Annotated in this window: 40 protein-coding genes and 1 tRNA gene; 12 read left to right on the top strand and 29 right to left on the bottom strand. The window is 56.0% G+C overall.

The features are described 5' to 3' along the window. The 7 genes from RT340_RS05960 to RT340_RS05990 form a co-directional block, all read right to left on the bottom strand. Positions 1-428: MFS transporter (locus tag RT340_RS05960; RefSeq protein ID WP_313374758.1), on the bottom strand; the 428-nt coding region annotated here is incomplete at its 3' end. A gap of 140 nt (positions 429-568) precedes the next feature. Then, positions 569-1,510, bottom strand: a complete 942-nt coding sequence (locus RT340_RS05965; RefSeq protein WP_211728889.1) for a sugar kinase — start codon at positions 1,508-1,510, stop codon at positions 569-571. 7 nt (positions 1,511-1,517) lie between these two features. Beyond that, on the bottom strand, positions 1,518-2,267 hold the full coding sequence (locus tag RT340_RS05970) for a sugar phosphate isomerase/epimerase family protein (protein WP_211728888.1): 750 nt from the start codon (positions 2,265-2,267) through the stop codon (positions 1,518-1,520). Between the two features lie 155 nt (positions 2,268-2,422). Next, positions 2,423-3,448 carry a LacI family DNA-binding transcriptional regulator gene (locus RT340_RS05975; RefSeq protein ID WP_097118443.1) on the bottom strand — a complete coding sequence of 342 codons (1,026 nt, stop codon included), beginning with the start codon at positions 3,446-3,448 and terminating at the stop codon, positions 2,423-2,425. A 58-nt stretch (positions 3,449-3,506) separates the two neighbouring features. Then, entirely contained in the window at positions 3,507-4,511 is a 1,005-nt protein-coding gene (locus tag RT340_RS05980; protein WP_211728887.1) for a LacI family DNA-binding transcriptional regulator, read from the bottom strand. Between the two features lie 161 nt (positions 4,512-4,672). Continuing rightward, positions 4,673-5,335, bottom strand: coding sequence for an OmpA family lipoprotein (locus tag RT340_RS05985; RefSeq protein ID WP_211728886.1), 663 nt, complete (start codon positions 5,333-5,335; stop codon positions 4,673-4,675). A gap of 110 nt (positions 5,336-5,445) precedes the next feature. Then, positions 5,446-6,006, bottom strand: a complete 561-nt coding sequence (locus RT340_RS05990) for a DNA-3-methyladenine glycosylase I (protein ID WP_211728885.1) — start codon at positions 6,004-6,006, stop codon at positions 5,446-5,448. A 142-nt stretch (positions 6,007-6,148) separates the two neighbouring features. Here RT340_RS05990 and RT340_RS05995 point away from each other — a divergent pair, with 142 nt between their 5' ends. From RT340_RS05995 to RT340_RS06010, 4 genes are all read left to right on the top strand, one after another. Then, positions 6,149-6,841, top strand: coding sequence for an autotransporter domain-containing protein (locus RT340_RS05995; protein ID WP_211728884.1), 693 nt, complete (start codon positions 6,149-6,151; stop codon positions 6,839-6,841). Positions 6,842-6,933: 92 nt separating this feature from the next. Continuing rightward, positions 6,934-7,470: a primosomal protein DnaT gene (gene dnaT, locus RT340_RS06000; RefSeq protein ID WP_211728883.1), complete on the top strand. Its 537-nt coding sequence runs from the start codon at positions 6,934-6,936 to the stop codon at positions 7,468-7,470. Continuing rightward, a complete protein-coding gene (dnaC, locus tag RT340_RS06005; protein ID WP_034829969.1) occupies positions 7,470-8,210 on the top strand; it encodes a DNA replication protein DnaC in 741 nt (246 codons plus the stop codon). The genes dnaT and dnaC overlap by 1 nt, the downstream gene beginning before the upstream one ends. Positions 8,211-8,226: 16 nt before the next feature. After that, positions 8,227-9,360 (top strand): ROK family protein, encoded by a 1,134-nt coding sequence (locus RT340_RS06010; RefSeq protein WP_211728882.1) that lies wholly within the window; start codon positions 8,227-8,229, stop codon positions 9,358-9,360. A 15-nt stretch (positions 9,361-9,375) separates the two neighbouring features. On the opposite strand, the gene RT340_RS06015 is transcribed toward RT340_RS06010, so the two are convergent. Next, positions 9,376-10,839: a sugar porter family MFS transporter gene (locus RT340_RS06015; protein WP_211728881.1), complete on the bottom strand. Its 1,464-nt coding sequence runs from the start codon at positions 10,837-10,839 to the stop codon at positions 9,376-9,378. Positions 10,840-11,242: 403 nt separating this feature from the next. Here RT340_RS06015 and RT340_RS06020 point away from each other — a divergent pair, with 403 nt between their 5' ends. Next, complete coding sequence (locus RT340_RS06020; RefSeq protein WP_034829964.1) at positions 11,243-12,235, top strand: LacI family DNA-binding transcriptional regulator; 993 nt, start codon at positions 11,243-11,245, stop codon at positions 12,233-12,235. A 69-nt stretch (positions 12,236-12,304) separates the two neighbouring features. On the opposite strand, the gene RT340_RS06025 is transcribed toward RT340_RS06020, so the two are convergent. Then, the gene (locus RT340_RS06025; protein ID WP_211728880.1) at positions 12,305-13,345 is read right to left on the bottom strand and encodes an acyltransferase family protein; all 1,041 of its coding nucleotides are present in this window, start codon (positions 13,343-13,345) and stop codon (positions 12,305-12,307) included. Between the two features lie 238 nt (positions 13,346-13,583). Next, positions 13,584-14,717 carry an EpsG family protein gene (locus RT340_RS06030; RefSeq protein ID WP_160833324.1) on the bottom strand — a complete coding sequence of 378 codons (1,134 nt, stop codon included), beginning with the start codon at positions 14,715-14,717 and terminating at the stop codon, positions 13,584-13,586. A gap of 120 nt (positions 14,718-14,837) precedes the next feature. Between RT340_RS06030 and RT340_RS06035 the strand changes: the two genes are divergently transcribed. Both RT340_RS06035 and RT340_RS06040 read left to right on the top strand, forming a co-directional pair. Next, complete coding sequence (locus RT340_RS06035) at positions 14,838-15,884, top strand: alpha/beta hydrolase (protein ID WP_237448774.1); 1,047 nt, start codon at positions 14,838-14,840, stop codon at positions 15,882-15,884. Between the two features lie 71 nt (positions 15,885-15,955). Then, positions 15,956-16,420, top strand: coding sequence for an Rrf2 family transcriptional regulator (locus RT340_RS06040; RefSeq protein ID WP_034829963.1), 465 nt, complete (start codon positions 15,956-15,958; stop codon positions 16,418-16,420). A 2-nt stretch (positions 16,421-16,422) separates the two neighbouring features. Here RT340_RS06040 and RT340_RS06045 read toward each other — a convergent pair whose 3' ends face one another. Further along, positions 16,423-16,800: a DUF1360 domain-containing protein gene (locus tag RT340_RS06045; RefSeq protein ID WP_313374772.1), complete on the bottom strand. Its 378-nt coding sequence runs from the start codon at positions 16,798-16,800 to the stop codon at positions 16,423-16,425. Between the two features lie 192 nt (positions 16,801-16,992). Between RT340_RS06045 and RT340_RS06050 the strand changes: the two genes are divergently transcribed. Next, on the top strand, positions 16,993-17,391 hold the full coding sequence (locus RT340_RS06050; RefSeq protein ID WP_313374774.1) for a helix-turn-helix domain-containing protein: 399 nt from the start codon (positions 16,993-16,995) through the stop codon (positions 17,389-17,391). On the opposite strand, the gene RT340_RS06055 is transcribed toward RT340_RS06050, so the two are convergent. Both RT340_RS06055 and RT340_RS06060 read right to left on the bottom strand, forming a co-directional pair. After that, complete coding sequence (locus RT340_RS06055; protein ID WP_160833326.1) at positions 17,345-18,196, bottom strand: helix-turn-helix domain-containing protein; 852 nt, start codon at positions 18,194-18,196, stop codon at positions 17,345-17,347. The genes RT340_RS06050 and RT340_RS06055 overlap by 47 nt on opposite strands. A 263-nt stretch (positions 18,197-18,459) precedes the next feature. Next, a tRNA-Sec gene (locus RT340_RS06060) sits at positions 18,460-18,554 on the bottom strand. A 167-nt stretch (positions 18,555-18,721) separates the two neighbouring features. Between RT340_RS06060 and xylB the strand changes: the two genes are divergently transcribed. Together xylB and RT340_RS06070 are read left to right on the top strand one after the other, a co-directional pair. Continuing rightward, on the top strand, positions 18,722-20,164 hold the full coding sequence (xylB, locus tag RT340_RS06065) for a xylulokinase (protein WP_313374776.1): 1,443 nt from the start codon (positions 18,722-18,724) through the stop codon (positions 20,162-20,164). Positions 20,165-20,390: 226 nt separating this feature from the next. Continuing rightward, the gene (locus RT340_RS06070; RefSeq protein WP_313374778.1) at positions 20,391-21,323 is read left to right on the top strand and encodes a helix-turn-helix domain-containing protein; all 933 of its coding nucleotides are present in this window, start codon (positions 20,391-20,393) and stop codon (positions 21,321-21,323) included. Here the strand turns inward: RT340_RS06070 and RT340_RS06075 are convergent. The 10 genes from RT340_RS06075 to RT340_RS06120 form a co-directional block, all read right to left on the bottom strand. Next, entirely contained in the window at positions 21,308-22,303 is a 996-nt protein-coding gene (locus RT340_RS06075) for an acyltransferase (protein WP_313374780.1), read from the bottom strand. The genes RT340_RS06070 and RT340_RS06075 overlap by 16 nt on opposite strands. Positions 22,304-22,618: 315 nt before the next feature. After that, positions 22,619-23,734, bottom strand: a complete 1,116-nt coding sequence (locus RT340_RS06080; RefSeq protein WP_313374782.1) for a mandelate racemase/muconate lactonizing enzyme family protein — start codon at positions 23,732-23,734, stop codon at positions 22,619-22,621. A gap of 36 nt (positions 23,735-23,770) precedes the next feature. Further along, complete coding sequence (locus RT340_RS06085) at positions 23,771-24,532, bottom strand: GntR family transcriptional regulator (protein ID WP_313374784.1); 762 nt, start codon at positions 24,530-24,532, stop codon at positions 23,771-23,773. A gap of 14 nt (positions 24,533-24,546) precedes the next feature. Further along, the gene (locus RT340_RS06090) at positions 24,547-25,923 is read right to left on the bottom strand and encodes a dihydroorotase (RefSeq protein ID WP_160868652.1); all 1,377 of its coding nucleotides are present in this window, start codon (positions 25,921-25,923) and stop codon (positions 24,547-24,549) included. Next, positions 25,923-26,846, bottom strand: coding sequence for an ABC transporter substrate-binding protein (locus RT340_RS06095; protein ID WP_313374788.1), 924 nt, complete (start codon positions 26,844-26,846; stop codon positions 25,923-25,925). The genes RT340_RS06090 and RT340_RS06095 overlap by 1 nt, the downstream gene beginning before the upstream one ends. Continuing rightward, on the bottom strand, positions 26,846-27,886 hold the full coding sequence (locus tag RT340_RS06100; protein ID WP_097118456.1) for an alpha-hydroxy acid oxidase: 1,041 nt from the start codon (positions 27,884-27,886) through the stop codon (positions 26,846-26,848). Before RT340_RS06100 ends, RT340_RS06095 begins: the two co-directional genes overlap by 1 nt. Beyond that, positions 27,873-29,399 (bottom strand): amino acid ABC transporter permease/ATP-binding protein, encoded by a 1,527-nt coding sequence (locus RT340_RS06105; RefSeq protein ID WP_211728872.1) that lies wholly within the window; start codon positions 29,397-29,399, stop codon positions 27,873-27,875. The genes RT340_RS06100 and RT340_RS06105 overlap by 14 nt, the downstream gene beginning before the upstream one ends. A 76-nt stretch (positions 29,400-29,475) precedes the next feature. Further along, on the bottom strand, positions 29,476-30,372 hold the full coding sequence (locus tag RT340_RS06110) for a transporter substrate-binding domain-containing protein (RefSeq protein WP_034827693.1): 897 nt from the start codon (positions 30,370-30,372) through the stop codon (positions 29,476-29,478). Positions 30,373-30,458: 86 nt separating this feature from the next. Beyond that, positions 30,459-31,430: a D-2-hydroxyacid dehydrogenase gene (locus RT340_RS06115; protein ID WP_313374792.1), complete on the bottom strand. Its 972-nt coding sequence runs from the start codon at positions 31,428-31,430 to the stop codon at positions 30,459-30,461. Next, on the bottom strand, positions 31,430-31,822 hold the full coding sequence (locus tag RT340_RS06120) for a RidA family protein (protein ID WP_038643895.1): 393 nt from the start codon (positions 31,820-31,822) through the stop codon (positions 31,430-31,432). The genes RT340_RS06115 and RT340_RS06120 overlap by 1 nt, the downstream gene beginning before the upstream one ends. 342 nt (positions 31,823-32,164) lie before the next feature. Between RT340_RS06120 and glyQ the strand changes: the two genes are divergently transcribed. Then, complete coding sequence (gene glyQ, locus RT340_RS06125) at positions 32,165-33,076, top strand: glycine--tRNA ligase subunit alpha (RefSeq protein ID WP_034827699.1); 912 nt, start codon at positions 32,165-32,167, stop codon at positions 33,074-33,076. Positions 33,077-33,085: 9 nt separating this feature from the next. Continuing rightward, positions 33,086-35,155 (top strand): glycine--tRNA ligase subunit beta, encoded by a 2,070-nt coding sequence (gene glyS / locus RT340_RS06130; RefSeq protein WP_211728869.1) that lies wholly within the window; start codon positions 33,086-33,088, stop codon positions 35,153-35,155. Positions 35,156-35,203: 48 nt separating this feature from the next. Here glyS and RT340_RS06135 read toward each other — a convergent pair whose 3' ends face one another. From RT340_RS06135 to fdhE, 6 genes are all read right to left on the bottom strand, one after another. Then, complete coding sequence (locus RT340_RS06135; protein ID WP_211728868.1) at positions 35,204-35,494, bottom strand: type II toxin-antitoxin system RelE/ParE family toxin; 291 nt, start codon at positions 35,492-35,494, stop codon at positions 35,204-35,206. Further along, positions 35,460-35,744, bottom strand: coding sequence for a type II toxin-antitoxin system ParD family antitoxin (locus RT340_RS06140; protein ID WP_097118542.1), 285 nt, complete (start codon positions 35,742-35,744; stop codon positions 35,460-35,462). Before RT340_RS06140 ends, RT340_RS06135 begins: the two co-directional genes overlap by 35 nt. A 109-nt stretch (positions 35,745-35,853) precedes the next feature. Continuing rightward, complete coding sequence (gene selB, locus RT340_RS06145; protein ID WP_160868658.1) at positions 35,854-37,704, bottom strand: selenocysteine-specific translation elongation factor; 1,851 nt, start codon at positions 37,702-37,704, stop codon at positions 35,854-35,856. Further along, positions 37,701-39,080, bottom strand: a complete 1,380-nt coding sequence (selA, locus tag RT340_RS06150) for an L-seryl-tRNA(Sec) selenium transferase (protein ID WP_097118463.1) — start codon at positions 39,078-39,080, stop codon at positions 37,701-37,703. The genes selB and selA overlap by 4 nt, the downstream gene beginning before the upstream one ends. A gap of 13 nt (positions 39,081-39,093) precedes the next feature. Next, the gene (locus RT340_RS06155) at positions 39,094-39,705 is read right to left on the bottom strand and encodes a glutathione S-transferase (protein ID WP_034827706.1); all 612 of its coding nucleotides are present in this window, start codon (positions 39,703-39,705) and stop codon (positions 39,094-39,096) included. A 129-nt stretch (positions 39,706-39,834) separates the two neighbouring features. After that, positions 39,835-40,761 (bottom strand): formate dehydrogenase accessory protein FdhE, encoded by a 927-nt coding sequence (gene fdhE / locus RT340_RS06160; RefSeq protein WP_034827709.1) that lies wholly within the window; start codon positions 40,759-40,761, stop codon positions 39,835-39,837. Between the last annotated feature and the right edge of the window lie 31 nt (positions 40,762-40,792).

Below are 40,792 nucleotides of genomic sequence, written 5' to 3' on the forward strand. Positions count from 1 at the left end.
AGGAAAGGATTGGCGCGCGAACGGGCCGAGTTAGGGAACCAGTGACTGGGGTAAAGCAGCATCGCCGGCATCACCGCCGCTTCCAGCACGCCAAGCACGAAACGAATCGCTGCCAGCATCGGAAGGTTGCTTACCACGCCGGTTAATGAGGCACAGCCGCCCCACAGAATCAGGCACCAGAAAATCAGCTTCTTCACGCTGCGGCGTTCGGCATACACCGCGCCGGGGATCTGGAAGAAGAAATAGCCAAGGAAGAACAGGGCACCCAACAGCGATGACATGCCTTTGGTGATGCCGAGATCGTCATTAATCCCTGCGGCAGAGGCGAAGCTAAAGTTCGCCCGGTCCAGATATGCCAGACTGTAGGTGATAAACACGATGGGCATGATAAACCACCAGCGTTTTGGCGCGATTGTCTGCGATTTCATGGGTGACTCCTCTGTTTTGAGGCGGGCACATTCAATGGATGCGCCTCGAAATAATCGGGTTTTGTAGAGACAGACGGATTAACCAGGTACACCTGAATGCGTACCCTCCTGCAGGGTCACCGATTAAGGCAACCGCTTAATTAAAAATCGCCCAGCGCCGCGCGCGTCGGCAGGCCTTCACTGTCGCCGGCGACCTGAATCGCCAGCGAACCAATCTTGTTACCGCGCAGAATCGCCTGTGGCAGCGATTTGCCTTCCAGCAATGCGCTGATCAGGCCCACGGCAAAACCATCGCCCGCGCCTACGGTATCCACCACGTTATCGACGAGAATCGGTGCGACATTGCCCTTTTCACCGTCGGCAGTTTTGTACCAGGCGCCGTCGCAGCCGGTTTTGATCACCACAGCCCGTACACCTTTATCCAGATAGAAATCGGCGATGGCTTCTGGCTGACGATAGCCGGTCAGAATGAACCCTTCTTTCTCACCCGGCAGCACCCAGTCTGCGTACTCTGCCAGCAGATTCAGCTGCTTACGCATTTCCTCCTCGCTGCGCCATAACACCGGGCGCAAATTCGGATCGAAGGAGATGGTTTTGCCGCGCGAACGCATCTCTTTGGCCGCATGTTTGGTCAACTCAAGCGAGCTGTCGGAGAGGGCGGCGGCCACGCCGCTCAGGTGCAGGTGGCGCGCGCCACCAAAATAATCCGCATTAAAATCGTCTGGTGACAGATGGCTGGCGGCGGAGCCTGCACGGAAATATTCCACTTCAGGATCGGAACCGTCATCGACGCGCGACTTGAGCTGAAAACCGGTGCGATAGCGGGTATCGGTGGTCACACTGTGATGATCGACCTTCTCTTTCGCCAGCTGTTGCAGCGTAAAACGGCCGAAACTGTCATCGCCGACGCGGCTGACCCAGCCGACCTGTAAACCAAGGCGCGCCAGGCCGATGGCTACATTCAGTTCGGCACCGGCAATACGTTTGACGAAGCCCTCTGCGGCGGCGAGATCCCCGCTTTGCTGAGCGATAAACATCGCCATCGCTTCGCCAATCGTGACCACATCCAGTTGCTTCATCATCGACTCCTTACAGCGCACGCAGCAATTCAACGTAATGGCGTGTCACGGCCAGCAGATCTTCGCCTTCGAGTGGGAACTCGATGCCGCGCGGCGCATCAGCAGGCAGTGCGTTAAGCAATGTGCGCCAGCTGCCGTCGGTTTCGTCCAGCGCCACCGCACGGAAGCTCTCGCCATGTGGCACCGCGGCTTTCACGTGAATGTAGCTGACGTAACGGCTGAGCTGCGCTGCGGCCTGCAAAGCGTCTTCGCCGGTCCACTGCCAGTTGCCCATGTCGAAGGTCATATCCAGCGGCAGGGCGGCATCGCAGGCACGATGGAAGAAGGTCTGCATCGGGGCCAGTTTGCTGTCTGGCGTTTGATCGTTTTCCACCACCACGGTTACTGGCGATGCGGCGAGTACCTCAACCAGCGCAGCGTCGGAGAGATCGACAAAATGGCCGAGGGCGATTTTCAAACGCTTAGCGCCAATCTGTTCGGCTTCCAGCAGGAACTGCCCCAGACGAGGGTTGAGCGAGCCATCTTCCAGCCACAACGCTTCCGGCACCGAGTAGCTGGCACTCAGCTGCTGTTGAGCAATTGCCTCGTTGAGCGAGTGCAGTCTCAGCAGATCATCTTCGCTGAATAGCTCACGACGGATTTCTACGCCATCCGCGCCAGCGGATTTGATCAGCGGCAGCAGGGCGGTTTGACCACCCAATTCAGCGACTTTGTGCGTGCCGTAGGCGGCGGTGACCACGATGATTTCCGGATGTGCCATGTTGTCTCTCCATTGAACTCGGAAGGATGCGGTCTGAGCCGCCCGTTGTTTTAAATCGATGTCTTAAAAAAAACCTAAATGGAACCGGTTCCAAATGAAAGAAAGAGAGTGTGGAATTATGATCCTGCTCACGAAGTGAGCCGGAGAAAGGGGGATTAACGCAGCGGCTGGCTGGAGCCGCGCACAATGAGCTCACCGGGGAAAACCTGCTCATTGATCGGCTGCTCATTACCGTCAATGCGTGAGATCACCTGTTCCAGCGCCGCATAGCCAATTTGCCAGGTGGGCTGTTTCAGGGTGGTGATGCCCACGCCCGCCAGTGCGGCCCACTCCAGCTCATCAAAACCAAGCAGGCCAATGGTTTCACCCCAGCGCTGTTCGAGCCGCTGCAAGGCGCGCGCCACCTGCAAGGTCAGGGCTCCGTTGGCGGCCATCACCGCGCAGCGTTTGTCACTGTGGCGTTGCTGGAATGTCCGCAGCACCTGCTCCAACTGTTCTGGCTGATGCAGGGGGACTTCGGCGTTTTCCGCCATCACGCCGGCGTGGGCTTTACAGGTGTCATAGAACGCGCCGAGTCGTTCACGGCGGGTGTTAACGCTACCCAAGGGTTCGCTGAGGAACAGCAGGGCATCGTAACCGTTGTCCAGCAGATGCTGGGTGGCAATTTGCGCGGCTTCGGGGTTATTCAGGCCAACCACATCACAGGCGAAGTCAGGAATTTTACGGTCAATCAGCACCATCGGCAGCATCGACTGCTGCAGGCGCTTCAGCACCTCTTCGTGCATCCCGACCGCGTTCACCACGATGCCCTCAACCTGATAGCTGCTCAGCAGTTGCAGATAATACTGCTCGCGATCGACTTCGTTGTTGGTGTTACACATCAGCAGCGTAAAGCCCTGCGCACGGCAGGCCGCTTCGATACCGCTCAGCACATCCACGGAATAGGGATTGGTAATATCCGCGATAATCAGGCCAATCAGCCGCGTGCGGCCACGCTTCAGGCCGCGTGCCATCTGGCTGGGACGATAATCGAGGTCGGCAATCGCCTGTTCAATACGGGCTTTGAGATCGGGCGAGAGCAGATTCACTTCGCCATTAAGATAGCGGGAAACGCTGGTTTTACCGGTTTTTGCCGTGCGGGCAACGTCACTGATTGTGGCTCGTGGCGGCCTGGTCTTCATCGCGTACACCTGAATAATAAAATCAGGCGAAGACTATCACAGCGCGGCGCGCACGCAATCATTGTGCATCAGAAGTGAGGCGCAACATCGGTTGCCACAGCGTCTGGAGCTCCTCAAGCGGTGCACCTTCCAGCAGTTGCAGCACCATTTCGGCCACGCGTTCGCCAATGCGCTGCTGCGATAGCTGCAAAATCGCGTTCACCGGATGATCGATAATGGAGTCATGCGGCAAGCCATCGTAGACATAGAGGGGGATCGCCCGCGCGCCGCTTAAACGGTCGGCCTGCTGCAACGCGATGGCCGCGCCTTCACCCAGCGGCGCACAATCCGTGATGATGGCTTGAGGCGCGATATCCTGCGCCAGCCAGCGCTGTGTTTGCTGGTAACCGGCACGACGTGTTACCGGCAGCGCGGCCAGCATCGTTGGCGCGATAGGTGGTTGATGCTGTGTGAGGGCATCGATAAAGCCGTGGCGACGATCGAGGATATACGTGCAGGGCTCGTTGCCGCCAAGATAGGCAAGCCTTGTCAGCCCTTGTTGCAGGCAGTGTTCAGCGGCCAGCAAGGTGCCTGCATGATTATCGTAATCAAACCAGGCATAAGGTTGCGGCAGCTGGCTGCGGCCCAGCGTGAGAAAGCGATAGCCTTTCTGCTGCAAACGCTGCAGACGGATATCATGCGGTTGGGTATGGGTGAGAATCAACGCATCCAGCGCGCCACTGCGCAGCAAGCGCATCAGCGTGCGGTGCTTATCCTGCGGTTTATCCGGCAGGATCATCAGATCAATGTCATGCTGAGCAAGGCGTTGATCCAGCGTCAACAGCATTTCACTGTAATAGCTGTCATTCAAAGAGGCAGTGCTGACCGGGAAAACCAGCCCGACGGCATTGGCGCGCCCGGTCTTCAGACGGCGCGCGGCATCATTCGGACGATAGCCGCGTGAAGTGGCTTCTTCTTCAATACGTTTACGCGTGGCGGCCGCAACATCGTCATAGCCATTTAGCGCACGACTCACGGTGGTAACAGAGAGGCCGAGGGTAGCGGCAATGGCTTTGAGCGACATGATGACGTTTTCCACCGATCAAATTTTGATCACGCTAGCATAAAGTATTTCACGGCTCTATTGGTTGACGATTATAGAGCGTTATCTGATACAAAAAGCGTCAATTGCGGTGTAAAAACGTGCGGAAAAGCCGATCTGCAGAAACAGATCGGCGAGCGGGATTAACCCAGTGGACTCAGCGTGATCTCGACGCGGCGGTTTTGTGCTTTACCCGCTTCGGTGCTGTTGCTGGCCACCGGATTATCCGGGCCCATGCCCTGCGTGCGCAGACGGTTCTGGGCTACGCCTTGCAGAATCAGGCCGCTGGCCACGCTATCCGCACGCTGTTGCGACAGGCGCATATTCAGCGCGCGCGTACCGGTGCTGTCGGTGAAGCCCACCACATTGACGGCGGTTTTAGGATACTCTTTCAGCACCATCGCGACACCTGTTAAGGTGTTAGCACCTGCGGGTTTCAGGTTGCTGCTGTTAGAGTCAAAGGTGACGTTATTCGGCATATTCAGCACGATGTTATCGCCCTGACGCGTCACGCTGACGCCAGTACCGCGCATTTTATCGCGCAGCTTCGCTTCCTGCACATCCATGTAATAGCCGACGCCACCGCCCAGCGCCGCACCGGATGCGGCACCAATCAGCGCGCCTTTGCCGCGATCTTTCTTCGACGATGACAACACGCCAACGCCTGCACCCAGCACGGCACCTAAGCCCGCGCCGATGCCGGATTTCCCGGCCTGCGATTCGCCGGTATAAGGATTGGTGGTACAACCGGACAGCATAACGCTGCCGCTGAGTAACAAGGCCAGCGTCAAACTACGCTTTTTCATTGAAAATCCCTCACAAAGTCACACGGGGAAAATGCCCCAAAACGGCACTATTATGCCGTTCAATAATGGGGAAATGCGTGAGGGTCAGTCTTAAAGTGTAAAGTTTTGCGTTAAAGATTATCAGGATGGCAGAAACAGCTGGTTTGATGATCGTTAATCAGCCCACACGCCTGTATAAATGAATGGCAGGTTGTGGGACCGACGAATTTAAAACCACGCTTCTTTAACGCCTTAGAGAGCGCAATGGCAGGCTCGGAGGTGGTGGGCGCCAGCTTGTAATCGGCGAAACGGTGCAAAATCGGCTGATTATCGACGAATGACCAGATAAAGCGTGAAAAGTCTTCGCCTTCCGCTTCCAGCGCCAGCATGGCTTTGGCGTTATTGATGATCGCCTCCAGCTTGCCGCGATGACGAATTAATCCGCTGTCTTGCAGCAAGCGCAGCATGTCTGCCTCATCCATCAACGCCACGGCCTGAGGATCAAATTCGTGGAACGCGCGACGATAGTTCTCACGTTTCTTGAGCACGGTGATCCACGACAAACCCGCCTGTTGTCCCTCAAGGCAGATCATTTCAAATAAGGCCCGCTTATCAGTTTGCGGCACACCCCACTCATTATCGTGGTACGCCAGATAGAGTGGATCCTGTGTTACCCAGCCACAACGTTGCATATTACTCTCCCTAAGCATGAGGAAAATACAGTTAATCCCTTGACGTATTACAGAATCGATTAATAGTTAATCAATGGGTGCCGATAATCAATAAACCTGAATCTTAACGCCCGTATCCTTTCTGGCTCGTCAGGAGTCTTTCATGTTGCAGAAAAGTGAGTGGACAGGCCAGCACAATCTCATGCTGGCTTTTGGCAGTGTGTGGCTGTTATTTGCGGCGCTGCCGGCTTACGCATGGGATGAATCGGGCGCGGATTATGTGCCGGATTACAATGCGATACTTGCTGAAAAGATTTCCAGTCATCACCTGATGTTGACAGAAGATCGTGACACCAGCCTGATGGATGCCGCGCTTAATTCACCGGATGAGAGCGCGATGGTGCTGCACAGTGAAAAAGCCAGCGTGGGGAATGCCCCCTTTGCTAACCGCTATTCGGCAGGCTGGCAGATGCCGATGAGTGCGACGCTGCGCACCGGTCCGGTGGCGCAATTCGCGGTGGATGATTCGCGAGTGAGTTGCCCGAAGTGTGAATTTGTCGATGGCAATCACGCCGGATATATTGCCTCACTGGGCTGGCGAGCTGATTCCACCCTTGACTGGATTTCACCCTGGGCACAGGTTAGCTACAGCCATCAATTGAGTGATGAAAATGCGTCATCGCTGCGCGATCGCCCCGAGGAGATCGGCCATGAAAGCAACTGGGTGGATGTCAGCGTGGGGGCCAATGTGCCGTTTGGGCAAAATATGGCGGCTTTCGCCTCCTTCTCGCAAACCGGGGCGGTGGTCAGCGGTGAGCAGTTTATTTACAGCCTTGGCGTCAGCGCCAGCTTCTAAATCCTGCGCGATCCATCGCGTTAAAACAGGTACACTGACCACTTAGCGCTAAACCTATCGGCGCTCCGGGTTGGTCAACGTCAGGTTTCTTCATGTCAGTTAAAATCTTATCTTCAACGCTGGTGGGGCTGGATGGCTTTTGCCAGGATCCGCTTGCCGTGTTGCAGCAGGCCGATAACGGCGTGCTGGCGGTGCTGCACAACAATGCGCCCGCTTTTTATGCGCTGACACCGCAGCGTCTGGCACAGTTGCTGGCGCTGGAAGCCGCAGTGCAGCAGCCAAATGATGTCACGCTGGATGACAGCCTGTTCCATACCGATGCGGCACCGATTGCCACACCGGTAGGCAAGTTTGCCATGTACGCGGGCTGGCAGCCGGATCACGATTTTCAGCGGCAGGCCGCCATCTGGGGTGTGGCGCTGAATGAACCGGTCACCGCAGCCGAACTGGCTACCTTTGTGGCTTACTGGCAGGCCGAAGGCCGACTGTTCCATCATGTGCAGTGGCAGCAGAAACTGGCGCGCAGCGTACAAATGAACCGCGCTGCTAATGGCGGTCAGCCCAAGCGCGATGTCACCCAGATCAGCAATACTCAATATGATATTCCCGATGGATTCCGAGGTGAGTGATGAAAACGCCGAACGATCTTTTCAGTCGCCTGAAAAAATTTATGCCTGCGGATGTGCAGCCGAAATTTAAAAACGGTGAAGAGCTGCTGGCGTGGAATCAGGAGCAGGGCCGTCTGCGCTCCGAAGCCATCGTGCGCGAAAACCGCGCCATGAAAATGCAGCGTATCATGGGGCGTTCCGGTATCCGTGAGCTGCACATGAACTGCTCGTTTGATAACTATCGTGTCGAGAATGATGGTCAGCGCAAAGCACTCGCGCTGGCGCGGGAGTATGCCGCCGGGTTCGACAACAGCATCGCCAGCTTCGTGTTTTCTGGCCGCCCTGGCACCGGAAAAAACCATCTGGCCGCCGCCATCGGTAACGACCTCATTCTGCGTGGCAAAAGCGTATTGATTGTCACCGTGGCCGATTTGATGTCGAGCATGAAAGGCACCTTCAGCGGTGGCAGCGACATCACCGAAGAGCGCTTGCTGCAGGATCTTAGCCATGTGGATCTGCTGGTGATCGATGAGATCGGCATGCAGAGCGAATCCCGCTACGAAAAAGTGATCATCAATCAGATTGTCGATCGTCGCTCATCGTCAAAACGCCCAACCGGCATGTTGTCGAATCTGGACCCGGCGGGAATGAACGGCTTATTAGGTGAGCGCGTGATGGATCGTATGCGTCTCGGCACCAGTTTGTGGGTGCGCTTCGATTGGGAAAGCTATCGCAGCCGTGTACGCGGTGATGAGTATTGAGTCAGGTGGGCGCGCGATGAAAGTAGCCGGTAAAGGCCCCGCATTACTTCGATTAAACAACCTTAAGCGCGTGATGACGCAACTGCGTAGCACACGTATTACTTCCCGCCAGGATATCGCGCTGGCGCTGCAGCTGAGTAAAAACACCGTATCCCTGATTGTGGATGATTTGCTGGCGCAGGGCCTGATTCACGAACTCGGCCCGGTGAGCGTGGCAGCGGCTGGACGCCCAAAAATCGAAATTTCGCTACGCGCGGAAAAGCTAAAAAGCGCCGGCATCATGGTGGAGCGCAACGCCATTCACTGGCGCGTCTGTGATTATTTCTCGCAGGTGATTGCGGAACAGACCTGGCAAACGGCGACCGCCGATCCTGAGCAGCTGCTGCGTGAGCTGGAGGAAGTGTGCCAGACCTTGCACGCCGCGCATCCTGAACTGCTGGGCATCGCCGTAGGCTTTCCCGGCATTATCGATCCACAGCGCGGCAGGGTGCATTTTTCCGCCCATCTTGGCTGGCAGGATGTCGATGTTTTGACGCCGCTGGTCAGCGCCTGCCGTTTGCCGCTGCGCATTATGCATAACGTCAAAGCCGCTGCGCTGCTCTCGGTGGAGCAACTCGATCTGGATAGAGCACAAAGCCATTTTTATCTGCGTATCGGTGAAGGGGTTGGCGGTGCGCTGGTGGAACAGGGCGAAGTGTTTGTCGGCAGCAGCTGGACCGCCGGGGAGATTGGTCATTTGCAGGTGCAACCGAAAGGGCTGCGTTGTAGCTGTGGACGTTCAGGCTGCCTGGAAACGCTGATCAGTCAGCCCGCAATTCAACAGCAGTTGGGGCAGCGTAAAACAGGACTGCGCTGGCAGAATGCCGCCAGTGAACCGCAGATCGTGAGTGAAGTGATGGCGTTCACCGGTCAACATTTGGGCCACGCCCTGAGCCATGTGATGCAGCTGGTGAACCCGGCGAGCATCATTATTGATGGGCCGTGGAATACGCATCCTGCCTTTATCCAGGCGGTTGAAGAAACGGCGCAGGCCAGCACGCTGGCCTTTACCTTCTCCCACACGCAGCTGCATTTCCTGCCGCAGCGTATTGATCCTGCCAACGGTTTGGCGCTGGCGGTGATTGAGCAATATGAGCGCGCCATCTCTTAGGCGCGCTTCATCACATTAATGCCGTGGAATATCAAATGACTCGCTGGATTTGGTCGTTGAGGTGCTCTGTGGCAAATCAGCCTCAACGTTAAACTTCTCCAGCACCAGCCCATGAATTTTCTCCAGCGACACGCCCGCGGTCTCTGGCAGGTAGCGGAAGGTAAAGAAGTACATTCCCAGAGAGAAAATCGCGAACAGCAGCAGAGGGAAACCACCGTGGAACAGATCCAGCAGCATCGGGCTGCTGTTCATGATCGGGAAAGTACTGCTGATCACAAAGTTCGCCAGCGACATGGCACAGATGGAAATCCCGACGCAGATCGAACGAATTTCGGTAGGGAAGATTTCGCCCAGCACGGTCCAGACAATCTGGCCCCAGGTCATGCCAAAGAAAATCATATAGGCAAACAGACCCACCACCGCCAGCATACCCGGCAGGTGATAATAGAACGCGATGAACGAGTAAGCGAGGCAGATGCAGGAGGTGATAGCCCCCAGCAGCAGCAGCTTACGGCGGCCAATTTTATCAATCACCATCATGCCCGCCAGCACGCCAATAAACTGACAAATCGACAGCCAGAAGGTCTGCAGCAACGCCGAATCGGTGCTGCCCGCCACGTTCTTCAGCAATGTCGGACCGAAGTACTGAATGACGTTAATGCCGCTGATCTGGTTACCGACCGCCAGACCGATACCGATGATCAACAGCGGAATGGTGGTTTTATCCAGGCGCAGGCGCGATTTATGTTGGTGTGCGGTTTTGTCTGAGAACGAGTGTTTGATTTCATTGAACACGCTCTCGGCATGCTCGCGGTTGGAAATTTTGGTCAGCGTATCCAGCGCTTCATCGTATTTGCCCTTGAGCACATTCCAGCGCGGAGATTCCGGGATAAAGGCGATGAAAAAGATGAACAGTGCACAAGGCACCAGTGCAGTAGCCAGAATATAACGCCAGCCCATGTTGATCATCACCTCGGGCAGCGTCGATTTGGTGATGAAGTAGTTGGTCAGTAACACCACCGATTGTCCACCGACACAGCATACCGCATAGAGTGCAGTGGTACGGCCGCGAAACTTCGAGGGCGACAGTTCCGCGAGGTAAATCGGCGAAATCACCGAGGCGAGGCCAATCGCCAGCCCACCAATGATGCGGAACAGCACAAACACCGTGAAGTTGTGGGCGATGGCGGTGCCGATCACCGAAACGGTGAACAGCAACGCGGTAATGGCGAGCGATTTTTTGCGTCCGAGTTTGTCGCTCAGTCGCGGGGCAATAAAGCAGCCTACTAAGCTACCCAGCAGAATGTTGGAAACGGCCCAGCCGATTTCTGCGGGGGTTAACTGGAAATATTCACTTAAAGGTTCGATTGCACCGGAGATAATTGAAGAGTCATAGCCCATTAGCAGTCCGCCAAATGCCGCGACGGTACAGCAGAGTATGACGTACTTCATGTTGTAGCGTTTTTGCCTGGTATCCATTGTTATAGCCCCTTGTCTCTACGGCCTGAACGTTACGTGTTCAGAAAGAGGAGTGGTGTAGGTTATCGATGTTCAGCGTTTTTCACTCAAGGTCATCGCGTTGGAATATATGTTCTAAATGATGGTTTTTAGATCATTTTTTCCAGAAAGTGTGAACGACGTTGCGAAAATTGCTGATGGCAATATTCACGGTAGGGCCATATTTGGCTGAAATGATAGGTTTTTTATCAGAGGCGAGAGGCGTGATATGACTATTCTTGTTTTTTCTTGCAACGGTGTGAAATTTTTATTCTGTAATGTGACGCTGATTTCTCTCTCTGAGGGAGGTTAAGCGTAGGTTTCATTTTTTGCCGGGCAACGGGCATAATACGTTGATTGACAGGCCATCTTTGCGGACGTCGCAATGAAAACGCAGCGCATCACTCTGGACGATATTGCTACCCTGGCGGGCGTCACCAAAATGACGGTAAGCCGTTATTTACGTACCCCGGAAAAGGTTAAAACGGAAACGGCGGAGAAAATCGCCAGCGTCATGGCTGAAATCGGCTACGTCCCCGATAGCGACAACACCACCGCAACCAAACAGAGTCAGCCGCGTATTGGCGTGCTGGTTCCTTCGTTTAACAACCAAATCTTTGCCGATCTGCTGGCGGGCATTGAGTCGGTCACCAGTGCGCACGGCTATCAGACGCTGGTGGTCAATTACGACTACAACGCCCAGCGTGAAGAGGAGCAGATCGCCACCGTGCTGGCGTTCAATATCAAAGGGCTGATCCTCACCGAATCCGTGCACACGGTGCGCGCCGAGAAATACCTCAATGCCGCCAATATTCCGGTGGCGGAAGTGATGGGGCTGACGGAAGCCAGCGGGCGGATCAACGTCGGTTTTGATAACTATCGCGCCGGTTACGATATGACATCGATGCTGCTGGCCAGCGGCAAACAGCGCGTCATCTATTTTGGTTCGATGTCCGATCGCCGCGATGAGCAGCGCTATGCGGGTTATCGTGATGCGGTAGAAGCGGCGGGCTTCCCGGCGGGAAGAATTGTGCCGAACAAGGTCTCTTCAGTATCGATTGGTACGGGCATGATGACGCTGGCACGCCAGCTCTATCCGGAAATGGACGCGATTCTCTGCACCAATGATGATTTAGCTGTCGGCGTATTGCAGGAGTGTCAGGCAGCCGGAATTGCCGTGCCACAGACGATGGCGATTGCCGGTTTTCACGGGCTGGAGATTGGCCAGGCCACCACGCCGCGTTTAGCCAGCGTGATCACGCCACGTTTTGAGATGGGTAAAGTCGCCACCGAGATTGTGCTGAAGAAGATTAACCAGCAGCCGACTATTGAACAGGTCAATCTGCATTATCGACTCTCGATGGGAGCGACTATCTAAATACGACAAACCCCCTTCAGGTTACCCGGATGGGGGTTTTTTAATGGCCTGACTATTCAGTCAAACGGGTCAATCACGCGCGGTGGTGGTTGGTGGCGTAATCGATGGCTGAGCGTGATGCGCTCGTTTCAGGAAACGACTCTCCAGCAAATTCCACGAGGTGTAAGCCAGCGCGAGCGTAATCACGATGGTCAATCCCAGCCCCAGGAAGGCATTGATATCGAACACGCCGAAATGTTGCAGGACCTGAATGATCGGCCAGTGGTAAAGATACATGCCATAGGAAAGATCGCCGTACTGACTGATTTTGATCTCTTTGCACAGATTGGTGCAGAACAGAATCACCACGGAAGAGAACGCTACTGGCTCGACAATAAAGGCATAATCGGTCGACTTAAACAGCAGGAACACCACCAGAGAAATAATCGTAATCTCTTTCAGGCGATCAAAGGTCGGTTGGTGCACCGCCAACAGGCTACCAAAGAAGAAGTAAGATGAGAGTGCGACAAACTGCTTCGCTAAAGTATCGGCTTTCGGACCGGTGTACACCGAAGTGAAGTAGAAGAACCAGGCGCATGAGATAACGAAGATCGCGCCCCACACTTTAAGAGGGTTTTTCTTCATCATCGGAACAATCAATGGCAGCAGGACATACAGCGTCAACTCAGCTTTGATGGTCCACAGCGATCCATCCATCGGCTGATTCGGGTTGTTGGTGAACACGCCGGGCAACGACGCCTGAATGAAGTTTAGGAAAGAGAAGTTAGCGACGAGATACTTGATAGTTTCTTTATTTTTCAGGAAATCCATCAGCGGTAGCGTCGTAAGGCACATCCCAATCACAAAGCACAGAATGATGACAAATATATAAGCCGGCAAGATACGTTGCGCACGCTTAATAAAATAGGACGTGAGTGATTTGCTTCTTAAGTAACTTTTTGCAATAAGAAAACCACTTATTGCGAAAAAACCTTTTACTGCAAAGTCACTATTTAGGAAGTGATCGAGAAAACGAATGTCGACGTTTCTGGTTACTTCTGCGCTATGCACCAGCATCACGATAAAAGCGAGAGAGAATCGGACGATGTCAAAATTGTTTTTTTCGTTCATATTTGCGTTCTTTCATTGAGTGACGTCGCGCCAGAAAAATCAGGGGAAAACAGGTATCGCTCTAATAAGAAAACTCCGAACTCTGCTGGCGCAGTTATGAGCCTATTAGAGGTTTAAAAAAATCAAAAAGCAAGCAATGACCAGGGCCATAAAAACATTCAGACTTTCCTTATGCGTCCATCAGTTTTATCTGAGATTAAAAGAAAAAACGCTAACCAGAGGTTAGCGTTTTGGCGGCTTAGCGGAATATCTTAAAGGTATGTGAAACTTCATAACCGGTAATCGACTGTTTGCTTGAAATGGTATTGTAGTATAGATAATAGAGCACCATTAACACCGTCACGCCAACAGCGAGCAGTTTTTTCAATTTTTTGGTTTCCCAGATACACAGGGAAATAAGCACCGGTTCAACTTGCAGCAGGAAGTTCGCTAAACGACCGCCTGATGCATAATCCTGCAGCGCCATCCTCAGTCCCGCACCAAGCGCGAAGGTAATGACCAGGATGTAATAAGTATTAAACTTTACCGGATCGAAGTTTTTGATTCGGTCACTCAGCAGCATAAAGCTGAAGATAAACACAAAGCCAATATTCTTCAGGTTTGATAGGGTAAAAATCCCCTGATCCTGCGTTGATTCCTGATTAGCATAGCCCATGGCCCTGTCACCTAATCCGCCCAGATGACTGGATAGCAGTGCGATCAGCGCTGAACTCCCCATAAAGGCGAGAGGTAAACTGGCGACGACAATGATAATAGGAATGTATTTGTTTTTCCTGACAATCATCGCCATCGGAATCAGGAGAGCAACAATCCCTGTGGCGTGACTGATGAAGGAAAGAATAAAGGTGGTTATTATCCCGGATTTACTACGACGGGACATGTGATAAACAAAGCCCATTAAGAAGGCGGAACATAAGCCAAATCGAATCTGGTTCATGTCTTTGTTGATAAATAAGTGCGCGGAGTAGACTGCTAAGGCGACAATTGGCAACGGTGTCAGTTTACGGAAATACCATGCGTTAACGCACACGGCAATCACAGTAAAGACATACATAAAGATATCGGGGTTAGCAGTAAATATACGCGTTAATCCCGCAATCGCATATATCGCCGGTTCGTAACGGAATTCATCCGCGGTGCGCCAGAATCCTTCAATAGTAATTTTATCGACGAAATGAACAAAGAAATCACGATACTGGAAATCATCGAGTCCCGTACCCAGACCACGAATGCCGCCGAAAGTAAAAAGCACTACAACGGCAACAAAATAAACGTATGATCTGATTTGTGCTGTGTTTTCATTTTTACTTAACATGACTTCGACGAGAGCGACAAAAGTCAGGCTAAGACTTATGATCCAGTAAATTCCCATGGTCACAGATTCTTATAGTTTAAAATTTACTTATAACATATGGCCTTGTTGCCGTAAACATGAGAAAAGTCTAATTTTTTCTGGCCCGGTATTATACTGAATGCAGGCAGGGGATATTATTTGTTACTTTACTCAGGCTATTCATTTAATTTGGTTCTCTCTGGGGTAAGTGTTGCGCTGCAAAGCTTGAGGTTTTCAATCGGCTTTGCCATTTGTCACTGTTTTTATTCAGGATTTGGAGCCATCGAGATGAAGTTACCTCAATCAACTGCTCTTCTTTTTCTTCTGTATCTTCCAGCTGCGTTTGCCAATAAGGAAATTCCTATCTGGCCAAATGAAGTGTCAGTAAATAATAAATTTATTAATTTCAGTAAAAACCCGGACATCAATAATCGTGCTGTCACAAATGTCGATTCTCCAGAAATGATTTATGTTCCTCCAGCGGGAAAGAATAATCACTCTGCTGTGCTAATCATTCCTGGTGGGGGTTTTTCTTATATAATGCAGGACGCTGAAGGGCTGGATGTCGCAAAAGTGTTGAGCCAGAAAGGTTATTCCTCATTTGTTTTAATTTATCGAATGCCGCACGGTGGTTCAGAGGTTAACCGTAATAATGCATTTTCTGATGCACAACGAGCCATGCGCATGATTCGCGGCAATGCGGCGAATTATCATATCGCTGGCGACCAGATTGGCGTGATGGGCTTTTCAGCTGGTGCCTTCCTTGCTGCCAACCTAAGCAACAATGCGGATGCCACCAATTATTCCGCAGTAGATAAGCTGGATCAGATTCCGGCACGACCAGATTTTAGCGCCCTGATCTATCCGGTGCTGTCGTTAAAAGATGGCGTGACGCATGTCGGTACCCGCACGGCGATGTACGGCAAGGATATCAGCGAGGCGGTGATCGATCAGAATTCACAGGAAAACCGCGTCAGCGACAAAACTCCCCCGACCTTCCTGGCACAGGCGCTGGATGATGGCACCGCCTCCCCCAGAAACTCCTTACTGATGTTCGACGCGCTACGTAAAAACAAGGTGAAGGTCGAGATGCATCTTTTCCAGCAGGGCGGCCATGGTTTTGGTACCGGCGAGAAAAAGAATATCCCCGCCAAAAACTGGCTGACCCTGTTTAGTGACTGGCAGGCGACTCTGGTGAAGCCATAGCGAAAAGGCGGGATAAATTGTTGCTGCCGGGCGGCTTTGGTAAAGTGTCGTGAACTTTAGAGGAATGATCCATGCCCCGCGACAACCGAATGTCCCGCTCACTGCACGCCTTAATTCATCTTGATCGGCACGTTAAACGCGCCACTTCGGAAGCGATGGCGAAGATGTTGGGCACCAATCCGGTGGTGGTACGCCGCATGATGTCTGGCCTGCGCGAAAAAGGCTATGTGGTCTCGGAGAAGGGGCACGGCGGCGGTTGGGAGCTGCGGGTGGAACTCAGCGCGATTACGCTACTGGATGTGTATCAGGCGATTGGGTCGCCAGCGCTGTTCAGTATCGGGCCTGCTGCCGATCCTTCGCCGTGTTTAGTTGAACATGCGGTCGATGAGCGTCTGGATCAGGCGCTCCATGAAGCGGAAGTGCTGCTGCTTCAACGCTTTAGCCACATCACCGTGGCTGATATTGCCGATGATTACCTCAAGAAAATGGCAAAACTGGGGCTGGAATCTGAGCCCCATCCGCTGTGCAGTGAATAACCTCAATCCTGCTTCTGCAAAGTGATCTGCGCATTGTGCTTCATCACATGCGTGGTGACCGCTGCCTGGAACACTTTGAACATCAAACCGTTGATAAAGGTGGTCAGGGTTATGGTAATGAACGCTGTCATCACCCAATCAATGAGTGCCATATCGCTGTGCAATAGCGCAGGGCGATAAATCACCATGCCCGCGAGCACCGTCCAATGGCTCATGCAGTAAAAGCAGTGGAACAGATGGCCGAGCTGCGCGTGCTTTTTGGCGGTCCACGCGCGTAAGCCAGCAAACAACTCGGTTTGCGTGAGGGTCATCGCGATACTGCCCGCTGCCAGAGCTATCGCGACACAAGTTCCCACGTCTGAAGTCATCCAACTATTCATACATCCTCCTGGCAGGCATTTTTCATGTAACTTACAATATTACATGATGATGTAAGCTGCAAGCGTCGGGTCAGAACGACAGCCATTAAAGTTTGGCGAGATATCGTTATTTATTGGCTTTAACGCTAAACATAGCCAGCTGAGGCTTTTTTATAATGTTGCTGACTTTTTAATCCGCCATCAGGAGGAAAGATGGATATTCACGCAGCTTGTATGCATCAACTGATGCTCTGGATCGAAGACAATATTGAACAGCGACTGACGCTGGAGACGGTGGCGCGGCGTGCGGGCTATTCGCAGTGGCATCTGCAACGCATGTTCCGCCACCATACTGGTATCGCGCTGGGCAGCTATATTCGCGAGCGTAAACTCACGGCATCGGCGATTGCGCTGATGAACGGTCATATGCCGTTGATGGATATTGCGATTAAGTATGGCTTTGAGTCGCAGCAGACATGGTGCCGCACCTTCCGCCGCATGTACGATCTGCCGCCCGGCGCGTTTCGTCGCAAATATCATCACAGCCTGCCAGCGATCGATGGGCCTACGAGTCTTCTGATACTGCAACCGCAGACGCGTCAGGCGGCGTAAAGTATTTGCCGGGCGTGGAACCAAAGGCGCTGCGGAAGGCGCTGATGTAACTGCTCACGCTATCAAAACCGACCTGCCACGCTACCTGCTGCACACTTTTGCCGTCGGCCAACCCTTCCAGTGATTTCAATAGCCGCGACACCTGGCGATAGCGCGAGAGGCTCATGCCCACTGCGCTGGCCCAATGACGGCTAAGGCTACGTGGACTCAACCCCGCCCACTGTGCCAGCTCGGGGCCAGTGCGGGTATCCGCCGGATTATCCATCAACAAGCGCGCAATCTGCCGCAGACGCGGCTCTTCGGGGAGTGGCAGCGTCAGCGCATGCTCGGTGGACTCATACAGCTCATCAAGAAACACATCGCATAACCGATTGTAACGATCGCTGCCCCAGCTATCCGGCGACAAATTTGCCAGCCGCTCAGCCAGCGGTTCCAGCACCGAAGGGCAGGAGAGTAGCACCGGATGTTTTGGCAGCGGTGCCGTCAGCGCTTCATCCACCAACACCGTCCAGCCGAGCACGCGACCTGGCCCGATAATCGCGTGTTCGAAGTGTGGCGGAATCCACCCCACCAGGCGCGGCGGATTGGCGAAGATGCCCGAGGGCGTGTTGACCGTCATCATCCCTTGCTTCAGACAGTAAAGTTGTCCGGCGGCATGTCTATGGGTGCGGCTTTCGCGATCAAGCTGTTTCGATAATGACGCCGCAATCACTTTGGGTGCATTGGGTTGCAGCAGTTTTTTGCGCAGCTCATCCGCACGCGGATCGCCGGAGAAGGTCAGGTTGTCGGTGGGATGGATGAGCATGGGTGATTCCGCAATAGCCAGCGTGAAAGACAGTATAGAATCATGAACAAGCTGATTTTTAAACAGAGCTCAGTTGTTCGGTTTTACCGAATAAATGCATTGTGCAGGTGAGGTAAAGAGATTGGAACAAGTGGCGGAGAAGAGTGCAGAAGTAAAGTGCCAACCTTGCTCTACATCCTCAGGCTGAAATTTTCCAACTTGTAATGATGACTTACAGGTTGCCTAAGCCAATCATTTAGAAATGAGTAACAGTAAGAGGAAGGTGGCGGAAGATCACAGGAGTCGAACCTGCCCGGGACCGCTGGCGGCCCCAACCGGATTTGAAATCCGGCCGCCTCACCGGAGACGACGATCTTCCTTTGAAGATGCCGCGCAATTATAGCGACAACCCAGCGCAAAATCTTGATCTTAGCCGTGCGCTACAGCACGTTCTCACGCTCTGATATGAAGCGTCGCCGCGCAGAGGTGATTAAATTCTCCACCTAAGGCTACAGTTATGATTTCTCACTGCATCAGGAGCTGAACATGGTTATCGGGATCGATTTAGGCACCTCTGGCGTCAAAGTGGTGTTGCTGGATGCGCAAGGGCAGGTTGTCGCGGTGGAGAGCGCGCCATTGCAGGTATCGCGTCCGCAGCCGTTGTGGAGTGAGCAGGATCCCGAAAGCTGGTGGAGTGCCACGGACAAGGCGATGCAGGCGCTGGCGCAGCAGCACGATCTCAGCGGCGTGAAGGCCATTGGTCTGAGCGGTCAGATGCACGGCGCCACGCTATTGGACGCTGAGCACCAGATACTGCGTCCGGCGATTCTGTGGAACGACGGGCGCAGCAGTGAGCAGTGTCGGGAACTGGAGCAGCGCGTACCGGATTCGCGCCAGATTACCGGCAACCTGATGATGCCCGGTTTCACTGCACCCAAATTGTTATGGGTGCAGCAGCACGAACCCGGTGTGTTTAAACGAGTGGCGAAAGTTCTGCTGCCCAAAGATTACCTGCGCTGGCGGATGAGCGGTGACTTCGCCAGCGACATGTCCGATGCAGCCGGCACGATGTGGCTGGATGTGGCACAGCGTGACTGGAGTGATGCCCTGCTCAGCGCCTGCGATCTCAACCGCAGCCAGATGCCTGCGCTTTATGAAGGCGATCAGATCACTGGCACTTTGTCGCCTGACGTTGCCGCACGCTGGAAGATGAACGCGGTGCCGATCGTGGCGGGCGGTGGTGATAACGCGGCTGGCGCAGTGGGTGTCGGCATGGTGGCGCCGGGTCAGGGCATGTTGTCGCTCGGCACCTCTGGCGTTTACTTCCTGGTCAGCGACGGCTATCTCAGCAATCCGCGGCGAGCGGTGCACAGTTTTTGCCATGCGCTGCCCAATCGCTGGCATTTGATGTCGGTGATGCTGAGTGCCGCATCCTGCCTTGACTGGGCAGCCACCTTAACTGGCTGTAAAGACGTGCCTGAGCTGCTGGCGGAAGCGGAAAAAGCCAACGGTGAAGCCGCACCGATTTTATTTTTGCCATATCTGTCCGGTGAGCGCACCCCGCACAACAATCCGCAGGCGCAGGGCGCATTTTTTGGTTTGACCCATCAGCATGGCCGTCCTGAACTGGCGCGCGCGGTGCTGGAAGGCGTGGGCTTTGCGCTGGCAGAAGGCATGGACGCGGTGCATGAGTGCGGGGTGCAGCCGCAAACCGTGATGCTGATCGGCGGCGGCGCGCGCAGTGCGTACTGGCGGCAAATGCTGGCGGATATCAGTGGATTAACGCTGGAGTATTGCCACGGCGGTGAGGTAGGGCCAGCTCTTGGTGCTGCACGTCTGGCGCAATGGGCGATTGATCCGCAGAGCGAGTGGCCCGCGCCAGAGTTGGTGCAGCGGCATCAGCCCGATGCGGCTCATCATCAGGCTTATCAGCCGCAGCGTGAGAAGTTTGCGCAGTTGTATCAGCATCTCAAACCGCTGATGTCCTGATTCGGTTAAGTGATGGCCGGATTGGGGCGTGGTTTTTATATTTATTCCGCTATGATAGGCAAATCAGGTTAGTTCCTTATGGCCTGAATTGTCCTTAGCACGCTCCCTTCACCGGAGGGAAAGACATCCAGAGAGGCTGAGGCAGCAGCAATGTTACGTTAACCCTCGAACAGTTCTCTGCCACGCAGAGGCTGAGGGAAACACATCACCTACCCTGGAGCCTTTAATGCCGCAGCCCGTCTATTTTCTGGTTCTTCCTGGCGTGATGGCGCTCGATCTCACTGGTCCGGCGGAAACGCTGCAACTGGCGGATGGCTTTTTTGCTCTGCACTACATTGGCCCGCAAGCCAGCGTGCGCTGCTCCACCAGCATGACGATCGCGGATATTGCGCCACTTCCCGAGCAGCTACCCGATAACAGCCTGCTGGTGGTGCCCGGCGTGTATGACTCCAAAGTCTGGTTCGATACGGCACCTGCCGCCGCCGCGCGCGACTGGCTCCGCTCGCAGCAGTCCGCCATCCAGTCTAAACGCATCACATTAGTCTGCATCTGTTCCGGTGCACTGCTCTCGGCGCAGGCCGGATTGCTAAATGGTGTGCAATGCACCACTCACCACGATGTGTTACCGCGCCTGAAAGCCGCCGCACCGGCCGCATTAGTGAAAGATAACCGCGTGTTCGTGGAAGATCATGGCATCTGGACCAGCGCAGGCATCACGGCGGGTATCGATCTGGCGCTGCATCTGATCAACCGGCTTTGCGGCGCACCGCAGGCGCTGAAGGTGGCGCGGGAAATGGTGGTGTGGTTCCGGCGTTCGGGTGACGATCCCCAGCTCTCGCCGTGGCTGCGCTATCGCAATCACCTGCATCCGGCGATTCACCGGGCGCAGGACGTGATGATCGCCCATCCCGAGCATGACTGGTCACTGACCGCGCTGGCCGAGCGCGCGCATGTCAGCGAGCGTCATCTCACGCGCCTGTTCCGCCAGCATCTCGGCATCAGCGTGCGGGAATACCATGAACAGCTGCGTTTGGTAATTGCGCGTCAGCGCCAGCAACAGGGCGAAGCGGCGGAGAAAGCTGCTCTGGCGGCCGGGTTCTCCTCGGCACGCCAGTTGCGTCGCGCGCATCAGCGCTGGGACGATCAGCTCACCAGATGATGTTTATCTACGCGTTTGAGCAGCATCGCTAGCAGCAAACTGCCGATCAGCGTGATGCCAAATACCCACGGCAGATCGAGCCACGGACGTGACATATCGTCGTAATGGTTGGTGCGCAGATAGTGGATAAACAGCGCGTGAAAGCCATATATCGGCAGTGAATAGCGCGAAATCGTCGCCAGCATCGGCAGTGTGCGGCTGCTCAGCACATTCTTGAACAGCACCAGCAAGCTGATGGCGGCGATAAACACCAGCGGACCGCAGTAAAGATACCAGGTGTCGTTGAATGCGCCGTTGATTTTTAGCATCTGTTTGGTGCCGAGCGTAATGCCAATCCAGCAGGCGATAAAGCCCAATCCCGCCAGCCAGCTGATGCCGCGCTTATCGGTGTCCATGCAACCAATCGCCCGCCCCAGCAGCGCGTACAGCAGGTAGTAAATGCTGTCGCCGCTGACGTAAAGATTCACCGGCAACCAATGAAACGGCCCCAGCGACTGGCTCACGGTGTTGGGATTGGCCAGCACCGCCAGCACCACGACCAGCAATGCGACGTAGCGCGGCTGCACGCTTTTCACCTGAATCAATGGCGACAGCAGGTAGATGCCGATAATGGCGAAGAAAAACCACAGGTGATAGAACACCGGTTTTTGCAGCAGTTTTAGCAGCGAACGACCTTCGCTAATCGGCGTCAGCCAGGTGATGTAGGCCAGCGCCACCGCGCTGTAGAACAATAAACACAGTACGATGCGCAGCAGATGTCGCCCTTGCGCGCTGCGTTCGCCAAAGAACAGATAGCCTGAAATCATAAAGAACAGCGGCACACAGACGCGCGACGCGGAGTTGAGCAGGTTCGCCACATCCCAGCTAATACCCGTGACGGCCATCGGGCCGGTGATATACCAGGTGGTGGTGTGAATGACGATCACCATCAAGCAGGCAACCGCACGTAAGTTGTCGATCCAGTGTATTTTTTGCGACATGGCTTCCTCGTCGGCAATACGTCCGTGCGAAGAAGGGTAGTCACAGCGTGATGCGTCAACAACCTTTGGGACTGAAATTCGGATCACTCTGTTACGGGTGACACTGCCTGGTCGCAGCGTGAGGACAGCCCGGCAATAGCCGTGGTGCTCTGGTCTGCACGCCGGCATTCTCACCCAAACGAATAAAGCGACCACGTTTCACCGTGGCCGCTTTGGTGAATAAAACGGATGAGCCTCAGGCGATAAATCGCGCCGCAACCGAGTGTGTGCTGAACAATGGATTAATCACGCATCCGGTGTTTGCCTGGCGGTGACTTAATCGCGGACGAGGAACTTCTCGATTACCGCTTCGTTCGGCTCTACGCCCAGACCTGGCTCACTCGGTAACCAGGCGTAACCGTCGGCGATGCGCACCGGTTTTTTCGCCAGCGAGCGACTGATCTCACCTGGCTCCACGCAATACTCCATCACCAGCGCGTTCTCAATCGCACACAGGAAATGCAGCGAGGCGGCGGTGTTGATGTCGGTGGTGAAGTTGTGGTTACACACTTTTCGACCACGGCTGTGCGCGTAGCTGGCGATCTCCATCGCCTGGGTAAAGCCGGTGCGTGTCAGATCGATCTGCACGATGTCGATACCGCCTTCATCAATCAGGCGCTGGAAGCCAACCAAAGAACACTCTTGCTCACCTGCGGCGATGTGCTGCTGGCAGGCGGCAGACACCTGGCCGTAACCGGCGTAGTTATCCGGGTGCAGCGGCTCTTCGATCCAGAACAGGTTGAGATGTTCATAACGCTGGCTGCGGCGCACGGTGGTCTTCGCATCCCAGACGTGGCCGACATCCAGCATCAGATCCACGCTGTCGCCCATCGCGGTGCGCAGCGCTTCCAGATAGCGCAGATCCAGCGCTTCATCGGTGCCAAACGGCTCCCAGCCAAACTTCACGCCAGTGTGGCCAGTATCGATGGCGTGCTGCGCGCGCGCCACCGTCTCTTCGACGCTGTACTGGAACATGTTGGAGGAGTAAACGCGCATCTTGTCGCGCATCGCACCGCCCAGCAGTTCAACAATCGGTTTGCCCAGCGCTTTGCCTTTGATGTCCCACAGGGCGATATCAATGCCCGCCATCGCCTGCAGCACGGCACCGTTGCGTCCGTAATAGATGGTGGCTTTGTGCATCTTCTTCCACAAACGGCCGGTCTCCAGCGGGTTCTCGCCGATCAGCAGCGATTTCAGTCCTGTGACCATGGTGTGCGAATAGGGTGCTTCGATAATGGCTTTGGTGACATACGGGCTGCCATCCACTTCACCCCAACCGGTGATGCCCGCATCGGTGGTGATTTTGATAAGCAGTGCATCCTGCGAGCTATCGGTGCGCTGCTCAATAACCGGCAGACGCAGATAAAACGCTTCAACGTTGGTGATCTTCATCGTGGTTTTCCTGGTGTAAAGGCAATCAATAAAGCATCAGCCCACAGCGGAACGCTGCTGTCGGCGTTGCGTAATCAAGGTCTCGTAATCCACATCCAGTGCCTGAATGCGGATGTGGTTTTCAATTTCATCGGTCATCTGCGCGATATCGCCCTCGGCGAACACGTTGATCAGTCGCTGGTGCTCTTCAATGATGTCGCTCATCGATTTGCCCATGGTGGAGAGGCCAAAAATCACCGTCAGCTGGCGCGCAATTGACTCCCACAAATTGCTCAATACCGGGTTGTGGGCGAAGCTGCACAGCGTGCGATGGAAATCGGTGTCCGCCGAGGCAAAGCCATACACATCATCGTTTTGCATCATGGTTTGCATCTGTGCCACGCCCTGATACAGCTGATTAAGTTGCTCGGCGCCATTGCGTCCGGCTTCAATCGCGCGGCGGCAGGCCAATGTTTCCAGTGGGATGCGCACATCAATGATCTGCTCCAGCCGCTGATGGGAAATCTCCATCAAACGGATGCCTTTATACGGCTCGCTGGTGACGATGCCCTGACTTTCAAGAATGCGCAGCGCTTCACGGATCGGCACGCGGCTCATGCCAAGTTTTGCCACCAGATCCGGTTCGGCAACACGGTCGCCGGGTAAAATCAATCCGCGCGAGGCGGCGCTGAGAATCGCATCGACGGCGTGATCGACCAGCGTGCGCGGACGCGCAGCTTGCCAGTGGCCGTCTGAAGCGGCTTCCTGCGCCAGCGGTGCGCTGCTTTTACGGCTTGGGGTGGATGATTTTCCTGCCATGGTGATTGTCCTGTTTATACCTGCCGGGTCACGAACTGACCAAAGCCGGGTTCAACCTGCATCTGGTCATCCTGGAATACCGTGACACCACGAATAAGTGTGCGCACCACTTTACCCTGACAGCGCATCCCTTCAAATGCGCTCCACTTGCCGAGTCCCTGGAATTTTTCCCCCTCCACGATCCAGCTCTGCTGCGCATCGATAAACACCAAGTCGGCATCGAAGCCGGGTGCAATAGCGCCTTTTTTGCCCCACAGCTGGAAGGCTTTAGCCGGGCCGCTGGCGGTCATGCGGGCAAATTCCGTAAGGGCCAGACCACGATCGATATGCGCCGCGCTGAAGAACATCGGGCTTAATGTCTCAACACCGGTTAGCCCCATACCGGCGTCCCAGATGCTGGCTTCACCGGCTTGTTTCTGTGCCGGGGTGTAGGGGCAGTGGTCAGAGGCAATCATGTCGACGTCGCCGCGCAGCAGCACCTGCCACAGCGCATCCACCACCGGACGTGGGCGGATCGGCGGGCCACAGCGCGCATTCGGTCCAATGCGCACCAGATCGTCTTCATCCAGAATCAGATAGTGCGGACAGGTTTCGAAACTGGCGCGCACCTTACTTTTGGCGGCGACGATGGTTTCGGCGGCACGCGCGGAGCTGACGTGCACGATGTGGCAGCGCGCGCCGGTCTCTTCCGCCACCGCCAAAACGCGACCCACGGCTTCGATTTCGGCGATTTCTGGCCCGGCCAGCGCATGCGCGCGGGTATCTTTGCGTCCAGCGCGGCGCAGTTCGCTGCCGGCACCGATCAGAATGTCGTGGTTCTCAGCGTGGACGCCAATCAAACCGTCAAAGGTGGCCAGTTCACGCATCGCACGCAGCAAGCCATCATCGTCGAGGCGCGGTAAGCCTTTCTCGTCAGTGGCTTCACCATTGGGCGCGCCGCTACACAGGAACGCTTTGAACGCCAGTGCGCCCGCCTGATCCAGCGCCGCTAACTCGTGCACATTGCGGCCATCCAGTCCGGCCCACATGGCGTAATCCACCGAGCAGTTGTCCGCCAGCCAGCGCTGCTTGGCGGTGAAGTTAGCGAGGCTGGTGGCGGGCGGCAGTGAGTGCGGCATCTCAACGATGGTGGTGACGCCGTGCGCAGCCGCACCACGCGTGCCTTCGCGCAGCTCCTGTTCAGGGAAATCGTGCGAGCCGGTGAAATGGGTATGCACATCAATCGCGCCGGGTACGATGATTAGCCCCTGCGCATCAATGATCTCATCGACGCCGTCAGCGAGGGCACCCGGCATCAGCAGGCCGCTGATTTTGCCATTCTCAATCAGCACATCGGCGGGCGCGGCGCGGGTTTCTGTCACTACCAGGCCGTTGATAATTAATTGTTTCATCACTCTGCTCCTGCTTGCGTCACCAGTGCGCCATAGGGCACGGGTTGAGAAGGATCCAGCCAGCCGATGTCGCTCAGCAGTTGGCTGAAGTGGTTAAATTCATCGGCTGGAATCAGGCCGCTGGGTGCGAAGACGTGGGATTGCTGATACGCGGCTAAACCGGTGATCAGCGCATCAAGCGGATAATCGGGGTAATAGCGTTGCACGCTCGCCGCCAGTGTTTCGGCGTCATGGGTGGCGATCCACGCCAGTGCCTGTTTGATGGCGCGTGAGAAGGCAGCAAACGCAGCGGCTTTCTCCGTGAGGACATCGGCGCGTGCAATATAGGCGCTCCACGGCACCTTGCCACACAGTGAGGCGAGGCTGCTGATGCTGCTTAATTGCCCGGCGGCAATCGCTGGTGCCAGCATATGCATGGCGTGCAGCGCGTAATCAGCTTCACCGTTAGCCACAGCCGCGAAGTCGCGGGCCTGATCGCCGCTACCGGCAATCAGCTCCACCTGATCCAGCAAACCGTGCTCTGCCAGCAGCCAGCGGAAGGTCAGCGTGGCGGTGCCGACATTACCGACATCCAGCACGCGTTTACCGCGCAAATCATTCAGCTGAAAATCGGGCTGAGTCTTTGCTGCCGCCAGAAACCACGGATTAGCGGCGACCGAGGCGCAAAAGCACTGCAACTCAGCGCCGTGCTGCTGGTAATGCTTCATCACCACCATCGGTCCGCCCAGCGTGAGATCCGCTTCGCGGCTCAACACAGCCGGCACTTGTCCGCCCTGCACGGTGTGCCCGCCCGATGCGCTGGTGGTGAAGGTGACCTGCAACTGCTCGGCGGCGAACAAGCCGAGGCTGTCGGCCAAATAGTGGGCGCAGTAATAGATGCGGGATTCGCTGGCATCGCCCTGATTGAAGATTAACGTCTGCATCAGCCACGCACCTCCGTAACAAAACTGCCGTTGAGCGCAGCCATGTCGCTGACGCCGCACCAGTGGCTAATGGCGGTGATTTCATTGATCCAGCCGGAGAGCAGATCGAACACCGCGCTTTCGCCACCTGCTACCAGGGCGCTGATGATCGGTCGCACGCTGAGTGACAGCGAGGCGCCGAGGCAACGTGCCACCACAGCATCGCTGCCGCAGCGCACGCCGCCATCCAGCAGCAGCGGCAGACGAGTGACCGCCTGTAAATCGGCGAGCTGATCGACCGGTGTGGCCCAGCGCGCGCTTTGGCGCAGGCCAATATTCGAGGCGATGATGCCGCTCACACCGTGCTGTGCCGCCGGTGCCGCATCGTCATGATGCAAAATGCCTTTTAGCCACAGCGGCAGTTGACGCGCAGCGCAGTGTGCGGCCACCTCGTCAATTTCCTGCCAGCGCCACACCGGAAAGGCCGGCAAGGGTTCAACGCCTGGTTGCGTGCCGCCGACGGTGTGCCAGCCGCGCTGTTTGAGCGCTTCACCAATTGAGAAGCCGCCTGGCTGTAATCCCGGCACCGGATGCACCGGTGCCAGCACGGTGAGAACGATATTTTTGAATCCGGCTTGTGCAGCCTGATCGATCAAATCTTTGATACGCCCAACATCACCTGCCGCGCGTAGCTGAAGCCAGCAGCGGTCGTACTCCGCGCCAATCTGTTCCAGCGGCGTGACCGTCTCTTCGGAGATCACCAGCGGCAGTTGCAGACGTTTACAGGCGCGGGCAATCGGCAGCAATCCCTCTTCATGGAAGATGCGATCACCCGCAAAGGCACCGACGCCGAGCGGAGCAGACCAGCTTTGATTGAGGATGGTGGTCTGGGTGCTGATCGCCTCATTGCCCTGCAGTACACGCGGCAGCAAGCGAAAACGGCGCAGCGCCTGCTGGTTAGCATCCGGTTCGTCAGCGATCGCATCGGCGGGCTGCCCCTGCATATAGCGGAACAGCGCATCGCCAAGACGTTCACGCGCCGCAAGATCATGCATTGGCATGCTGGGCCTCCGTGGCATTTTCATGTTCGAGGAAGGTGGCAAAAGCCGGCGTTTTGGGATTCTGCAAAATCGCCGGTGGCCCTTCTTCAATCAGCGCCCCGTTCTGCAGGAACACCACGCGATCGGCCACGCCCGCCGCGAAGGCAATGTCATGGGTACTGATAATCATGGTAATGCCGGTTTGCGCCAGGCTGCGCATGGTCTGGTTCACTTCACGCACCAGCTCAGGGTCGAGCGCTGAGGTCGGCTCATCGAACAGCAGGATTTGCGGTTCTGCTGCCAGCGCACGGGCGATGCCGACACGCTGTTTCTGCCCGCCTGATAGCTCATGCGGCAGCGAGGCGGCGAAATCCTGTAATCCCACCATCTTCAGGGCACGCATTGCTTTAGCGCGGGCGATTTCGGGTTGGGCACCCTGCACCCGTAGCAGAATACTCATCACGTTTTCCAGCGCGGTGAGGTGATCGAACAGCGCGAAGTGCTGGAACACGATACCGATGCCGGATTTGGCGCGGTTAGCCGGCAGATGGCGGGCAGCCAGTGGGCGGCCGTTTTCATCGCTGCCCATAAAGTGGCCTTCGGTCTGAATGGTGCCGCTACTGCGTGGCGTCAGCGCCAGAATCGATTTCAACAGGGTACTTTTACCGGAGCCGGAACGACCGAGCAGCACCACGACTTCGCCACGGCGTACAGTCAGCGACAGGGATTTCAGTACCGCTTTACCGGCGTATTCGACGCACAGGTTGTCGACTTCCAGCACCGGTGCGGCGGTTTGCGTATCCCAGCGACGTTTCGGCAACTGCATCGCCATCACGTCCGCTTCCGGTGGCAGTTTTGCCAACCGCGCACGGGCACGGCGGGCACGCTCATCAAGGTTATAAAACTTCTCCAGCCACCACTGACCGCCTGCCAGCAGCGTAGAGAGAATCAGGTAAATGCCGCCCGAAGCGACCAGCACCGGAATAAACAGGAAGTTCTGCGATACGATGGCCTGGCCACGCATCGTCAACTCATTCACACCCACTACAGAAGCCAGCGAAGTGGATTTCAGCAGGCCGACGGTTTCATTGCCCATGGTCGGCAGAATGGCGCGCAGTGCTTGCGGAATCACCACGTGGATCATCTCTTTGGTGCGCGAATAGCCAAAGGCCTGCGCTGCCATGCTCTGATCGCGATCGGTGGCCATAATGCCGCCGCGAATAATCTCGGCACAGAAGGCGGTTTCATTAATCATCAACGCCAACAGGGCGCTGGTGAACGGGCTGAAACGCAGGCCGAACTCTGGCAGTACGTTGTAGAGCAGAATCAGTTGCAGCAGCACCGGCGTGCCGCGCAGCAGATAGATGTACGTTTTCACCGGCACACGGATAAACCAGTGCTTTGAGGTGCTGGCCAACGCCAGGAAAAAGCCAATCAGGATGCCGCCCGCTAATGCGCCTACCAGCAGCTGAACAGCGATGACGGCCCCTTCCCACAGGTAAGGGAAGGTCAGGTACTTAAGAAAATCATCCAAGGCGTTATCTCCCTCAATGCGATCGCTTGGGTTGCCCGTGAAGCAGCAACCCAATTGATCCGACTGAGTTTATGCATTAACCACGTGCAACAACCGGGCGTTCAGCCGCGCTGCCCTGACCCCAGTAATCCAGCAATTTCTTCTGCGCACCGCTCTCCTGAATCACCTTCATCGCATCCATCACTGCACTGCGCAGCGTGGTGTTGTCTTTGGCGATGGGGAAGCCAACCATGATCGGCAGGTCAACGGTAAAGCCGCTTTCCAGCGTTTTGTCAGCTTTGGCGATGGCGATGGCGGATCCGGCTTCAGTCAGATAGATGTCGGCGCGACCGCTTTTCACCGCCTGAATACTGTTGTCAGTGTTCTGCACCATCAGCATGCTGACTTCTGGCTTACCCGCGGCGGTGCATTTGGCGCTCTGCTCGGGCACTAACTTGTTGGCTTCGTAAGAACCGGCAGCGGCGGCCACGGTTTTGCCGCACAGGTCATCCACGGTGGTGATTTTCTTTGGATTGCCCTTCGCCAGAATCGAGCCATCCTGCACCTGCATGGAGGCGACAAAAGCGATCTGCTTCAGACGTTCATCGGTGACATACAGCATCGGACCGATATCGGCACGACCGCTGGAGATGGAGGTCAGCAGCACGTTGAACGAACCGGTCTGATAACTGTGTTTTGCCCCAAGGCAGCTGCTGATACGTTCGAACAGCGAAGGATCGAGACCTTCAATAATGCTTGGGTCTTTTTCGGAAGGGGCTTCGAAGCCTTTGGTGTAGCCACCCAGGCCTACCACCAGATCTTTGCCTTTGAGTGACGGGTATTTGGTCTGCAGCGCCTTGCACTGCGCCATCGCCGCAAAATCGCTGGCGGTTGGCGTAATCGGGTCGGTGCTGGCGGCATGGGCGCTGGAAAGGCCTGCTAACAGCGTGCCGGTGATGCCAGAGATCAGTAATGCGATGCGTGCAAATTTCATAATAAGGTTCCCCTGGTGCTGGTGAATGTGTAAGCGATGACCTTGTGTTTTATGAACGTCTTACGGCTTTTATCGGTACTGCGACTTCAATAACCTCTTGCAACATCAACCTGGTTGCGCAGCGGATGGCCACTGCGGAAACGCACCAGGTTATCGATAAACACCTCAAGGCAGCCCTCAAGGTAGGCACTGTGATCGTCCAGACTGCAGTGCGGTGTCATCACCACGCCCGGCGTGCTCCACAGCGCATCGTCTACTGGCAGCGGCTCTTGCGGATAAACATCCAGAACCGCACCGGCCAGTTCACCGGCGCACAGTTTTTCGCGCATCGCGGTGTAGTCGAACACGGCGGCACGGCCGACAATCACGATGCCGGCGCGGGCAGGCAGCAGATCGAGACGGCGACGGTCAAACAACTTGTCTGTCTGGGGCGTGAGCGGCAGTGTTGAGACCAGGACATCCACCTGCGGCAGAACATCGTCCATCGCATCAATGCGAATACATCGCGCTACGTCGGCATCACACTGGCCGCTGCGCGTCACACCAATCACACGGTAGCCCTGCGCGGTCAGCCGTTTCGCCGCTGCGGCACCGATACCGCCGACGCCGAGCAGCAAGACCGTTTTGCCATGCACGCAGCCGCCGAAGGTGGGGCGCCACAGGCGCTGAGCTTGATCCTGCAGAAAACCCGGAATGCCAAAGTTGAACATCAACGCCGCCATCATAATGAACTCGGCGCCTTTATCGCCGTGCACGCCGGACGCATTGGTCAGCGTCACGCCCTCCGGCAGATGTGCCAGCCACTGCTCAACGCCGGCGGACATCACCTGCACCCAGCCGAGACGTGGTGCGCTGAAGGTATCGAGCGCCAGCTTGCGTCCGCTCCACAAAATGTCGCTGGTGGCGAGGAAATCTGCGGTATGCGCGGCCTGGCTGTTTTCGCTCAGGGTAAAGTGACCGCGCAGTTGCGGATGGGCATCCAACAGCTGTTGCAGGTGCTGCGGGGTCAGATGTAATGCCTGCGGGGCGCTGGCGTCGTTTTCGATATGAATATGCATCAGCGCATCGCCGTGACTTCCATCTCGACCAGCAGGTCAGGATGGTTGAGTTGAATACCGACGGTGGCGCGTGCCGGGAAGGGGAACTGGAAGAACTCGCTATACGCCGCGTTCATCTCACTGAAGGTGCTGAGGTCGGTGAGATAGATCGTCACGCGCACCACGTTATCGAAGGTCATCTGCGCTTCGCTCAATAGATCGCCGACGTTTTTCAATACCTGGCGCGTCTGGCTGGCGATGTCATTGCCCTTGATCTCACCGCTGTAGGGGTCAATCGCCACCTGGCCGGAGATAAACAGCATCGGTTCGTGCAGTACGGCGGCGGAAAGCGGAGCCGGGCCCATTGGGCGGTCACTGGCATTCATTCCTGGATAAGCAATCGCGGTCTTCATGGTGAAATTCCAAGCAAAACTGTTTCACCGCAATTTCGTATACGATTATACAAGTGTCAATGCGCGATTTTTGACCATCGGGTCGAAAAGGTGATGCCTGTCACGTAATAGGATTTGATTATAGCGTGGTTAATTTTATGAAAAATAAGGGTTAAGTGAGGGTGTGACGCGCTCGCGGAGATGTTGGATTGAATCGTATACGATTTTCTTATCGCAAGGTTACAGCCGGTTAAACCGTGGCAAAACCCCTCCCCGGCGCGCCAGGATTTCCGGCTGCACAATCCGCGGTCAAAGGGTATACTGTCGCACTCTTTTTTAATCGACCCTTATCGCGTACTCAACATGCAAAAGTTTGATACCAAGACCTTTCAGGGCCTGATCCTGACCTTGCAGGATTACTGGGCGCGTCAGGGCTGCACCATCGTCCAGCCGCTGGACATGGAAGTGGGCGCTGGCACTTCACACCCAATGACCTGCCTGCGCGCCATTGGCCCAGAGCCGATGGCTACCGCCTATGTGCAGCCTTCACGCCGTCCTACCGATGGTCGCTACGGTGAAAACCCGAACCGTTTACAGCACTACTATCAGTTCCAGGTGATGATCAAACCTAACCCGGACAATCTGCAGGAGCTGTACCTGGGTTCACTGCAAGAGCTGGGCCTGGATCCGACCGTACACGATATTCGCTTCGTGGAAGATAACTGGGAAAACCCTACGCTGGGTGCCTGGGGGCTGGGTTGGGAAGTGTGGCTCAACGGCATGGAAGTGACGCAGTTCACTTACTTCCAGCAGGTGGGCGGCATGGAGTGTAAGCCAGTGACGGGTGAGATCACTTACGGACTTGAGCGCCTGGCGATGTATATCCAGGGCGTCGACAGTGTTTACGATCTGGTGTGGAGCGATGGTCCATTTGGCCAAACCACCTACGGTGAAGTGTTCCACCAGAACGAAGTGGAGCAGTCGACCTACAACTTTGAGTACGCGGATGTGGACTTCCTGTTCTCCTGCTTCGAGCAGTATGAGAAAGAAGCGCAACAGCTGCTGGCGCTGGAAAAACCCCTGCCGTTGCCAGCTTATGAGCGCATCCTGAAAGCGGCACACAGCTTTAACCTGCTGGATGCACGCAAGGCGATCTCGGTAACCGAGCGTCAGCGCTATATCCTGCGTATCCGCACCCTGACGAAAGCCGTGGCGGAAGCCTATTACGCGTCTCGTGAGGCGCTCGGTTTCCCCATGTGCAATAAAAACAAGTAAGAGGCAGCCATGACCGATAAAACTTTCCTGGTGGAAATTGGCACCGAAGAGTTGCCTCCGAAAGCCCTGCGTAGCCTGGCAGAAGCCTTTGCTGCGCACTTTACCGCAGAACTGGACAGCGCCGGTTTAGCACATGGCGAGGTGAGCTGGTTTGCCTCTCCACGCCGTCTGGCGCTGAAGGTGGCCCAATTGGCCACAGCGCAGGCCGATCGTGAAGTGGAAAAACGTGGCCCAGCGATTGCTGCTGCGTTTGATGCCGATGGCAATGCCACCAAAGCAGCCGAAGGTTGGGCGCGCGGTAACGGCATCACCGTGGATCAGGCTGAGCGTCTGAGCACGGATAAAGGCGAATGGCTGGTGCATCGCGCTTCAGTGAAAGGCGAGAGTGCTCAGGCACTGCTGCCCGCGATGGTGGCAACCGCACTAAGCAAGCTGCCGATTCCAAAACTGATGCGCTGGGGCGCAAGCGACGTGCAGTTTGTCCGTCCGGTACATACTGTGACGCTGCTGTTGGGCGATGAGCTGATCCCGGCGACGATTCTCGGTATTCAGTCCGATCGCGTGATTCGCGGCCACCGCTTTATGGGCGAGTCAGAGTTCACACTCGACAACGCCGATCAGTATCCGCAATTGCTGCTGGAGCGCGGCAAAGTGGTGGCTGATTTTGCGACCCGTAAAGCCAAAATCAAAGCGGATGCGGAAGCGGCGGCGCAGCAGTTGGGCGGTATCGCCGATCTGAGCGACAGCTTGCTGGAAGAAGTGGCCTCGCTGGTGGAGTGGCCAGTGGTGCTCACCGCGAAATTCGAAGAGAAGTTCCTCGCGGTGCCTGCTGAAGCGCTGGTTTACACCATGAAGGGTGACCAGAAGTACTTCCCGGTGTACTCCGCTGACGGTAAATTGCTGCCAAACTTTATCTTCGTCACCAACATCGAATCTAAAGACCCGCAGCAAATCATCTCCGGTAACGAAAAGGTCGTGCGCCCGCGTCTGGCCGATGCCGAGTTCTTCTTCAACACTGACCGTAAAAAGCGTCTTGAAGATAACCTGTCGCGTCTCGAGACCGTACTGTTCCAGAAAGAGCTGGGTACGCTGCGTGATAAAACGGACCGCATTCAGGCGCTGGCGGGCTGGATCGCCGCTCAGATTGGTGCCGATGTGAACCACGCCACCCGCGCGGGCCTGCTGTCGAAGTGTGACCTGATGACCAACATGGTCTTCGAGTTCACCGATACTCAGGGCGTGATGGGCATGCACTATGCACGTCATGATGGCGAAGCCGAAGATGTCGCGGTGGCGCTGAACGAGCAGTATCAGCCGCGCTTTGCCGGTGATGCACTGCCATCGAACCTCGTGGCTTGTGCTGTCGCAATCGCTGACAAGATGGATACCCTTGCGGGCATCTTCGGCATTGGTCAGCATCCAAAAGGCGATAAAGACCCGTTCGCACTGCGCCGTGCTGCGCTGGGCGTGCTGCGTATTATCGTTGAGAAGAACCTGCCACTCGATCTGCAAACCCTGACCGAAGAAGCGGTGCGTCTCTACGGCAGCAAGCTGAGCAACGGCAAAGTGGTGGATGAAGTGATCGACTTCATGCTGGGTCGTTTCCGTACCTGGTATCAGGAAGAGGGCCACAGCGTCGACACCATTCAGGCCGTGCTGGCACGTCGTCCAACCCGCCCGGCGGACTTCGATGCGCGCATGAAAGCGGTTTCCCACTTCCGTACGCTGGAAGCGGCATCGTCGCTGGCTGCGGCCAACAAGCGTGTGTCCAACATCCTGGCGAAAGCCACCGAAACCCTGAACGACAGCGTGCAGGCATCTCTGTTGAAAGAGAACGCTGAGATCCAGCTGGCGACTTTCGTGACGGCGTTGGGTGACAAGCTGCAGCCGTACTTCGCGGAAGGCCGCTATCAGGATGCGCTGGTGGAGCTGGCACAATTGCGTGAAGCGGTCGATAACTTCTTCGATAACGTGATGGTGAACGCCGATGAAGCGGAAGTGCGTATTAACCGCCTGACGCTGCTGGCGCAATTGCGCGCGCTGTTCCTGCAGGTGGCGGATATCTCTCTGCTGCAGTAACTGATGTTGAAGTGAGCCGAAGGGACGAGAAATCGTCCCTTTTTGTTTTTAAAATTCGGCGCTGACTTCCTGGGAGTGGTGCAAGATGCGCCCAATAAAGATCTCATCAACCTCAGCACGGTAAATCACAATGTGCTGACCGAAGGAAAGTGAATAGATTTGATAACCTAAATCAGGCCGTTTTCGCCCTAAATCGAACAGGGCAATTTTATCGAAGAGCTGGGAAAATTTAAGGTTGTAAGCGTCTGCGAGTTGCTCCCCAAAATTCCAGTATCCGTAAATCCAGATTTTCATCAAATCGGCATCAGCTTCCGGTTTTATCGTGATCATCCTTTTCATAAATGCCCACCCTGGCTTTTGCTCGTCTCAGAAAATCTTCATGGTCCCACTCTTTACCAGGACCGCTCTCGAATCCTTGTCTTACCAATTCTTTTAGCGCCTCCAGCTTCGACGCCGCCTGCTTCTCACGCAGTAAACGCAGCGAGTCGCGCACCACCTCGCTTTGAGTACGGTAATCACCGGAAGCCACCAGAGATTCAACAAACTCGCGCAGTTCATCACCTAAATCGATTGTCATGGTACGTGCCATCATCGTGCCCCAATGTAAGAAATATTCTTACATCCTGGCACATTTTTGAGCAATGCGGAATCGGCGTTGCAGCGCAGTTACAGCGACAACTGCGATGCAACGCGAAGGATTAAGTGCTGGTGTCGAACAGGCGGGCATCGCGCAGCAGGTGATCGTTGCCACGACGGCGGGTGAAACCGCTGCGGTCGAAGAATTCCAGAATCTGTACCGCGATTTTACGCCCGGTACCGAGCTGATTGCGGAAATCGGCGGCGCTGGTGCTGCCACCGTTGGCGTCACGCTGGCGAATCAGATCGGCGAAGATCTGGATCTGGTCACTGCGGTAATAGCGATCGCGCACGATCGCCGTGATATGACCGAGGCGCGCGGCGGAGAGCAGCAGGCTGCGAATGGTTTCTTCATCTTGCTGGGTGGCCAGTGCGATGTCGCGTACCCATAGCGGCTGGTCACTGAACAGTGGGCCAACCTGCTGCCACAGCGCTTCTTCCTGGGGATTGAAGCGCGGTTCGAAATCCGGCAAATGCAACCAGCCTTGCCGGTGCTGCAACTGGCCTTGTGAAAGCAGCCGATCGATCAATGCGATAACCTGTTCCGGCGGCTGGTGGGGGAGAGCCACGCGACGCAATCGATCGCGACCAATGCCGGGCACTTCAGGGTGCTGCTGATGAAACGCGGTGAGCGCTTCCAGCAGTCGCTGCTGCCAGTCATTGGCCTGTTCCACAGCCATGATGGCGCTGCCGAGTCGCACGGGCGCCACCTTGTCCAGCAGGTTGTTGAGTGCATCGTCACTCAGCTGGCGTGCCCAACTCAGCTCGGCCATGTCGACGGGTTGCTGAGCCAGGTGCGACTGCAGACTCTCTTCATCGGCTTCCGCCGCCGCCAGCTGTTGCAGCCAGTCAAGATAATCAGGATGGCGCTTGCCGCGTTTCTTGCTGTTCAGCAGCAGCACCCGTCCGCCACCGAGCGTGAGTTGTGCATTGCTGTCGCGGATAATCAGCCGATCGTTTTCCGCCAGCCACAGCGGCTCGTTGAGCACCAGTTCCGCCAGTTCGCCCGCAATCAGGTTCAGTCGGCCAGTCACATGACTGGCGGCATGGTGAAGATGTACCGGCTGCGAGGGATTTCTTAACGGCTGTAGCAAACGCAGCGCCACGATCAGTCGCTGGGTGCCCGAAGGTTGCGGTTGTGCCAGCAGCCAGTCACCGCGCGCAATCTGGTCTTTCTCCACATCGCCGACGATATTCAGCGCGATACGTTCTCCAGCCTGCGCACGCGTTACCGACTGATTCTGCGCATGCAGCGAACGCACGCGCACGGGCAAATTGAGGCGGCTGAGCCACAACGTATCACCCACGCTGACTTCACCCGCCAGGGCGGTGCCGGTGACCACTAATCCGCTGCCTTTGAGGGTAAACGCGCGGTCAATGGCGAGGCGGAAGCGGCGACCCATATCGACATCCGGTGCGCGTAGTTCACTCAAGTGCTGGCGCAGCGCGTCGATGCCTTGCTGGGTGGTACTGCTGGTGACAAATTGCGGTACTGCCAGCCAGCCCAGTTGCTGCGTCAACTCCGCCACCTGATGCTGCACTTCAGCGATACGGACGGCGTCGACGCGATCCGCTTTGGTCAACGCCACGCTAAGCGGGGGTTGCCCGACCAGGCTTAGCAGTTGCAGATGCTCACGCGTTTGCGGCATCACACCGTCGTCGCACGCTACCACCAGCAGTGCATGATGAATACCGCCGATGCCCGCCAGCATATTGGCGAGGAATTTCTCGTGTCCTGGCACATCGATAAAGCCCACAACGCGGCCATCCGGTTGCGGCCAGTAGGCATAGCCAAGATCGATGGTCATGCCGCGCCGTTTCTCCTCAGGCAGGCGATCGGCATCGACACCGGTTAACGCCTGTAGCAGTGCGGTTTTACCGTGATCGACGTGTCCAGCGGTGGCGATAATCATGTGGTTAAGGTCCGTATCAGCGCCGCTTCATCTTCAAGGCAGCGTAAATCCAGCCACAGTCTTCCTTCCTGGATGCGGCCAATCACCGGTTGTGATAATGCACGCCAGCGCTGCGCCAGTGCATCCAGCGAGCTGCCGTGAGATTCACGTGGGCTAAACGTGATGGCAAAACTCGGTAAGCGTTCAACGGGTAATGAACCGCTGCCGATTTGCGACGAGCAGGCGGCGATATTAAGGGAAAAATCAGCGCCATAGGCGTGTTCCAGCGCAGGCATCAGCCGTTCGGCCTGCTGCAAAATCTCGTGTGACGATCGCGTCAACAAGCGCAGGGTGGGCAGCGCTTCGCGCAATGTTTCCGGCTGGCGATAAAGCTGCAAAGTGGCTTCCAGCGCAGCCAGCGTCATTTTATCCACGCGCAAAGCACGCTTGAGCGGATGCTGTTGCAGCCGATCGATAAGCGCCTGTTTGCCGACGATAATCCCCGCTTGCGGGCCGCCCAGCAGTTTATCGCCGGAAAAACTCACCAGATCCACACCGGCGGCAATCAGCTGTTGCGGCATCGGCTCGGCGGGCAAATTAAAAGCGGTCATGTCGATGAGCGAACCGCTGCCTAAATCAGTGATCACCGGCAGCTGATGTTGCGCCGCCAACGCCACCAGCTCGGCTTCCGCTACCGCATGGGTGAAGCCCTGAATCTGGTAGTTGCTGGTATGCACCTTCATCAACAAACCGGTGTTGTCGCTGATGCCAGCACGATAATCTTTCAGATGGGTACGATTAGTGGTGCCGACTTCAACCAGCTGGCAGCCCGCCTGGCGCATCACATCGGGGATGCGGAATGCGCCGCCGATTTCGACCAGCTCACCGCGTGAGACAATCACTTCGCGACCTGGCGCCAGTGCTGCCAGCATCAGCAACACGGCGGCGGCATTGTTATTCACGATACAGGCCGCTTCAGCCCCCGTCAGTTCACACAGCAGCGCACTCACCGCACGATCGCGATGGCCACGTGACGCATCATCCAGCGCATATTCCAGCGTGACCGGCTGGCGCAAGCAGGCAGTGACCGCCTCAATCGCGCGCGTGCTTAACTGCGCACGGCCCAGGTTGGTGTGCAGCACCGTGCCGGTGAGATTGAACACCGGACGCAGCGCGCTTTGTTGCTGCTGTTGCGCGCGGCGCTGCGCTTCCTCTGGCCAGTTAAGATGCCAGCCGGGTAAAGTTTGATGCTGTTGAATATGGGTGCGTGCTTCTTGCTGCATGGCGCGCAGCTGGCGGGTGGTAAACGCGGTGCCCGTCTGCAGCAGCAGCGGCTGCATCGCGGGATCGCGCAGCAGGCTGTCGATAGCAGGCAGTTGTGAATACAGTGTTTTCATCGGGTGGCTTAGCTTAGCTGGAAGGCGGAACGGTGCGGGCAAAACTCTCCCGCGCAAACAACGTATCGGCCAGCTTGATCAATGCCGGGCGGTTCACGCACCAGTTAGGCAGCACCCGGCGGAAGTTGAGATAACCAATCATGCAGCCAGTGGCGATGTCGGCCAGATTGAGCGTACCGCTGTTCAAGAGTTCACCCTGGGCCGCCGCCGTTTCCAGCGCATCCAACCCACGCAAAATTTTCTCGCGATTACGCATTAGCACTTCTTCGGATTGTTGATCGCCGGGGCGCATCTGTTCGCGCACAATCATCACGGCGGCATCGTTGATGCCATCGGCGAGCTTTTCCAGCTGACGTACCTGCAGAGCGAGCAGGGCGTCATCCGGCAACAGAGCAGGGGCGTCACCGCGTAGCTCAATGACCTGGGCGATAATCGAAGAATCAAACCAGGTGAGATGGTTATCGTCTACCAGTGCAGGCACTTTGCCCAGCGGGTTATAGTGCGGCACGTGGCTGTCTTCCACCCAAGGCGACTGGTTAACAAATTCGAACACCAGGCCTTTTTCCAACAGGATCACTGAAATTTTGCGGACAAAAGGGCTGGTGTAGCTGCCAATCAGTTTCATCAGGTGTTTCCTTTGCGACAGAGATAGGTACACAAATTGTAGCGGCGCGATTTATTACACGTTGTTGTCTGGCTCAAAAACAGCGCGATAAATCGTGCCGCGACAGTTCGTAGGAAAGCGGCAATTTGCTCAATCCCCAGGAAACATAAATGGATTCAGGCTGCTGCGCGCAAAGCCTTCCTGCTCCATACGCGCATCCAGCACCAGTGAGGCCAGGTCATCGGCCACCGGTTCCACCGCCGGATCCTTCTCCTGATACAACATCTTCAGATAGGTGCCGCAGTCACCACAGCTTTCGGCTTTCACTGCGGCTCTTTCGCTGTCGAGTGACCAATAGTGCAGGTCGCGCGTTTGCTCGCAGTTGGAGCACTTACTGCGCACCACATACCATTCACTTTCACACAGATTACAGTGTAGATAACGCAGCCCCTGCTGGCCCACATCCATATGCACCACGCTGGTCACCGGCACGCTGGCGCACACCGGGCAGAACTGGCGATGCTCGCCGTATTCTGCGCGGGCTTTGCCTGGGATCAGCGCTGCCATCTGCGCCCAATAGATCGAAAGCGCTGCCCAAATAAACGGGGCTTTATCGCTGCTGACCTGCGCAAAATCACCCTCCAGTAGCGCACTGGCCAGGCCTTCCAGCTCGGAAGAGGAGGCTTTTTCCAGGTTCTCCAGCACCGCCAATGCCTGGCCGCTCATCTCGGGCTTCAGCTCGGCAATCAGCGAATGCAGCAGACGCTGCCAGTGGGCATCGCGGGGATAGGTGTGAATATCGAGCGGCGGCTTGCCCTGTTCGGCGCTTTCGGCCAAACGCTGGCGCAAATCGAGTTGCAGCGGATGATCGTACAGCACGATGTCTTGCGCCTGCGCGATCACGGCAGCAAAGCGCAGATAATCGCCCAGCGGATTCTTCGCTGCCAGCTCACGTAAACGCGCTGCACGGCGGCTGTACAGATTTTTCAGCCGAGGGAAAAGCAGCGGCGGAACCTGTTCCGCCGTGTTTTTTTCGCCTTTCTCCAGCTGGTCCTGCGGGATAATGCGAATACTCATTCAGTCGATTTTTCCTGTTTACCGCGCACTT

It is taken from the genome of Pantoea sp. CTOTU50773 (genome assembly GCF_032082325.1).
Classification (GTDB): Bacteria; Pseudomonadota; Gammaproteobacteria; order Enterobacterales; family Enterobacteriaceae; genus Pantoea; species Pantoea communis.

Coding starts and splice junctions, on each gene's coding strand:
- RT340_RS06120 (WP_038643895.1), bottom strand. CDS start 31,822: ATGAAGACCGCGATTGCTTATCCAGGAATGAATGCCAGTGACCGCCCA.
- RT340_RS05975 (WP_097118443.1), bottom strand. CDS start 3,448: ATGAAGACCAGGCCGCCACGAGCCACAATCAGTGACGTTGCCCGCACG.
- dnaT (WP_211728883.1), top strand. CDS start 6,934: ATGTCAGTTAAAATCTTATCTTCAACGCTGGTGGGGCTGGATGGCTTT.
- RT340_RS06110 (WP_034827693.1), bottom strand. CDS start 30,372: ATGAAATTTGCACGCATCGCATTACTGATCTCTGGCATCACCGGCACG.
- RT340_RS05985 (WP_211728886.1), bottom strand. CDS start 5,335: ATGAAAAAGCGTAGTTTGACGCTGGCCTTGTTACTCAGCGGCAGCGTT.
- RT340_RS06095 (WP_313374788.1), bottom strand. CDS start 26,846: ATGCAGACGTTAATCTTCAATCAGGGCGATGCCAGCGAATCCCGCATC.
- RT340_RS06070 (WP_313374778.1), top strand. CDS start 20,391: ATGCCGCAGCCCGTCTATTTTCTGGTTCTTCCTGGCGTGATGGCGCTC.
- RT340_RS06020 (WP_034829964.1), top strand. CDS start 11,243: ATGAAAACGCAGCGCATCACTCTGGACGATATTGCTACCCTGGCGGGC.
- selA (WP_097118463.1), bottom strand. CDS start 39,080: ATGAAAACACTGTATTCACAACTGCCTGCTATCGACAGCCTGCTGCGC.
- RT340_RS06025 (WP_211728880.1), bottom strand. CDS start 13,345: ATGAACGAAAAAAACAATTTTGACATCGTCCGATTCTCTCTCGCTTTT.
- RT340_RS05970 (WP_211728888.1), bottom strand. CDS start 2,267: ATGGCACATCCGGAAATCATCGTGGTCACCGCCGCCTACGGCACGCAC.
- fdhE (WP_034827709.1), bottom strand. CDS start 40,761: ATGAGTATTCGCATTATCCCGCAGGACCAGCTGGAGAAAGGCGAAAAA.
- RT340_RS06010 (WP_211728882.1), top strand. CDS start 8,227: ATGAAAGTAGCCGGTAAAGGCCCCGCATTACTTCGATTAAACAACCTT.
- RT340_RS05990 (WP_211728885.1), bottom strand. CDS start 6,006: ATGCAACGTTGTGGCTGGGTAACACAGGATCCACTCTATCTGGCGTAC.
- RT340_RS06140 (WP_097118542.1), bottom strand. CDS start 35,744: ATGGCACGTACCATGACAATCGATTTAGGTGATGAACTGCGCGAGTTT.
- RT340_RS06090 (WP_160868652.1), bottom strand. CDS start 25,923: ATGAAACAATTAATTATCAACGGCCTGGTAGTGACAGAAACCCGCGCC.
- RT340_RS06075 (WP_313374780.1), bottom strand. CDS start 22,303: ATGTCGCAAAAAATACACTGGATCGACAACTTACGTGCGGTTGCCTGC.
- dnaC (WP_034829969.1), top strand. CDS start 7,470: ATGAAAACGCCGAACGATCTTTTCAGTCGCCTGAAAAAATTTATGCCT.
- RT340_RS05980 (WP_211728887.1), bottom strand. CDS start 4,511: ATGTCGCTCAAAGCCATTGCCGCTACCCTCGGCCTCTCTGTTACCACC.
- RT340_RS06080 (WP_313374782.1), bottom strand. CDS start 23,734: ATGAAGATCACCAACGTTGAAGCGTTTTATCTGCGTCTGCCGGTTATT.
- RT340_RS06055 (WP_160833326.1), bottom strand. CDS start 18,196: ATGCTCATCCATCCCACCGACAACCTGACCTTCTCCGGCGATCCGCGT.
- xylB (WP_313374776.1), top strand. CDS start 18,722: ATGGTTATCGGGATCGATTTAGGCACCTCTGGCGTCAAAGTGGTGTTG.
- RT340_RS06155 (WP_034827706.1), bottom strand. CDS start 39,705: ATGAAACTGATTGGCAGCTACACCAGCCCTTTTGTCCGCAAAATTTCA.
- RT340_RS06115 (WP_313374792.1), bottom strand. CDS start 31,430: ATGCATATTCATATCGAAAACGACGCCAGCGCCCCGCAGGCATTACAT.
- RT340_RS06050 (WP_313374774.1), top strand. CDS start 16,993: ATGGATATTCACGCAGCTTGTATGCATCAACTGATGCTCTGGATCGAA.
- RT340_RS06045 (WP_313374772.1), bottom strand. CDS start 16,800: ATGAATAGTTGGATGACTTCAGACGTGGGAACTTGTGTCGCGATAGCT.
- glyS (WP_211728869.1), top strand. CDS start 33,086: ATGACCGATAAAACTTTCCTGGTGGAAATTGGCACCGAAGAGTTGCCT.
- RT340_RS06085 (WP_313374784.1), bottom strand. CDS start 24,532: ATGGCAGGAAAATCATCCACCCCAAGCCGTAAAAGCAGCGCACCGCTG.
- RT340_RS06100 (WP_097118456.1), bottom strand. CDS start 27,886: ATGCCAATGCATGATCTTGCGGCGCGTGAACGTCTTGGCGATGCGCTG.
- RT340_RS06015 (WP_211728881.1), bottom strand. CDS start 10,839: ATGGATACCAGGCAAAAACGCTACAACATGAAGTACGTCATACTCTGC.
- RT340_RS05965 (WP_211728889.1), bottom strand. CDS start 1,510: ATGATGAAGCAACTGGATGTGGTCACGATTGGCGAAGCGATGGCGATG.
- RT340_RS06135 (WP_211728868.1), bottom strand. CDS start 35,494: ATGAAAAGGATGATCACGATAAAACCGGAAGCTGATGCCGATTTGATG.
- selB (WP_160868658.1), bottom strand. CDS start 37,704: ATGATTATCGCCACCGCTGGACACGTCGATCACGGTAAAACCGCACTG.
- RT340_RS06040 (WP_034829963.1), top strand. CDS start 15,956: ATGCCCCGCGACAACCGAATGTCCCGCTCACTGCACGCCTTAATTCAT.
- glyQ (WP_034827699.1), top strand. CDS start 32,165: ATGCAAAAGTTTGATACCAAGACCTTTCAGGGCCTGATCCTGACCTTG.
- RT340_RS05995 (WP_211728884.1), top strand. CDS start 6,149: ATGTTGCAGAAAAGTGAGTGGACAGGCCAGCACAATCTCATGCTGGCT.
- RT340_RS06030 (WP_160833324.1), bottom strand. CDS start 14,717: ATGGGAATTTACTGGATCATAAGTCTTAGCCTGACTTTTGTCGCTCTC.